Annotated in this window: 76 protein-coding genes and 1 tRNA gene (1 of these 77 cut by a window edge); 46 read left to right on the top strand and 31 right to left on the bottom strand. The window is 29.3% G+C overall.

Annotated features, from left to right (window positions below; translation table 11 throughout):
• Together purD and EU95_RS06845 are read left to right on the top strand one after the other, a co-directional pair.
• A protein-coding gene (purD, locus tag EU95_RS06840) for a phosphoribosylamine--glycine ligase (protein WP_032521637.1) crosses the window boundary here: on the top strand, positions 1 to 4 show its 3' end. Its footprint begins 1,328 nt before the window's first position; only the last 4 of its 1,332 coding nucleotides appear in the window; the start codon falls outside the window, past its left edge; the stop codon is at positions 2 to 4.
• Positions 5 to 8: 4 nt separating this feature from the next.
• Positions 9 to 2,090: a HAMP domain-containing sensor histidine kinase gene (locus tag EU95_RS06845; protein WP_032521636.1), complete on the top strand. Its 2,082-nt coding sequence runs from the start codon at positions 9 to 11 to the stop codon at positions 2,088 to 2,090.
• Here EU95_RS06845 and kaiC read toward each other — a convergent pair.
• Positions 2,087 to 3,616: a circadian clock protein KaiC gene (gene kaiC, locus EU95_RS06850; protein WP_032521635.1), complete on the bottom strand. Its 1,530-nt coding sequence runs from the start codon at positions 3,614 to 3,616 to the stop codon at positions 2,087 to 2,089. The genes EU95_RS06845 and kaiC overlap by 4 nt on opposite strands.
• A 71-nt stretch (positions 3,617 to 3,687) precedes the next feature.
• Positions 3,688 to 4,005, bottom strand: coding sequence for a circadian clock protein KaiB (kaiB, locus tag EU95_RS06855; protein ID WP_011376985.1), 318 nt, complete (start codon positions 4,003 to 4,005; stop codon positions 3,688 to 3,690).
• A 143-nt stretch (positions 4,006 to 4,148) separates the two neighbouring features.
• Here kaiB and rplU point away from each other — a divergent pair, with 143 nt between their 5' ends.
• Both rplU and rpmA read left to right on the top strand, forming a co-directional pair.
• Positions 4,149 to 4,586: a 50S ribosomal protein L21 gene (rplU, locus tag EU95_RS06860; protein ID WP_032521634.1), complete on the top strand. Its 438-nt coding sequence runs from the start codon at positions 4,149 to 4,151 to the stop codon at positions 4,584 to 4,586.
• Between the two features lie 9 nt (positions 4,587 to 4,595).
• On the top strand, positions 4,596 to 4,856 hold the full coding sequence (rpmA, locus tag EU95_RS06865; protein ID WP_032521633.1) for a 50S ribosomal protein L27: 261 nt from the start codon (positions 4,596 to 4,598) through the stop codon (positions 4,854 to 4,856).
• On the opposite strand, the gene EU95_RS06870 is transcribed toward rpmA, so the two are convergent.
• On the bottom strand, positions 4,849 to 5,523 hold the full coding sequence (locus tag EU95_RS06870; RefSeq protein WP_080728106.1) for a class I SAM-dependent methyltransferase: 675 nt from the start codon (positions 5,521 to 5,523) through the stop codon (positions 4,849 to 4,851). The genes rpmA and EU95_RS06870 overlap by 8 nt on opposite strands.
• Positions 5,524 to 5,665: 142 nt before the next feature.
• Between EU95_RS06870 and truB the strand changes: the two genes are divergently transcribed.
• The gene (truB, locus tag EU95_RS06875; protein WP_032521630.1) at positions 5,666 to 6,592 is read left to right on the top strand and encodes a tRNA pseudouridine(55) synthase TruB; all 927 of its coding nucleotides are present in this window, start codon (positions 5,666 to 5,668) and stop codon (positions 6,590 to 6,592) included.
• Positions 6,593 to 6,594: 2 nt separating this feature from the next.
• Here the strand turns inward: truB and EU95_RS06880 are convergent, their stop codons facing one another.
• Positions 6,595 to 7,770 (bottom strand): SpoIID/LytB domain-containing protein, encoded by a 1,176-nt coding sequence (locus EU95_RS06880; RefSeq protein ID WP_032521629.1) that lies wholly within the window; start codon positions 7,768 to 7,770, stop codon positions 6,595 to 6,597.
• A gap of 88 nt (positions 7,771 to 7,858) precedes the next feature.
• Here EU95_RS06880 and rnz point away from each other — a divergent pair, with 88 nt between their 5' ends.
• Together rnz and EU95_RS06890 are read left to right on the top strand one after the other, a co-directional pair.
• A complete protein-coding gene (gene rnz, locus EU95_RS06885) occupies positions 7,859 to 8,797 on the top strand; it encodes a ribonuclease Z (protein WP_032521628.1) in 939 nt (312 codons plus the stop codon).
• A 74-nt stretch (positions 8,798 to 8,871) separates the two neighbouring features.
• The gene (locus EU95_RS06890; protein WP_158462197.1) at positions 8,872 to 9,432 is read left to right on the top strand and encodes a pentapeptide repeat-containing protein; all 561 of its coding nucleotides are present in this window, start codon (positions 8,872 to 8,874) and stop codon (positions 9,430 to 9,432) included.
• 8 nt (positions 9,433 to 9,440) lie between these two features.
• Here the strand turns inward: EU95_RS06890 and EU95_RS06895 are convergent, their stop codons facing one another.
• The 4 genes from EU95_RS06895 to serA form a co-directional block, all read right to left on the bottom strand.
• Entirely contained in the window at positions 9,441 to 9,809 is a 369-nt protein-coding gene (locus EU95_RS06895) for a hypothetical protein (protein ID WP_032521627.1), read from the bottom strand.
• Positions 9,810 to 9,888: 79 nt separating this feature from the next.
• Positions 9,889 to 10,188: a ferredoxin gene (locus tag EU95_RS06900; protein WP_011376994.1), complete on the bottom strand. Its 300-nt coding sequence runs from the start codon at positions 10,186 to 10,188 to the stop codon at positions 9,889 to 9,891.
• 134 nt (positions 10,189 to 10,322) lie between these two features.
• Positions 10,323 to 11,234 carry a 50S ribosomal protein L11 methyltransferase gene (gene prmA / locus EU95_RS06905; RefSeq protein WP_032521626.1) on the bottom strand — a complete coding sequence of 304 codons (912 nt, stop codon included), beginning with the start codon at positions 11,232 to 11,234 and terminating at the stop codon, positions 10,323 to 10,325.
• A gap of 18 nt (positions 11,235 to 11,252) precedes the next feature.
• Positions 11,253 to 12,839, bottom strand: coding sequence for a phosphoglycerate dehydrogenase (gene serA, locus EU95_RS06910; RefSeq protein WP_032521625.1), 1,587 nt, complete (start codon positions 12,837 to 12,839; stop codon positions 11,253 to 11,255).
• Between the two features lie 99 nt (positions 12,840 to 12,938).
• On the opposite strand from serA, the gene EU95_RS06915 reads away from it, so the two are divergent.
• The 6 genes from EU95_RS06915 (at position 12,939) to EU95_RS10060 (ending at position 15,896) form a co-directional block, all read left to right on the top strand.
• Positions 12,939 to 13,505 (top strand): hypothetical protein, encoded by a 567-nt coding sequence (locus EU95_RS06915; RefSeq protein ID WP_032521624.1) that lies wholly within the window; start codon positions 12,939 to 12,941, stop codon positions 13,503 to 13,505.
• Positions 13,506 to 14,297, top strand: coding sequence for a photosystem II S4 domain protein (locus tag EU95_RS06920; RefSeq protein ID WP_032521623.1), 792 nt, complete (start codon positions 13,506 to 13,508; stop codon positions 14,295 to 14,297).
• Between the two features lie 49 nt (positions 14,298 to 14,346).
• A tRNA-Val gene (locus tag EU95_RS06925) sits at positions 14,347 to 14,418 on the top strand.
• A 68-nt stretch (positions 14,419 to 14,486) separates the two neighbouring features.
• Positions 14,487 to 15,104, top strand: coding sequence for a methyltransferase family protein (locus EU95_RS06930; protein ID WP_032521622.1), 618 nt, complete (start codon positions 14,487 to 14,489; stop codon positions 15,102 to 15,104).
• On the top strand, positions 15,097 to 15,648 hold the full coding sequence (locus tag EU95_RS06935; protein WP_032521621.1) for a pyridoxamine 5'-phosphate oxidase family protein: 552 nt from the start codon (positions 15,097 to 15,099) through the stop codon (positions 15,646 to 15,648). The genes EU95_RS06930 and EU95_RS06935 overlap by 8 nt, the downstream gene beginning before the upstream one ends.
• Positions 15,649 to 15,722: 74 nt before the next feature.
• Complete coding sequence (locus EU95_RS10060) at positions 15,723 to 15,896, top strand: hypothetical protein (RefSeq protein WP_206537473.1); 174 nt, start codon at positions 15,723 to 15,725, stop codon at positions 15,894 to 15,896.
• On the opposite strand, the gene EU95_RS06940 is transcribed toward EU95_RS10060, so the two are convergent.
• A complete protein-coding gene (locus EU95_RS06940; protein ID WP_032521620.1) occupies positions 15,888 to 16,439 on the bottom strand; it encodes a DoxX family protein in 552 nt (183 codons plus the stop codon). The two genes, EU95_RS10060 and EU95_RS06940, sit on opposite strands and share 9 nt — an antisense overlap.
• A gap of 133 nt (positions 16,440 to 16,572) precedes the next feature.
• On the bottom strand, positions 16,573 to 17,727 hold the full coding sequence (locus EU95_RS06945; protein ID WP_032521619.1) for an FAD-binding domain-containing protein: 1,155 nt from the start codon (positions 17,725 to 17,727) through the stop codon (positions 16,573 to 16,575).
• A 276-nt stretch (positions 17,728 to 18,003) separates the two neighbouring features.
• On the opposite strand from EU95_RS06945, the gene EU95_RS06950 reads away from it, so the two are divergent.
• Both EU95_RS06950 and EU95_RS06955 read left to right on the top strand, forming a co-directional pair.
• Positions 18,004 to 18,753 (top strand): NAD-dependent DNA ligase, encoded by a 750-nt coding sequence (locus EU95_RS06950; protein ID WP_032521618.1) that lies wholly within the window; start codon positions 18,004 to 18,006, stop codon positions 18,751 to 18,753.
• Between the two features lie 107 nt (positions 18,754 to 18,860).
• A complete protein-coding gene (locus EU95_RS06955; protein WP_032521617.1) occupies positions 18,861 to 19,790 on the top strand; it encodes an oxidoreductase in 930 nt (309 codons plus the stop codon).
• Here the strand turns inward: EU95_RS06955 and EU95_RS06960 are convergent.
• Positions 19,785 to 20,051, bottom strand: a complete 267-nt coding sequence (locus EU95_RS06960) for a hypothetical protein (RefSeq protein ID WP_032521616.1) — start codon at positions 20,049 to 20,051, stop codon at positions 19,785 to 19,787. The genes EU95_RS06955 and EU95_RS06960 overlap by 6 nt on opposite strands.
• 100 nt (positions 20,052 to 20,151) lie before the next feature.
• On the opposite strand from EU95_RS06960, the gene murD reads away from it, so the two are divergent.
• Both murD and EU95_RS06970 read left to right on the top strand, forming a co-directional pair.
• On the top strand, positions 20,152 to 21,567 hold the full coding sequence (murD, locus tag EU95_RS06965) for a UDP-N-acetylmuramoyl-L-alanine--D-glutamate ligase (protein ID WP_032521800.1): 1,416 nt from the start codon (positions 20,152 to 20,154) through the stop codon (positions 21,565 to 21,567).
• Positions 21,568 to 21,667: 100 nt separating this feature from the next.
• Entirely contained in the window at positions 21,668 to 21,982 is a 315-nt protein-coding gene (locus tag EU95_RS06970) for a hypothetical protein (protein WP_032521614.1), read from the top strand.
• 14 nt (positions 21,983 to 21,996) lie between these two features.
• Here EU95_RS06970 and EU95_RS06975 read toward each other — a convergent pair whose 3' ends face one another.
• From EU95_RS06975 to EU95_RS06995, 6 genes are all read right to left on the bottom strand, one after another.
• A complete protein-coding gene (locus EU95_RS06975) occupies positions 21,997 to 22,728 on the bottom strand; it encodes a pirin family protein (protein WP_072014829.1) in 732 nt (243 codons plus the stop codon).
• An 86-nt stretch (positions 22,729 to 22,814) separates the two neighbouring features.
• Positions 22,815 to 22,943 carry a hypothetical protein gene (locus tag EU95_RS10230; protein WP_011863480.1) on the bottom strand — a complete coding sequence of 43 codons (129 nt, stop codon included), beginning with the start codon at positions 22,941 to 22,943 and terminating at the stop codon, positions 22,815 to 22,817.
• Positions 22,944 to 23,025: 82 nt separating this feature from the next.
• Complete coding sequence (locus tag EU95_RS06980) at positions 23,026 to 23,562, bottom strand: DUF1643 domain-containing protein (protein WP_032521613.1); 537 nt, start codon at positions 23,560 to 23,562, stop codon at positions 23,026 to 23,028.
• Positions 23,559 to 24,044, bottom strand: coding sequence for a DUF2214 family protein (locus EU95_RS06985; RefSeq protein ID WP_032521612.1), 486 nt, complete (start codon positions 24,042 to 24,044; stop codon positions 23,559 to 23,561). The genes EU95_RS06980 and EU95_RS06985 overlap by 4 nt, the downstream gene beginning before the upstream one ends.
• A gap of 87 nt (positions 24,045 to 24,131) precedes the next feature.
• Positions 24,132 to 24,881: a GAF domain-containing protein gene (locus tag EU95_RS06990; RefSeq protein WP_032521611.1), complete on the bottom strand. Its 750-nt coding sequence runs from the start codon at positions 24,879 to 24,881 to the stop codon at positions 24,132 to 24,134.
• Positions 24,882 to 25,012: 131 nt separating this feature from the next.
• Entirely contained in the window at positions 25,013 to 26,245 is a 1,233-nt protein-coding gene (locus tag EU95_RS06995; protein ID WP_032521798.1) for an NAD(P)/FAD-dependent oxidoreductase, read from the bottom strand.
• Between the two features lie 165 nt (positions 26,246 to 26,410).
• On the opposite strand from EU95_RS06995, the gene EU95_RS0108755 reads away from it, so the two are divergent.
• From EU95_RS0108755 to EU95_RS10225, 3 genes are all read left to right on the top strand, one after another.
• On the top strand, positions 26,411 to 26,647 hold the full coding sequence (locus tag EU95_RS0108755; RefSeq protein ID WP_032521609.1) for a hypothetical protein: 237 nt from the start codon (positions 26,411 to 26,413) through the stop codon (positions 26,645 to 26,647).
• 146 nt (positions 26,648 to 26,793) lie between these two features.
• A complete protein-coding gene (locus tag EU95_RS07000) occupies positions 26,794 to 27,666 on the top strand; it encodes an EamA family transporter (RefSeq protein ID WP_032521608.1) in 873 nt (290 codons plus the stop codon).
• 77 nt (positions 27,667 to 27,743) lie between these two features.
• Complete coding sequence (locus EU95_RS10225) at positions 27,744 to 27,866, top strand: hypothetical protein (protein ID WP_275040478.1); 123 nt, start codon at positions 27,744 to 27,746, stop codon at positions 27,864 to 27,866.
• On the opposite strand, the gene EU95_RS10220 is transcribed toward EU95_RS10225, so the two are convergent.
• Complete coding sequence (locus EU95_RS10220) at positions 27,863 to 27,997, bottom strand: hypothetical protein (protein ID WP_275040477.1); 135 nt, start codon at positions 27,995 to 27,997, stop codon at positions 27,863 to 27,865. The genes EU95_RS10225 and EU95_RS10220 overlap by 4 nt on opposite strands.
• A gap of 121 nt (positions 27,998 to 28,118) precedes the next feature.
• On the opposite strand from EU95_RS10220, the gene EU95_RS07005 reads away from it, so the two are divergent.
• A complete protein-coding gene (locus EU95_RS07005; RefSeq protein ID WP_032521607.1) occupies positions 28,119 to 28,394 on the top strand; it encodes a cupin domain-containing protein in 276 nt (91 codons plus the stop codon).
• A gap of 92 nt (positions 28,395 to 28,486) precedes the next feature.
• Positions 28,487 to 28,657, top strand: coding sequence for a hypothetical protein (locus EU95_RS09795; protein WP_193742442.1), 171 nt, complete (start codon positions 28,487 to 28,489; stop codon positions 28,655 to 28,657).
• Between the two features lie 66 nt (positions 28,658 to 28,723).
• On the opposite strand, the gene EU95_RS10215 is transcribed toward EU95_RS09795, so the two are convergent.
• Positions 28,724 to 28,855, bottom strand: a complete 132-nt coding sequence (locus EU95_RS10215) for a hypothetical protein (protein WP_257008698.1) — start codon at positions 28,853 to 28,855, stop codon at positions 28,724 to 28,726.
• A 282-nt stretch (positions 28,856 to 29,137) separates the two neighbouring features.
• Between EU95_RS10215 and EU95_RS07010 the strand changes: the two genes are divergently transcribed.
• From EU95_RS07010 to EU95_RS07015, 3 genes are all read left to right on the top strand, one after another.
• Positions 29,138 to 29,317: a hypothetical protein gene (locus EU95_RS07010; RefSeq protein WP_032521605.1), complete on the top strand. Its 180-nt coding sequence runs from the start codon at positions 29,138 to 29,140 to the stop codon at positions 29,315 to 29,317.
• A gap of 614 nt (positions 29,318 to 29,931) precedes the next feature.
• Positions 29,932 to 30,096, top strand: a complete 165-nt coding sequence (locus tag EU95_RS09790) for a hypothetical protein (protein WP_193742441.1) — start codon at positions 29,932 to 29,934, stop codon at positions 30,094 to 30,096.
• 68 nt (positions 30,097 to 30,164) lie between these two features.
• Positions 30,165 to 30,500, top strand: a complete 336-nt coding sequence (locus EU95_RS07015) for a DUF805 domain-containing protein (protein WP_032521604.1) — start codon at positions 30,165 to 30,167, stop codon at positions 30,498 to 30,500.
• Between the two features lie 11 nt (positions 30,501 to 30,511).
• Here the strand turns inward: EU95_RS07015 and EU95_RS07020 are convergent, their stop codons facing one another.
• A complete protein-coding gene (locus EU95_RS07020; protein WP_032521603.1) occupies positions 30,512 to 30,829 on the bottom strand; it encodes a hypothetical protein in 318 nt (105 codons plus the stop codon).
• A gap of 213 nt (positions 30,830 to 31,042) precedes the next feature.
• Between EU95_RS07020 and EU95_RS07025 the strand changes: the two genes are divergently transcribed.
• The 3 genes from EU95_RS07025 (at position 31,043) to EU95_RS07030 (ending at position 32,688) form a co-directional block, all read left to right on the top strand.
• Complete coding sequence (locus tag EU95_RS07025; RefSeq protein ID WP_032521602.1) at positions 31,043 to 31,261, top strand: M protein; 219 nt, start codon at positions 31,043 to 31,045, stop codon at positions 31,259 to 31,261.
• An 83-nt stretch (positions 31,262 to 31,344) separates the two neighbouring features.
• The gene (locus tag EU95_RS09785; protein ID WP_193742440.1) at positions 31,345 to 31,500 is read left to right on the top strand and encodes a hypothetical protein; all 156 of its coding nucleotides are present in this window, start codon (positions 31,345 to 31,347) and stop codon (positions 31,498 to 31,500) included.
• Between the two features lie 81 nt (positions 31,501 to 31,581).
• Entirely contained in the window at positions 31,582 to 32,688 is a 1,107-nt protein-coding gene (locus EU95_RS07030) for a fatty acid desaturase (RefSeq protein WP_032521601.1), read from the top strand.
• Between the two features lie 3 nt (positions 32,689 to 32,691).
• Here the strand turns inward: EU95_RS07030 and EU95_RS09780 are convergent, their stop codons facing one another.
• Complete coding sequence (locus EU95_RS09780; protein ID WP_193742439.1) at positions 32,692 to 32,844, bottom strand: hypothetical protein; 153 nt, start codon at positions 32,842 to 32,844, stop codon at positions 32,692 to 32,694.
• Between the two features lie 439 nt (positions 32,845 to 33,283).
• On the opposite strand from EU95_RS09780, the gene EU95_RS09775 reads away from it, so the two are divergent.
• On the top strand, positions 33,284 to 33,436 hold the full coding sequence (locus EU95_RS09775; protein WP_193742438.1) for a hypothetical protein: 153 nt from the start codon (positions 33,284 to 33,286) through the stop codon (positions 33,434 to 33,436).
• A gap of 216 nt (positions 33,437 to 33,652) precedes the next feature.
• On the opposite strand, the gene EU95_RS09770 is transcribed toward EU95_RS09775, so the two are convergent.
• Entirely contained in the window at positions 33,653 to 33,793 is a 141-nt protein-coding gene (locus tag EU95_RS09770; RefSeq protein WP_193742437.1) for a hypothetical protein, read from the bottom strand.
• 189 nt (positions 33,794 to 33,982) lie between these two features.
• On the opposite strand from EU95_RS09770, the gene EU95_RS10210 reads away from it, so the two are divergent.
• The 3 genes from EU95_RS10210 to EU95_RS09765 all read left to right on the top strand — a co-directional run bounded on the left by EU95_RS10210 (position 33,983) and on the right by EU95_RS09765 (position 35,817).
• Positions 33,983 to 34,114, top strand: a complete 132-nt coding sequence (locus tag EU95_RS10210) for a hypothetical protein (RefSeq protein ID WP_275040476.1) — start codon at positions 33,983 to 33,985, stop codon at positions 34,112 to 34,114.
• Positions 34,115 to 34,368: 254 nt separating this feature from the next.
• The gene (locus EU95_RS07040) at positions 34,369 to 35,550 is read left to right on the top strand and encodes a fatty acid desaturase (protein ID WP_032521599.1); all 1,182 of its coding nucleotides are present in this window, start codon (positions 34,369 to 34,371) and stop codon (positions 35,548 to 35,550) included.
• A gap of 105 nt (positions 35,551 to 35,655) precedes the next feature.
• On the top strand, positions 35,656 to 35,817 hold the full coding sequence (locus EU95_RS09765; protein WP_193742436.1) for a hypothetical protein: 162 nt from the start codon (positions 35,656 to 35,658) through the stop codon (positions 35,815 to 35,817).
• A gap of 48 nt (positions 35,818 to 35,865) precedes the next feature.
• On the opposite strand, the gene EU95_RS07045 is transcribed toward EU95_RS09765, so the two are convergent.
• A complete protein-coding gene (locus EU95_RS07045) occupies positions 35,866 to 36,495 on the bottom strand; it encodes a DUF938 domain-containing protein (RefSeq protein WP_080728102.1) in 630 nt (209 codons plus the stop codon).
• 568 nt (positions 36,496 to 37,063) lie between these two features.
• Here EU95_RS07045 and EU95_RS0108745 point away from each other — a divergent pair.
• A complete protein-coding gene (locus EU95_RS0108745; RefSeq protein WP_011132751.1) occupies positions 37,064 to 37,171 on the top strand; it encodes a high light inducible protein in 108 nt (35 codons plus the stop codon).
• Positions 37,171 to 37,311 carry a high light inducible protein gene (locus tag EU95_RS07050; RefSeq protein ID WP_032521797.1) on the top strand — a complete coding sequence of 47 codons (141 nt, stop codon included), beginning with the start codon at positions 37,171 to 37,173 and terminating at the stop codon, positions 37,309 to 37,311. The genes EU95_RS0108745 and EU95_RS07050 overlap by 1 nt, the downstream gene beginning before the upstream one ends.
• A 632-nt stretch (positions 37,312 to 37,943) precedes the next feature.
• On the opposite strand, the gene EU95_RS0108740 is transcribed toward EU95_RS07050, so the two are convergent.
• Positions 37,944 to 38,150 (bottom strand): high light inducible protein, encoded by a 207-nt coding sequence (locus EU95_RS0108740; RefSeq protein ID WP_032521597.1) that lies wholly within the window; start codon positions 38,148 to 38,150, stop codon positions 37,944 to 37,946.
• A 944-nt stretch (positions 38,151 to 39,094) separates the two neighbouring features.
• On the opposite strand from EU95_RS0108740, the gene EU95_RS07055 reads away from it, so the two are divergent.
• Positions 39,095 to 40,294 (top strand): LptF/LptG family permease, encoded by a 1,200-nt coding sequence (locus tag EU95_RS07055; RefSeq protein ID WP_032521596.1) that lies wholly within the window; start codon positions 39,095 to 39,097, stop codon positions 40,292 to 40,294.
• A gap of 66 nt (positions 40,295 to 40,360) precedes the next feature.
• Here the strand turns inward: EU95_RS07055 and EU95_RS07060 are convergent, their stop codons facing one another.
• The 3 genes from EU95_RS07060 to EU95_RS07065 form a co-directional block, all read right to left on the bottom strand.
• Positions 40,361 to 41,038: a hypothetical protein gene (locus EU95_RS07060; RefSeq protein ID WP_032521595.1), complete on the bottom strand. Its 678-nt coding sequence runs from the start codon at positions 41,036 to 41,038 to the stop codon at positions 40,361 to 40,363.
• 248 nt (positions 41,039 to 41,286) lie between these two features.
• Positions 41,287 to 41,427 carry a hypothetical protein gene (locus EU95_RS09760; RefSeq protein ID WP_193742435.1) on the bottom strand — a complete coding sequence of 47 codons (141 nt, stop codon included), beginning with the start codon at positions 41,425 to 41,427 and terminating at the stop codon, positions 41,287 to 41,289.
• A 595-nt stretch (positions 41,428 to 42,022) separates the two neighbouring features.
• Positions 42,023 to 42,499 (bottom strand): hypothetical protein, encoded by a 477-nt coding sequence (locus tag EU95_RS07065; RefSeq protein ID WP_032521594.1) that lies wholly within the window; start codon positions 42,497 to 42,499, stop codon positions 42,023 to 42,025.
• A 192-nt stretch (positions 42,500 to 42,691) separates the two neighbouring features.
• On the opposite strand from EU95_RS07065, the gene EU95_RS07070 reads away from it, so the two are divergent.
• On the top strand, positions 42,692 to 43,072 hold the full coding sequence (locus EU95_RS07070; RefSeq protein ID WP_032521593.1) for a DoxX family protein: 381 nt from the start codon (positions 42,692 to 42,694) through the stop codon (positions 43,070 to 43,072).
• A gap of 30 nt (positions 43,073 to 43,102) precedes the next feature.
• Here EU95_RS07070 and EU95_RS0108735 read toward each other — a convergent pair whose 3' ends face one another.
• Positions 43,103 to 43,297, bottom strand: coding sequence for a hypothetical protein (locus EU95_RS0108735; protein ID WP_032521592.1), 195 nt, complete (start codon positions 43,295 to 43,297; stop codon positions 43,103 to 43,105).
• Between the two features lie 1,725 nt (positions 43,298 to 45,022).
• Between EU95_RS0108735 and EU95_RS07075 the strand changes: the two genes are divergently transcribed.
• From EU95_RS07075 to EU95_RS07085, 5 genes are all read left to right on the top strand, one after another.
• Positions 45,023 to 45,232: a hypothetical protein gene (locus EU95_RS07075; RefSeq protein ID WP_032521591.1), complete on the top strand. Its 210-nt coding sequence runs from the start codon at positions 45,023 to 45,025 to the stop codon at positions 45,230 to 45,232.
• 580 nt (positions 45,233 to 45,812) lie between these two features.
• Complete coding sequence (locus EU95_RS10205) at positions 45,813 to 45,938, top strand: hypothetical protein (protein ID WP_275040474.1); 126 nt, start codon at positions 45,813 to 45,815, stop codon at positions 45,936 to 45,938.
• Complete coding sequence (locus tag EU95_RS0108730; protein WP_032521590.1) at positions 45,931 to 46,173, top strand: DUF1651 domain-containing protein; 243 nt, start codon at positions 45,931 to 45,933, stop codon at positions 46,171 to 46,173. Before EU95_RS10205 ends, EU95_RS0108730 begins: the two co-directional genes overlap by 8 nt.
• Before the next feature lie 39 nt (positions 46,174 to 46,212).
• Complete coding sequence (locus tag EU95_RS07080; protein WP_032521589.1) at positions 46,213 to 47,766, top strand: ArnT family glycosyltransferase; 1,554 nt, start codon at positions 46,213 to 46,215, stop codon at positions 47,764 to 47,766.
• 40 nt (positions 47,767 to 47,806) lie between these two features.
• Entirely contained in the window at positions 47,807 to 48,898 is a 1,092-nt protein-coding gene (locus EU95_RS07085) for a glycosyltransferase family 2 protein (protein ID WP_032521588.1), read from the top strand.
• 25 nt (positions 48,899 to 48,923) lie between these two features.
• On the opposite strand, the gene EU95_RS07090 is transcribed toward EU95_RS07085, so the two are convergent.
• Positions 48,924 to 49,304 carry a GtrA family protein gene (locus EU95_RS07090; RefSeq protein WP_241466704.1) on the bottom strand — a complete coding sequence of 127 codons (381 nt, stop codon included), beginning with the start codon at positions 49,302 to 49,304 and terminating at the stop codon, positions 48,924 to 48,926.
• A 388-nt stretch (positions 49,305 to 49,692) separates the two neighbouring features.
• Here EU95_RS07090 and EU95_RS09755 point away from each other — a divergent pair, with 388 nt between their 5' ends.
• Positions 49,693 to 49,863, top strand: a complete 171-nt coding sequence (locus EU95_RS09755; RefSeq protein WP_193742434.1) for a hypothetical protein — start codon at positions 49,693 to 49,695, stop codon at positions 49,861 to 49,863.
• A 43-nt stretch (positions 49,864 to 49,906) separates the two neighbouring features.
• On the opposite strand, the gene EU95_RS07095 is transcribed toward EU95_RS09755, so the two are convergent.
• Entirely contained in the window at positions 49,907 to 50,035 is a 129-nt protein-coding gene (locus EU95_RS07095; RefSeq protein ID WP_032521587.1) for a high light inducible protein, read from the bottom strand.
• Between the two features lie 268 nt (positions 50,036 to 50,303).
• Here EU95_RS07095 and EU95_RS09610 point away from each other — a divergent pair, with 268 nt between their 5' ends.
• From EU95_RS09610 to EU95_RS07105, 4 genes are all read left to right on the top strand, one after another.
• Positions 50,304 to 50,561, top strand: a complete 258-nt coding sequence (locus EU95_RS09610) for a hypothetical protein (protein ID WP_158462194.1) — start codon at positions 50,304 to 50,306, stop codon at positions 50,559 to 50,561.
• Positions 50,562 to 50,762: 201 nt separating this feature from the next.
• Positions 50,763 to 50,909 (top strand): hypothetical protein, encoded by a 147-nt coding sequence (locus EU95_RS09750; RefSeq protein WP_193742433.1) that lies wholly within the window; start codon positions 50,763 to 50,765, stop codon positions 50,907 to 50,909.
• 73 nt (positions 50,910 to 50,982) lie between these two features.
• The gene (locus EU95_RS07100) at positions 50,983 to 51,501 is read left to right on the top strand and encodes a hypothetical protein (protein WP_032521586.1); all 519 of its coding nucleotides are present in this window, start codon (positions 50,983 to 50,985) and stop codon (positions 51,499 to 51,501) included.
• 1 nt (position 51,502) lies between these two features.
• Positions 51,503 to 52,369 (top strand): LOG family protein, encoded by an 867-nt coding sequence (locus EU95_RS07105; RefSeq protein WP_032521585.1) that lies wholly within the window; start codon positions 51,503 to 51,505, stop codon positions 52,367 to 52,369.
• A gap of 8 nt (positions 52,370 to 52,377) precedes the next feature.
• Here EU95_RS07105 and EU95_RS09330 read toward each other — a convergent pair.
• The coding region (locus EU95_RS09330) for a WD40 repeat domain-containing protein (protein WP_052046851.1) at positions 52,378 to 53,902 on the bottom strand (1,525 nt) is incomplete at its 5' end.

Genomic DNA, 53,902 nt, shown 5'->3' with positions numbered 1-53,902 from the left:
TTAAGGTCATGGGAGATACCAATAATAGAATTAGAAGAGGATATGAAATCATTGATAATGAAGATATTGGTAGTGAAGATATTGATAATAACTATTGGGCTAATAGACTTCTCTCTTGGTGGAGCGGTTTTAGTTTAAGAACAAAATTGTTAGCGATAGCAACTCTTGTTGTAAGCCTCTTAATGACAGGCATAACGTTTTTTGCACTAAATAGTATCCAAAAAGATGCAGGGATGAATGATACTAGATACGCTAGAGATCTTGGATTATTGCTGTCGGGGAATGTCACAGAATTAGTTGCTAATAACCAAAAAAAAGAAATTTCAAATGTTGCTGAAAAGTTTTGGAGATCAAGTAGAAATCTCCGTTACATATTCTTTACTGATGCAGAAGACATCGTTCAACTAGGAATTCCGATAAGCGCAACACCAACAAGTTCAGATAGTCAGTTCCAGTTAACCAGAAGATTAAAACTTCCATCAGAATTAAAGAAAAGACCGCAATTCCCTTTAGTTCGACAGCATGCGACACCTCAAGGTCAAGTGACAGATGTATTCGTACCAATGTTGTGGAAAGGTAAATATCTTGGAACTTTAGCTTTAGGAGTTACACCTAATAAAAAAGCATTGGCTAGTGCTGCACTAACAAGGGAAGTAACAATAGCAGTTTTTATTTCTATTTGGGTTTTAGTAATCCTTGGAGCTGTATTCAATGCACTCACAATCACTAGACCTGTAAGAGAGTTAGTAAGAGGTGTCAGAGAAATTTCAAAAGGGAACTTCAAATCAAGAATTTCTTTACCTATGACGGGTGATTTGGGAGAACTTTTGAATGGATTTAACCGCATGGCTACTCAGTTAGAAAATTATGACGAGGCTAATATTGAAGAACTTAAGGCGGCTCAAATAAAGCAACAATCCCTAATAGCTACAATGGCTGATGGTGCAATATTATTGGACTCACAAGGCAAGATTGTACTTACTAATCCAACAGCTAAAAGATTATTTCGTTGGGAAGGAAGATTCTTAGAAGGTAAATATTTTTTAAATGAAATCCCGGAAATTTTATCTAACGACCTTCATACAAATATAGAATCCATATTAAACAGGGAAAAAGAGAAAGACGATTTAAGATTTAGTTTAGGAGAACCACCAAGAACTTTAAGAATTGTTTTGCAATCAGTTTTAGATACAAACAAAGTTGAATTAAAAGGAATTGCTGTAACAATTCAAGATTTAACAAGAGAAGTGGAACTTAACGCAGCGCAAAACAGGTTTATTAGTAATGTTTCCCACGAATTAAGAACACCGCTTTTTAACATCAAAAGCTATGTAGAAACTCTACATGATTTAAAAGATCAGCTTTCTGATGAAGAACAAATCGAATTTTTGGGAATTGCAAATTCAGAAACTGATAGGTTAACAAGACTCGTAAATGATGTATTAGATTTGTCAAGACTAGAGTCTGGGAAAATAATTCAACTGGAGCAAATGGATATAAAACCAGCAATTGAACAGGCTCTTAGAAATTACAGGCTTAATGCTACAGAAAAGAATGTTTCATTAGCTCATGATATAGAAGAAACTATTCCTCCAATTCTTGGAAATTTTGATTTACTATTACAAGTTTTTGATAATTTGCTAGGTAATGGATTGAAATTTAGTCCAAAAAACAGCACATTAATCATAAGAGCTTATACTTGGCCGGATTCCTGCCCTGCTTTCCCTCCCAGTAAAAACAATGATGAAGCACCTCAATGTGAGTTAGTTTCACCGTTACCAAGAGTAAGAATTGAGATTGCTGATACAGGTTCAGGAATTTCTCAGGCTGATCAAGAGAAGATATTTGATCGTTTTTATAGAGTAGAAAATGCAGTGCATACTGAGCAAGGAACAGGTCTTGGATTATCTATTGTGCGAGGAATAATTGAAAAGCATGGTGGAGAGATTCGTATGGCTAGTGAATTAGGTGTAGGCACAACCTTCTGGTTTGATTTAGCTTTAGCTCAAACAGATAAAGACGAATTATTGACAAAAGCTATTAATAATGGAAATGCTTTTACAAAATCTGGAATTAGTGAAATTACCTAGTTATTTTCTAATCCCTTAAAAACATTTTGAACATTTTGATCGGGAATAACTCTATGAGGAGCACCACTAAAAATTTGTTCAAAATTAGAGAAAGAATCTTTTATTTCTGGTCCCTTATTTGTGATTATAAATTCTCTTATTCGTTTATCATGCCATGATCCGCGCATTTTAAAAACATTTAAAGCTCTTGCCATTTCGCCTTTTATTTCTACATATTGGAGTAATAAAATAGTATCCGTAATTGTTGAGATGTGAGAGTCGGTTATAGAATGGCTTCCCATAAATTCTTCAGCAGTGTTAGTAAAAAAGCCAGCTATCTCCTCTTGTTTTGTATAACCAGTAACTGCAATAACAAACTGTCTAAATGCATTCAAACTTACACCTCTGGCTAATGCAGAGAGAGAATCAATTGCCATTCTTTTTGGTTTAAATTGATTAATTTGTGTTTTTATAATTTGCAAGTGGTCTTCTAAACCAGTTGATTCAGGATATGCACAAATAATTTTTAACAAGCCATCACTTTCCATCTTTTCAAAATCTATGCCCCAACTAGTTGCATTCCTAAGCAGTTGAGCCCTAGATTCTTCATATGCGAAAAGTATTGCTCTTTCATTGTTATTGTACGCATCTTCGACAAATTTTGATACCAACATTGTCTTACCTGTTCCAGTAGCTCCTGTAGCAAGGATGATGGAATCTTGAAAATATCCTCCGCCACACATATCATCAAGATCTTTAACTCCAGAACTAATTCTAATATTTGAGGATCTCTGCGTTAATCTCATTGCACCAAGAGCAAACACGCTTATACCATCCATTCCCATCGTAAATGGATATTCGCCTTTCATATGAACAGTGCCTCTTAACTTCAAAACTTCTAAAGTTCTTCTTCTCTTTTCTGACTCTAAAACATTTCTTAATAAGACAACATTATCGGATACGAATTCTTCTACTCCATATCTTGCAATTGGTCCGTAATCATCAACCCTTTCTGTAGTCATAACTGTGGTCACACCTATTTCTTTTAATCTTGCTATCAATCTAAATATTTCTCTTCTAACAACATAAATGGCATCATATTGTTGAAATACGGCAGTTATAGAATCAATTGCAACTCTTTTAGCCTTATATTTCCTAATCGCATAACTAATTCTCTCAATAAGACCAGATAAGTCAAAGTTACCAGCAACATCCTGACCATCAGGGTCAGGAGAAGCATCCAAGATAAAAAGTTTATTTTGATCAATTAATTCTTGTAAGTCCCAACCAAAACTTGCAGCATTCCTAATAATATCTAAAGGTGACTCCTCAAATGTGACAAAGATCCCTGGTTCATCAAAGTTACAAATTCCATGGTGTAGATATTGCAAAGAAAAAACAGTTTTACCAGTTCCAGATGTACCACTAACAAGTGTACTTCTAGATACAGGTAATCCGCCCCTACAAACATCATCAAAGCCTTCTATTCCCGTAGGTAATTTTTGTACTTGCATTTTATTTGATTTGCCAAATTTCTTATCTTTCATAGTTTTGTTCTAAAGAAACCAATATAAAAATAAATTCAGTTTATTTTTAATTATAAAAAGTTTTCTATATGTTACTTATCTCCACTATATTCAGTTTCAGTTAATTCATCAAAAAGTAGATCTAAACCAATTAAAACTTTCTCTCTATCAGAGAGGTCACCAATTATTCTTCTAACTGGTGGAGGTAAAATTTTCGCTAAGGTTGGGGTAGCCAAAATTTTATCTTCCTCTGCAAGTTGCGGTTGCTTAAGTACATCTATAACCTTCAAGGCATAAACCCCTTTAAACTCATTTTCTAAAATTTCTCTTAAAGTATTTAGTGCTCTCATTGAATTAGGAGTATTTCCAGCAACATAGAGTTTTAAAATATATGTTTTTCTTGCTGCCATTGTTATGGTTCCTTAATTGTTAAAAAAAATTTAAATATAACCCTTGACTTATTACACTACAAAATAAGAAAATAAACAAACTATATGATTGCTAATTTGGCTTAATCAAATTATAAATTTGAGCCTAATAGCGTCTTCTTTTTATGACAAATTCTAAAAACTCTCCAAACAATTCTAAAAGTAATGAATTGTATGCAATAGCAGAAACTTCAGGTCAGCAATTTTGGTTCGAGGTGGATAGATACTATGATATAGATAGGTTAAATGCAAAAGAGAAAGACAAAATAACACTAGAAAAAGTTTTACTTTTAAAAGACAAAGACTCTATCACCGTTGGAAAACCTTATGTTCAGGATGCAAAAATTGAATTAGAAGTAGTTTCCCATAAAAGAGATAAGAAAATTCTTGTATACAAAATGCGTCCAAAAAAAAAGACAAGAAGAAAAATGGGCCATAGACAAGAACTTACAAGAGTTATGGTAAAATCTATTTCAAAAGGTAAAGTAGCTCCTAAGTCTTCTTCAAAAAAAGAAACTGTTAAAAAGGAAACTAAACCCAAATCCGAAAAATCAACAAATTAAACTTTTCTAATGGCACATAAAAAGGGAACAGGTTCTACAAGAAACGGTCGAGATTCGAATTCCAAAAGACTTGGTGTTAAAGCTTATGGTGGAGAAAAAGTAACTGCTGGATCAATTTTAATTCGCCAAAGAGGTACATCATTTTTGCCAGGAAATAATGTTGGTAAAGGCAAAGATGACACACTTTTTGCATTAAAAGAAGGTACAGTAAGTTTTGATAGCATTAAAAGAAATTTAAGAAATAGAAAAAGAGTTAATATAGTTATCTGATTTTCTTATAAGCTCTAGTAGTAATAAGAATAGGATGAAATACCTCTAAAAATTGTGATTGAAGAGTTTTAAAAAACTTTTCAACAATTTGGCTGTCATCGATATGAAATGGATATTCATTCTTATCTCCTTTGTAGAAATACCAATTGAATAGAGCAATAGAATTACTATCCATAATCTCACTGAAATTATTAATTTGAGAAGCTGGATCTGCAAGATGTTCCAAAACATCAAGACAAACTATCGTATCAAATTTCAAATTTTGAGTTTCTTGAATCGTTTTGCAAAAAGTAAGTTTTTTTTCGACTCCTAATTTCTTAGCCCTGTATTCAACAAAATTTCTATTTGTTTGATTAATATCTACAAAAAAAACATGCTCAACTTTTGAAGACATAGCGTTAGCTAAGGCATGCGTGCCAATACCTCCTCCAAAATCCAAAACTAAATCTCTAGAAAATCTCTGTTGAAGTTTTAAAGTGTCAGCGATGTAATCCCTACTTGTTATATGCCAAGCAGCCAAATCAGCTACATGCATATCTCCTACAATTTCAGTATAAAAATCTGAAACATTATTTAAAGAGTCCCCAGGATGTGAATTAGCTAAATTCATCTTTGCATTTGCAAGAAACCCATCTAAATCACACTCTCTAATAGATAAGTATTCCATTAAATGTGATTTCAAATTAAAAGCATTGTCTAAAAACTCTTTTAAAATAGAATTATTGTTTTTCAATTTCTTATTCTAAATTTCCAATACCAAAATCATAGAATGTTCATAAATCTTTCTCAAAGTATTCTTAATATTAAAAATGGAAACTAAAGATGGATTCTTAGTAATTAATAAAGATAAAGGCTGTACCTCTCATGATTGTGTTAAACAAATAAGGAAGTTACTAAATATAAAAAAGGTCGGGCACACAGGAACACTTGACCCAGAAGTTACAGGGACATTACCAATCGCTGTAGGCAGTGCAACAAGATTTATTCAATATCTTCCTCAGGATAAAACTTACATAGGACAAATTAAATTAGGGATAAGAACTAAGACTGATGATATTCACGGAGAGATAATTAATCAAAAAAGTTGGCCTAAAATCAGCGATAAAAAATTAGACCAATACCTAGGCAGATTTAGAGGAATTATTAAACAAATTCCGCCGAAAGTATCCAGTGTGCACGTCAATGGTGAGAAAGCTTATAAAAAATCATTCAGGAATGAAATTTTTGAAATAGCACCAAGAGAAGTAAAAATAGACGAACTGATTTTAATGAAATGGGACCAAATAAACGGAATAATAGAAATAAAAATCAAATGTTCAGCTGGCACGTATATAAGAGCAATTGCAAGAGATTTAGGAGAAATTCTTAATTCCGAAGGTTGCCTTCTACAACTAAAAAGAATTTCAGCTTGTGGCTTTGATGAACAACACTCAGTAAAGATATCTGATATCGAAAAAGGAAAAAAAGAGGGAGGGGAGTCGAAAAATTTTATTATTCCAACAATTTCTGCTCTTAATCATATTTCATCATTTGTCTTAAGAAATGAAGAACAAATCAATTTTTGGCAAACAGGAAGAGCAATTAAAGTTGATATTAATTACTTTAAGGAAAGCAAATCTTTTGATTATAAAAAGCCTATAAAAGTAATAGATAAAAAACAAACCCTACTTGGGATTGGATTCCTAAATAAAGAACAAACTAATATAAACCCAAAATTAGTCCTTAACGCTAAATAATTTTATAGAAAATCTCTTCTAAAAGGTTTAATCTGTATACCCCTATAGAAATGCTTTAATATTTTTTCAGCTTTTTGACCTTTAGAAGCCATATATTTAGCCCCCCATTGGCTCATTCCGACTCCATGTCCAGACCCCTGTCCAAAAACTATTAAATTTCTTTTCATAGGAAATTTATTATTAGTTTCATCTCCTATAAATTTAAATCTCACAAGATTACTATTTAGGCCTAATCTTTTTCTTAAATCTACTCCTGACATTTGATCAGAACCATAAGCCCCAACAAGTCTCACATTTTTCACCCTCCCAGTATTAGTTATATTTAGGATCTCTATATTTTTTATTCCTCCAATATTTGGGAACAATTTTTTTAATTCTTTACTTGTAAATTTTTTTTGCCATTTAAATTTTGGACTCCTTTTATCAAAATCTTTAACACTTGATAAATATGGATATTTATTCTTCCATACATCTTGACTATTTTCTGTAATGCCACCTGAGCTACTGTGAAACAATGCATTAATTAATTTATTTTTATAGGTCAAAACTAAAGATCTTGTACTTCTAACTGCTCTTGTAGTTTTATAAGTTCTTGACTCCAAACCGTTATAAACTTGATTTCTCTGCGTAGAATCAATGTCAAAAAGTATATTACCCTTTTGCTTTAAAGCATAAGTTCTAGAAGCTATTGCTTGAGCTTTCAATGCTTCTATGGGCCATTTCGTTGGCATCTCTGAACCAACCACACTACTTAAATATTTTTCAATACCTAAAACATTAACTACGAATATCTCAGAATCAATTAAAAAGAGATTTAGTTTGCCAGAAAATCTTTTTTGACCTACCCAAATACCTCTTCTATCAGAAGATCTAACTTGAAATTGTTGATTACTTTTTAAGTCATATTTTTTTTGTTTATTCTTATCAAAATATAGGATTGCTCTATTTTTCTCATTTTCCAAAGTTAAACCTTTAATTTTTTTATTTGAGAAATTTTTACCCTTTATGATTAAAGGAATTGATTTATCTGATCTTATCCTTATATTGTTGTTTTTTGATATCAAAACTCTAATTATTGGTTCTTCAAAAGCAAAAACAGATTCACTCTTAAAAATACAAAAAAATAAAATACTAATCAGACAAAATTTACTATAATTTTTTTTTAATTGAAGTATCACTTTGTTTGAAAAACAAATTCTTAATTTGCCTTAGTTTGACTAAAAGTCTAGATTTAATCCAGATATAAAAACAAAAATATCATAATAAGTGAATATCACCTTCCTAGGAACAAGTTCTGGAGTCCCTTCATTAACTAGAAATGTTTCAGCCTTAGCTCTAAAACTTTCACAATCTTCAGAAGTTTGGCTTTTTGACTGTGGAGAGGGAACGCAGCATCAAATAATCAAAAGCAAAATTAAATCTTCACAAATCAAAAAAATATTTATCACACATATGCATGGGGACCATATTTATGGTTTACCTGGCCTTTTAGCTACTTTAGGTTTATCAGGCAATAGTAAGGGGATAGAAATTTATGGCCCTTCAGGACTAAGAAGTTTTATAAATTCTGCACTTAGTAGTAGTTTTTGCAAATTATCCTTTCCACTGCATTTTATAGAAGTTGAAAATTTTGCATCAGAAAATAAAATTTTATTTGAAAACGACAAAATACAAGTAAATTGCGCCTGCCTTAAACATAAAATTCCTGCTTATGGTTATCGAGTTAGTGAAAAAGATAAGCCAGGTATATTTGATGTAAAAAAAGCAGAGTCTTTAAAAATAGCACCAGGGCCAATCTATTCAGAACTGCAACAAGGGAAAAAAGTCGTTTTAGCTGATGGTAGAACATTTGATGGGAAAGAATTTTGTGGACCTCCTAGAGGGGGTGAAAGTTTTGTTTATTGCACAGATACAGTCTTTAGCGAATCAGCTGTTGCACTATCGAAAAATGCTGATTTACTTGTACATGAATCAACATTTTCTCAAGAAGATGAAAGCATGGCCTACGAAAAATTACATTCCACAACAATAATGGCTGCCAAAACAGCACTATTATCTAATACAAAAAAATTAATTATTACTCATTTAAGTCCAAGGTACACCAATAAAAATCCAATTACGCCAAGCGATTTGCTTAAAGAGGCTCAGAAAGTTTTCCCAAATACTCACCTTGCAAAAGATTTTCTAACGGCAGAAATAAAATAAACTGCAACAGTTCGTGAGAAGAAGGGTCGTAAATGACCAACCCATGGAATAATAGTCTTAGGTTTTCTATATTGATGTTGATCGAAATGGTTTCTATTTTTTCATCACTACATAAGTCTTGTAAAAGACTATTTATTTTTCTTCCGTTAATTATTGGTTTACTTATTAATCCAATCTCTGCAAATGCACTATATCCAAGTGATCCTTCATCAGTTGACGTATTAAAAGATGATCTTCACGGTGCTGACCTTCATAATACTGAATATGTTAAATATGATTTATCTAATCAAGATTTAGGAGAAGCTAATCTTCAAGGCGCATATATGAGTGTAACAACTGCAAAAAACTCTAGTTTTAAAGGAGCCAATATGAAGGACCTTATTGCTTATGCAACACGCTTTGATAATGCTGATTTTACAGATGCGAATCTTACTAATGGTGAGCTAATGAAAAGTGTTTTTGATGGTGCAATTATTGATGGAGCAGACTTTACTGACGCAAACCTTGATTTAAAGACAAGAAAATCACTTTGCGAGAGAGCAACAGGTACTAATTCACAGACAGGAGTAAATACAGCCGATAGCCTAGAATGTTCTGGCCTAAAAGGTTACACACCTCCTAAACCAAAAGCCTAATATTTAATCTAATTAACTTCAGATGGGTAGATATTGCCAGGCTTCCTTGAGCCTGGCTTTTTGCTGTACCACCATTCTTGTATATCAGAGGAAAATTTCTTTGAAAAAAGAGTTATTACAGTCTCAACAGGTTTTGATCCAGGCTCAAAAATCTGCACTGAGTAAGATGGGCATTTTCTTGAAGCCATATCAGCAACGAACCTAGAACCTATTCTTCTCCAACTAGGCTCCTTACTCCTCCAAGCAAGCCTTGAGCAGGGCCAAGGTAACTCCTCCCTATCATAAAGTCTGCAACATGGTCCAATTACCTTATAACTGTACTGACCTCCATAACTTGATTGAACACTGCCAGTCTTGAAAAATTCAAATTTATCCATTTACAAAAAAAAAGCCACCTTCATAGAGGGTGACAGAGAAATAATCAATAATCAACTTAGAAAAGTTAATTTTTTATAATTAGTACAATTCTTCCTCAGCATGAGTTGTAATTGTTACGTCAGATGTTGGGTAAGCAACACAAGTAAGAACAAAACCAGCTTCTAATTGGTCGTCATCCAAGAAACTTTGATCTGATTGATCAACACTACCTGAAGTAACTTTTCCAGCACATGTTGAACATGCTCCAGCTCTACAGGAATAAGGAAGGTCTATACCTTGTTCTTCCGCCGCATCGAGGATGTATTGGTCATCAGGCACTTCAATAGTTGAATTGAGACCTTCACCTTCGCTGATGAGTGTAACTTTGTAAGAAGCCATTTAAATAAAAAATTGTTGGTAATTAATACCTATCAATTACATTTTTAACATCGATTAGGTCGATATGTGAGATTTTGAAGTAAAAAATGACACAATACAATGTATTGAAGAGTATCTATAAGAAAAACTTATACTTAGGTTTTATCGCTGGTTTTTTGAGCAGAAATGCATGCCCAATCTTTTCTAGTTGATACATCTATTAATTTCAAGTCATTCTGGATTAATATTTTTATAATTTCATCTTTTTGTGAATTCAGAATTCCACTGAAAATGACTTCTCCATTATTACTCAAGCACTCATAAATATTTGGAATCATTTCTTTTATTACTTCAGCAAGAATATTGCATAAAACAACATCAAATTCTTTAAGTTGATTTTTTAAAATTACCTCATTAAAAGATCCCAAATATGTATTTAAGTTTTTTAAATTACCGAAATTTAGTTGAAAATTAGAGTTAGTTGAATTTATAGCTAAATAATCATTATCCACTGCACAAACCTCTTTAGCACCGAGCAATCTTGCGGCAACACTCAAAATCCCGCTACCACTCCCAATATCTAAAATCTTTTTATCAGAGAATACAATATTCTCCATTTTTTCGAGACAAAGATAAGTCGAAGGGTGACTTCCTGTACCAAAGGCTGCTCCAGGATCAATTTTTATAATTTGCTTATCTTTAAATTTTTCATTTAGATTTATCCAACAAGGCAATATTAAAAAATGATTTCCTACTAATTCAGGTGCCCAATATTGCTTCCAGCTCGTCAACCAATCCTCCTCTTTAATTATACTCCAGTCAAAAAATTGATTCTTGGGAGCATTAATGTTTAGAAGTTTGCTAATTATTTTTTCAAAGCCATTTCTAGAACTCTCGCCCCAATCATCAATTGGAAGCCATATATTCACTTCTTTTTTATTTTCATTTTTAATTAAATATTCAAATGAAAAACTAAATATTCCCAGCTCATTTAATTTCCAAATAATAATTTCTTCTGAATCACTTTCTATCAGAAAAGTTAGTTTATACCAATCTTTAATTGCCATTAACTAGGACAAGAAACTTCACAAAGTAACTGGATTAGCGTTGGTAATCCCATCTACTTCAATAATGGTATCAAGCAGCTTATTAGGTATTGGATCATCAATACTTAGGACCATAACAGCTTCCCCTCTAACAATTTTGCGACCAACTTGCATTGAGGCAATATTTACATTGTTGCTACCTAATAAAGACCCAAGCTTGCCAATAATGCCTGGCATATCTCTGTGCCTAGTAACCAACATATATCTACTTGGCGATACATTAACTGGGTATTGATCAATACTAATAATTCTTAATTCCCCATCAGCAAAAATGCTTCCTGCAACGCTATGGTCGCCATTATCACCATAAGTGGTTAACTGAAGCGACCCACTAGCAAATTCAGGTCTTGCCTCATCTTTATTCTCTACTACCGAAATACCTCTTGAATCTGCTTCTAGCGAGGCATTCACATAATTAATCCTATCTCCCAAAGCTTTACTTAGGAGACCTTTTAGACTAGCTATTATTAAAGGCTGAGAAGGATGTTGAACAAATTCACCTTGAAGCTTTACTTCTAGTTTATGTATCTGCCCACCAGAAAGCTGGCTTATAAGCAGACCCATTGTTTCCGCCAACTGCAAATGAGGTTTTAGGCTATCCATAATATCAGGACTCAAACCTGGAATATTTACTGCAGTTCTAGCAGATAAACCAAGCAAAACATCTCTTATTTGTTCTGCAACATCAACAGCTACATTTTTTTGTGCTTCCCGAGTAGATGCTCCTAGATGTGGAGTAAGGATAAGATTCTTTTCAACCTTCAAAAGTGGTGAATTAGATTCCAAAGGTTCTTTAGAAAAAACATCTATTGCAGCACCTTCAATCAATGATTTATTTAAAGCTTCTGCTAAAGCCTCTTCATCAATTAAGCCTCCTCGAGCACAATTAATTAATTTTGCACTACTTTTCATACTTTTAAGGACGTCAATATTTACTAAATTCTCTGTCTGTGGTGTGCGAGGCAAATGCAAAGTTACATAATCAGATTGTTTGAATAAATCCTCTAGTTCGAATAGTTTAACTTGTATTTGTTGAGCTCTTTCAGTTGAAACGAAAGGATCATATCCGTAAACTTCCATTCCTAATGCATTAGCAACTTTCGCTACATGAGCACCAATTTTGCCTAAACCTACTACACCTAATTTTTTCTTATAAAGCTCATTACCAACAAATTTCTTTCTTTCCCATTTACCTGACAAAGTACTACTATTCGCAATTGGAATATGTCTAGATAAAGCCAACATCATAGCTATAGTATGTTCAGCAGCAGCTATTGTGTTACCTCCTGGAGAATTCACAACAAGAACTCCTTTTTGAGTAGCAGCTTTAACATCTACATTATCAACCCCAACTCCTGCTCTTCCAATAATTCTTAGTTTACTTGAAGAGTTAATAATTTCTTCAGTCACTTGGGTCCCAGAGCGAATCATTAAAGCATCATAATCTTTAATAATGGAAGCTAACTCAGAGTCTGAGATCCCTATCTTCTGATCAACCTGAGCAACTTGTGAAAGAATATCGATTCCTGTTTGATCAATTGGATCTGTAATGAGAACTTTTGTCATTTAAGATTGGTTCTTTAATCTTTTACTTTAACTTAATCTATAGTGTATGTATCTTATTTTATTAATTTGAATAACACACAAACATTTGAGGATTGAAATTTGACTAAAAGTATTGTGATATTTGAAGACATTGATAAATGTATCCAACTATTTGAAGTTTTCAAAGAAAAATCAGTAATGCTCTCTGAAGCTATTTTGATCCCACCAATAAGTGAGAAAATATCATCAGATGAAAAAGAATCGCTAAATGCGAAAGCAAATATCTTATTCAAATCTCAAAATTTTGAAGATATAAGAATTTTAAATCCTAAACTTGATAGAAAGATTAGACAAAAAGAAATGAGTAGATGGCTAATGCCATTTGGTTTTATAGCTGGAATAGCTTTTTCTAATATGACAAATTTATCTACTTTCAGTTTTCTTGGTTTGAATAACATCGGTGAATCCTTAATTGGAGGTCTTTTAGGAATGGGTTCAGGATATTTAGGTAGTTCCGTTTCGTCTGCAAGTATCAACATCAATAGGAATAAAGAGTTGAGATCAATTATTAATTTAAATAAAGAAGGTAAATGGCTTGTTCTACTTGAAAATCAAATTGGTGCTGAATTACCATGGGCTTTGATAAAACAATCAGAAGCAAAAGATATAATTTTTTTAGAAGGATAAATGATTGACTTAAAAGAAATCTTAACAAATTCAAACTACAAAAAAGAAACTGAGGAATTAATTAATATTGCCAACTTAGCTTACAAACACTGGGAAATTTATTGGACTGGGTTTAATTCAACTTATGTTTGCGAAGAGATTTTAAAAGATTTTGAAAATTTAAATGATTTTAAATTTTTTGTTTATGGAGGATTCTCCGCTTCTCAAAGATCTAGGATAGCTTGCTTTAGAGGAGATAATATTCCTGAAGAGGATGCGCTAAAAAGAAATTTTCCGGCTCAAGGGATAAAAATTAATGGCAATTTTTTATTTGATAATGCTACACAAGACGACTTTAGATCCCTCTTGATTGAGAATGGGGTAAATCAAATAAAAGTTGGAGATATATGGACTATTGGGGATAGGGGGGCACAAGGGATAGTTGATAATTTAGATATTCAGCATCTAGATGAAAAAATTTTTTATTTAAGAGACGTAAAAGTAAAAATTAATTTAGTAAGTATAGATGAATTACAAATACCCTCTGGAAGATCAAAAAAACTTGTTAATACAGTAGAGGCTTCAACAAGATTAGATGCTATAGCTTCAGCTGGTTTTAGGGTATCACGAACCAAAATCATTGAAAGGATAGAAAATGGAATGCTCAGATTAAATGGAAGCAAAGTTAATAAGCCAACTATTAATCTAAAAATTGGCGACAAACTAGAACTTGAAAATAAAGGATTTATCGAAATTCTAAATTTAGAAATAACCAAAAGAGAAAGATGGAAGGTTAAATTACTTAGAAAATGAAACGCAACCTGCTATTTTCTTATAAGGGGGATTCAAAATTCTTCAATTTGGGCGATTAGCTCAGTGGTAGAGCACTACCTCGACACGGTAGTGGCCACTGGTTCGAATCCAGTATCGCCCATTCAAACTTTTGACGACCTAGGTTATATCCACAGAAAATAATTTCATTTTTTAGATTATTAAAAAAAGATGAAACTTAATCAAATAATTAATCTGCATAAGGGGCTTACTGCATTTGTAGTAATAGGTCTTATGATTTTTTTTGATAATTTTGCAATAGCTCCTTATGTTTATTTAGCTCTGCATGGTACTTATGGATTACTTTGGCTTCTAAAAGAAAAGATATTCCCAGATCCTTATTTTAAAGAAAATATCAATTTTTTAACTTCAGTTACTGGTTTTATTTTCCTTGGAAGTTATTGGGTTGCTCCCTACATTCTTATCTCATCTCAGAAATCTGTTCCAAATATCGTAATAGCTGCTTCTGTATCTATAAATATAATTGGTGTGTTTTTACACTTTGCTAGTGATGCCCAAAAATATTTTTCTCTTAAATTAAAAAAAGATCTGATTAAAGAAGGATTTTTCAAAAACATAAGAAATACAAACTATCTAGGAGAAATACTAATTTATCTATCATTTGCCATACTTTCAATGAGTTTCATTCCATTAGTAATTCTTGCAATATTTTTCTCTATAGTTTTTCTACCAAGAATGATAAAAAAAGATAAATCGCTCTCAAAATATGATTCATTCGAAGAATACAAAAAGAAAAGTGGTCTTATATTGCCTAAATTAAATGCTTGATAACAACTTACCCAGTTGGAGGCAAGATTTAAAATCTTCTAGAAAAAAAGAGGGTAAATCACCCTCTAATAGATGGATACAGCTTGCAACAGTCAGCGAAGAAAATGAGCCAAGATTAAGAACAGTTGTTTTTAGAGGATGGCATAAAGATAGTTCAATGATTATTTTTACAGATAGAAGAAGTGAAAAAATTGGGCATTTAAAATCTAACCCTAATGCAGAAATACTATGGTTCTTTTTGAAAACCAAATCACAATATAGATTCAAAGGAAAAATACATGAATTAAGTGATAACAAAAATTATTGGGATTTATTATCAGAAAAATCAAAATCTTCTTGGTTTTGGGGATCTCCTGGAGAGAAAATTAACCCAAAAGTCCAATCTACTTATGAAAGATTATCCAATCTGACCAAGTCAGAAAATTTTGTAGTTCTAAATTTTGAAATCGATTCAGTAGATCTTCTTAAATTAGAACAGCCTGTTCATAAACGATATCTTTGGGAAAAGATTAAAAAATGGGAAAAAGTTGAAATTAATCCTTAAATATTTCTAATTTGTATATTTAGGTTGAAAAACATATAGTGATCAGTCAGTTTTAAAAAAGAAGTATTATTCATATGAATTTCTCAGAAATTCCAGAAAACCCTTTTATTTTTTTATCTTGGGTTACAGCTATAGGGCTATTTATAAGTCTTTCTGAAGCAACAATTAAGATAAAAATTGAGAAGAGAAACAATTATCGAAAAAGGTTAGAGCTAATCAATAATCTTTATCCTAAAAAGTTAGCTTGAAGTATCTGAGAGTATGTTAGCTTGTAAAAATTGAAATAAGCCAACTTTATTAGTTTCTTCTTTAACTTCAACTTGCTTGGAAAGTTTTGCTTTTGTTGAAGGTATAATTACTTCCTCATCATCTGATTTCAAAATTCTGATAATCACTTCATCTAAAGAGAAATCACCAGGACCTGTTAATGCGATTGAAGTTGCTGAAGCGAAATACAAAAGTAAAAGCTCTAGTAAGAAAATATTAAAACCTGAAGTAACAAGAGCATGGTATATAGCAACAGAAATTGTTCCAACAATTGCCAAAGCTCCAAATCTTGTGGCTAAGCCGATAATTAGTAACCAACTACCACCTATTTCTGAGAATGCCGCTATGTATGACAAAAATATCGGGAATGGGAGGTGTAATGGCCTTACAAAAGCATCAGCGAAATTTTCTATATTTGCTAATTTTTCATAACCATGATGAATAAGAACAGTCCCAGTTATAACTCTAAGAATTAATAAAGCAGTATCTTTGCTAAACGACTTGGTAAGAATTGTTGAAAGCACTATAAAAAAATTATCCTTAAGTAAAAATAACTAGTCACAGTATCCATCGTGGATTAAAGAGCAAAAGTCGCGCCTAAATAAGTATTTATACTTACTTACAAAAAGGTTTTTTCTGATTAGCAATTCAACTAATTTAAAAATTATTTTTTGAAAAATTTTCTAATATTCTCTGATTTATTTTTGGAATATTTTCTTTAAATTTAAAAAAACCTCTTTTAGCAAATTTCCAAGCAAATAAATCTTCATCCCTCACAAGATTAAAAATTTTTTTATGGTGTAAATTTTTAAAATCAGTTATGAAATCATAATTTTCTCCCACTCCAGGATAAATAATGTCTATTTCGTTGGTATTTTTAAAAGTATTTTCCAGTGAATAAGGATCAATCTGTTCAACATTATCAAATTGCTCTACAAATTCAGAGACCAAATCTTGTTTAAATTTCAAAACAGATTCAGACAATTTAATTTGTCTTTGTTCATTTCTTAAAAGGATAATAAATACTTTTTTATAGCTTGGAAGTAAATTTTTAAGGGTTGCAAGGTGCAGATCATTTTCGAACATAATCAGATTATCTGATTTAGGATCCATATCATTTTTATAAATACCATCTTCAAATGGTATTTGATTAGATTCTTCAAGAAAAATTTGTTGATTACTTATTTTTTCTACATTAAATCTATTATTTGAAAACTTTCTGAGGTTTGATGATGAAAAAAGATATTGTTTTCCCTTCGTTTGCAATCCTCCGACCCATCTCCAGCTAAGGAGATTAGATGAAGCATCTCCATCAAAAAGATATTTAAAGAAAAACTTTGCTCCCAATTGCCATGGGAGGCCTAAATTAAATATCCAAGTACTCGCAAACCACATTCTTGTATGGTTATGCAAATAGTTGTACTGTTTTAATTCATGGACCCAAGAATTAAAAAAATCTAATTCTGTATTGCCATTAATTGCACTTTCATATAGCTCATAATCAAAATCGAGATTGTTTTCTAAAATAAAATTTCTCCAAACTTTAGGTCTATTTTCCATCCACCCTTTCCAGTAAACTCTCCAAAATATTTCTTCAACAAATTTAGTTGAATTTTTGATTTTGTACTTACTTTTAATATCGTAAATCAGATCATATTCCGATAATATTCTATGAGTAATGAAAGGCGATAATTTTGAAACTGAACTTTCGTCATTTGGTCCAAAATCAAAATTTCTTAATTTTGCATAATCATTAATTTTGTATTTCGCAAAATTTTCCCAGGTATTTTGAGCTTTTAATAAAAATGACATTTTCTAATAACTTTAAAAAATTTTTTTTTGTATTGATAGAATTCCCAAAATTTTCCTGCAAATTAATCCTTAAAATTTAATATTCCACACTTAAGTAAATATGTTTGATTGAAGTATTTAATTTAAACGCTTTATCAGTACATTTTATACTCTTAAATCGCTCCCTGCGTAGGAGGATATTTAGTTGTCAATTACTCTTTAGATCTAATTTTAATTTTTAAATCATTGTTTAAATGATTTTTTCTGAAAGATTTTTAAATACTTATCAAAATTATTATGAATAATTTATTAGTGAGAGATGTTAAGTATCTAGATGAACAATACAGAATAGGTGAAGGCATAATTTCGGATGATGCATTTAAGCAACTTGAAAAGCTCTTTATTCCTGTTGATCCAGAGCCTGACTACTTTAATCAAAAAAGTAATAAACTTTTGCCAAAATTAGCCAAGGAAAACTATAAAGAATTTTTGGAAAGTTTATTAACAAAAACAAGATTAAGTATTCAACCAAAAATTGATGGCTGTGCTATTGCAATTAGATATATAGATGGCAAGTTTAATAAAGCTATTACAAAAAAAGGAATTGATGTCTCAAGCAAAATTAAACAAATTAAAAATGTCCCCGATTGTATTCCTATCAAACGAGATTTTCAAATTAGAGGTGAACTATACGCTACAAACCAAGTTGCCGGCATTTCCCAAAGAATTACAAGAAAATACCTCAATGATAAGAAAGGGATTGGAGAAAGTCTCCGCTTTTGCTGTTTCCAAATACTTAATGGAAGACTTAATCAATACGAAACCCTTAACTATCTTAAAAAATGTGGCTTCAGCACCCCTGACAGTTACTTCACAAATCATACAAGCGAAATCCAAATATATAAAAAAAATTGGTTAGAGAAAAAAATATTTGCGAAGTATCCAACTAATGGGATAGTTATAAAAATAAATAGTAGGAAATTACAGTTACTTAGAGAGAAAAGTTTATCTCAAAATAACGAATGGCAATATGCAATTGAAAAATAATATTCAATAGTACCTTCAAAAAGAGCTCACGATACTGATTTCCAGTATTTACAGTGGAAAAGTAATTAATTTTGGTTAAATTCCAAAGCAATTTGAAGGATTAATAAATGACTGCCACTTTTTCAAGACCTAAAATCTCTAACTGGGAAACATCTAATATTCCAAACCTTACAGGGCAAACAGCGCTAATTACTGGTGCGAATAGTGGTCTTGGATACTACACTGCAAAGGCCTTAGCAGAAAAAAATGCTCATGTTGTTATAGCTTGTAGATCGCTCGAAAAAGCTAATCAAACTATCAAAAAACTTAAAGGTCTTAATCCAGAAGGATTATTTACACCTTTAGAATTAGATTTGTCAGATTTAAAAAATATTGCTGAAGTTCAGTCCAAAATTTTTGATAATTTTGAAAATTTGGATTTACTAATTAATAATGCTGGCATTATGCATCCGCCTAAAACTCTTAGTGCCCAGGGATATGAAATACAATTTGCAGTTAATCATCTAGCTCACATGCTTTTGACCCTAAAGCTACTTCCAATTATTGAAAAAAAAGAAGAATCTAGAATAGTGACGGTTACTTCTGGAGCACAATTTTTTGGCAAAGTTGGTTGGAAAAATCTTAAAGCTGAGAACTATTACAACAAATGGGAATCTTACTCCAATAGCAAATTGGCAAATGTAATGTTTGCTATGGAACTAAATGAAAACTTAAAGCACAAAAATATACTTTCTTTAGCTGCTCACCCCGGAATTGCAAAAACAAATCTCTTTACTGCTCAAAAACCTAACCCTAGTCCATTAGAAATTTTCTCTTTGGAATTATTTAGCCCTATTTTTCAAACTGCTGAGATGGGTGCTTTACCTCAACTTTTTGCAGCTACTTCACCAGATGCAAGAGGAGGTGACCATTATGGTCCTAGATTTAATTTCAGAGGTCATCCAAAACTATCCCCTACTTCTCCTTTCGCTATGAATAAAAAAGAAAGAAAAAATTTATGGGAAAAAAGTCTTGAAATACTTAGTATCTTCTTATAAATTTTTCATTTTTACTAACTTTAGAAAATACTTCAAGATATGTAATTCGCTCTCTGAGAGTTTCATAAATTCTGTTAAGGCATCATAATTTTTTTCATCAATTTTTTTTGACAATTTAATAAAACTATCATGGTTTTCATTAACAAAGCGCTCAGCGATCTGAGACGGAGTTAAACCCTTTTCAATTAATTCACCTGGAGCATTTTTCTCCCACTTTTCATAAAACCAAGAGAACCAATATTTTGCAGTATTTTCTTCCATTAATCAACTTTTCTTTGGCAAATACTATAAATACTGAAGAAAGATCTCATGATTGAATTACCCCTTAAACACAATTAATATAAATGCAATTATAAATTTAATGATAGATAATCATTCTTGTAAAGGAAATATTAATCTTGTAATTGGATTAGGTAAATCTGGATTTTGGGCTGCCAAGTATTTGAGAAGCATCAATAAGAGAGTAATTGTTTGGGAAAGTAAAGATGGGATAGAATTCTTAGAAAGAAAAACAGAATTAGAAGAGCTTAATATAGTAGTTTCTCTAAATAAAGAATTTGTATTTGAAGAAATTCAACCTTTTGTGAAAGAGATCGAATCTGTTGTTGTAAGTCCATCAATACCTTATGACCATATAACTATTATTGAATTAAAAAAAAAGGGAATTAAAGTAATTGGAGAAATTAATGTTGCATGGGAAATTTTAAAAGACACAAATTGGATAGGTATTACTGGCACAAATGGCAAGACTACTGTTACTCATCTAATAAGCCATATACTCTGTGATACTGGATTATATGCTCCTTTTGCTGGAAATATTGGTACACCTTTATGTAAATATGCTCACTCAAAAAAACATGAAAAAATTGATTGGATTGTAGCTGAATTAAGCAGTTATCAAATAGAAATATCTCCAGAAGTAAAGCCTAATATTGGAATATGGACAACCTTCACAGAAGATCATATTGAAAGACATAAAACACTTGAAAACTATTTCAACATAAAAAAAAGCTTGCTAGAAAAATCTGATTTTAGAATTTATAATTATGACGATAAAAATCTTAGAGATCACTACAGTTCGCTATCAAGTGGAGTTTGGATAACAACTAGTTTAGATAAATCAAATTTTATTCAATGCGATTATTGGATAGATGATCAAGCATACATTGTTGAGAGAGGAAAGAAATTATTCAAACTTGAACATTTTTCTTTAAAAGGAATGCATAATCTTCAAAATCTTTTATTGGTAATTGCAGCAGCTAGAAAAGTTGGATTATCTGGGAAGAAGATTAAAGATTCTTTATCTAAATACAAACAATTACCTCATAGGATGGAAACAATTTATAAAAATAATGATTTAGAAATAATTAATGATAGTAAAGCTACAAATTTTGACTCATCTATTGCAGGTATCAATTCAATTGAAGGTCAAATAATAATAATTGCTGGGGGTAGATTAAAAGGGAATAAATATAGTGAGTGGATAAAAGTTTTAAAGGAAAAAGTTAAATGTGTTTTCCTTTTTGGAGAAAGCTCAAAAGTCCTAAAAATGGCGCTCATTAATGAAGGATTTAAAAAAAATATTTTTGAATTTTCAGAATTAAAAGAGCTTTTAAATTTTGTTTTTCATTATTTACAAAATAATAGAGGTGGAACATTATTATTCTCACCTTCATGCTCTAGTTTTGATCAATTTAAAAATTATGAAGAGCGTGGAGATTATTTCAAGAAACTAATAAGTGAAAAATTAAAGGTTAATAAATCCATTTTTTGTTAAAGTATCTTTTCGTAATTTTCAGGTCGGTCATCACAACCGTCTCCCCCTAGCAAATATTCACTTAATTAGTTAGATTTTTATTATAAGTTTACTGTAAGTAATGAGTGAATCTAACAATTTACCTCAAGCAATAAGTCATAAAAAATTAAGTTACTTGATGCTTAAGGCACAAAAGGATTCTCATTTTTCTGATGAATTAGCAGAAATAGAAAGTTCCGAAAAAAGAGAATTTGAAGAGTTAATAAACACTTGGGAAGCTTCAACTAAGAAAGTAGTTAATGAGTTATCAAAAAGAAAAGAAAATTTACTAAAAGATAGATCACCGAATTCTTTAATTGCTCTTGGTGCTATGGAAGTTCACCTTAATATGGCCTTGCAAGCCTTAAATGCTTTTAATAAAGGAGTTGATGGGTAAAAGTAACACATAAATTACAAGGAAGGCATCGAAAATAAGAGAAAATCTAGGTCTTTTTCAGTATCTATAGAGACATCATCATAATAATTAACTTCAAAACCCAAGCCATCTCCTGATTCGAGACATATATTTGATTTGGAGTCTTTACTTTTTAATAAAAGATTACCTTCTATTATTTGTATCCAATTATATTTATCTATTTTTAATGGCAATTTTTTTTCTTTAATTGGCTTATATTTACAACGCCATAAAGAGATACTTTGATTTAGAAAAAGCTTATTATTTTTTACGTCTTTGTAATTAAAAATAAGATTATCCCACAACTTTTCATTTAATGAAATTTGATCATATCGGGGGTTGATATTTTCTTTTTGAGGGTATATCCAAATCTGGAACAACTTACAGGTCTCATTTTCTTCATTCTTCTCGCTATGAGAGATTCCAGTACCAGCAGACATAACTTGTACTTCATCTTTGTGAATTTTTCCAAGATTATTTAAAGAGTCTCTATGAGTTATTGCTCCTTTTGTTACAACAGTAATTATTTCCATATTTGCATGAGAATGTGTATTAAATCCTGCATTAGGAGAAATAATATCTTCGTTTATAACTCTAATTTTCCCAAAATTATCCCATTTTGGATCTCTATGCTCTGCGAAAGAAAATGAATGCATCGAATTTAGCCATTCTCTAGTCGATCTAAATCTTTCGTAAGATTTCCTTATTTTAATTATTTTCAAAGACATAAATACTAAGAAATAAATATGGTGTATTTGTGTAAATTAAATATTTTGAAAATTATAAATTATGAATAAGTGAAATTACTTTTTATTTATTTGTTAATTTTACTTTGTGCTTTATTTGCTTTATTAATTATTTTTTTTGCTTCTTCTCTCGTAGAACATTTTTCTGCCTCAACATTCAAGTTTTTTAGTTTATTTAGTTGCTTTGAAATTTTCATATAAGGTTAACTTAAAAAATAGAAATTAACACATATTTAATGGAATAGCTAAAAATACTGGTTTGCATTTGAGCCTTACTACCTAAAAATAAGATTGGAGGATCGAATTATCAGAACAGTATAGAGGATGTATTGGATTATCTTTGATTGTTTTCTTAATTAAAAGCGGTCCAAGAGGATTATCAAAATTATTTTTCCTAATTGAGTTATATTGCATTATTTTTTTTGATATTTTTTTATTTCTATTAAGAAATTTCCCTTTGTTACCCCAACCTAACCATAAATCACAATTTTTATTTTCTGACCATTGTTTTAAGTTTTTATTAATATGGTTATTGTTTAGATGACCCACAGGATTTTTGTGATTAAAAAGTTTTTCTGGTTTGCTTGCAATAAGAGCAAATAGATTTATTAATTTTACTTTTCCATAATTATTGTTTTTCGAAATTTTGATTATCTTTTTTGTTGTATTATCCAAAAAAACTTCATCCGATAATGAGGGATTTAAACCTATGAAAATAATTTCTTTTGTAGATTTAGAAATCTTATAACTTAAACTCCATCTATATAGTTTGTTAGCACTTATTAAACAATTTCTTTCTAGAAATAAATTTTTCAACCTAAACCTACACCTCTAGCCATAAGAGTTGCAAAAAATGGTATTGTTGCAAAGCCTACTAATTCAGTAGTGATGATAAGTCTGAACCTCTTAACTAGATTCTCAGATATTTCAGGTAATTTATTCTTACTTAATGGAATAGCCCACAAGATATATGTTGTTGTTGGGTACAAAGAAAGTAATCCAACCAAAATGTAAAGAGAAACCTTTATCCAAAACACAGGGTTACCTGTATAGAAATCACCTCCTTGACCAAAATACTTAACACGCAAAATTCCAGTAACTAATATTGCAACTCCTGCCAAACCATAAACCACATCAGCAATTATCATTGAGATAGTCTCATTTCTATTAAGATCTACTTTGAGAGTCAATCTTTCAAACAAAAGAGAACCGAAACACAAGATAATTCCTAAATAATGAACATATGCTACTAATGCACTTTTAGCAATTTCACCTGTTAATAAAGTTCCTAATAACATGTTCAAGTCAAAATTTATACAATCCTAACCCCCAAATGAAGAATTTGTTTAGAAATAAATTAATAACTTAAAAGCAAGGTATTAAATCTAAGACTCTAAATACCTTTTCTGGCCATCTTCAAAAAAATCCTTTTTATTCCATACTTCGATTACATCTGGGAAATGTTTTTCCATACAATTATCACAAACCCCATGACTAAATCTAATATCACTAATTTTCGAAAGATATTTTTCTAAATGCATCCAATCGCCCTCCTTATTTTTCACTTCTCTGCAATATGAACAGACAGATAAAATACCTTCCTGTTTGTGCAAGTTAGACAATGCCTCTAGCAAGTTCAATGACTTTTTTCTAAGCTCTAAAAATGAAACTATTTGCTTGGATAATAATTCCATAATATTGAATTGTTGTGTAGTTAGATTGCCTGGCTTTCTATCTATTACACAAAGAGTACCAAGTTTATTACCATCACTATTTCTAAGGGGAAAACCTGCATAAAAACGAATCTTGGGGTCTCCTGTTACCAATGGATTATTTATAAATCTTTCATCTTGGAAAGCATCATGGATAATTAATGGACTATTTTCTTTTATTGCATGGGTACAAAAAGACCAATCTCTTCTAGTTTCTGATATTTGAAGTCCTATTTTGGATTTAAACCATTGTTTATCTTTGTCTACCAAAGTCATTAAAGAAATAGGCACATTACAGGTTGTAGCAGCAATTTTTGTAATATCGTCATAGCATGATTCTGGCTTGGTTCCCAAAATTCTATATTCTGCTAAAGCTTTTAATCTTCTTTCCTCTTCTTCTTTTTTTGATACAAGATTCTGCATTAATCTTCACCAATAATTAAAACTTTAAAATTAAAGTTTCTTCAAAAAACTTTTTCCGTCTAATACTTAATAAAAAAAAGATAAACTTATTGATTTGTTACTTACTGATTTATTACTTATTAATTTATTATTTAATGATTTAACTTTGAGACTGCCATCCCAGCGATCCATCCACTTGTCCAACAATGTTGAAAATTAAATCCACCTGTAATCCCATCAACATCCAAAACTTCTCCAGAAAAAAATAACCCTGGACAAATTAAGCTCTCCATACTTTTAAAATTAACTTCATTAATTTTTACGCCTCCGGAAGTTACAAATTCCTCTCCAAATGGACCTTTGCCCGAAATTATATATTTATCCCTCATTAGAATATTTATCATTTTCTCCCTTTCATCCGCCAGTAAATCAGCCCACTTTTTCTCTTTACCAATACCTATTTTCTTCAATAAAAAAATCCATAATCTTTTTGTTAATAGTGGAACAGGTCTACTGTTAATTAGATTTACCTTGCCTTTATTTAATCTTAAATAATTAACTTTTTCTTTTAAGTCCTCATAACTTAAGGAAGACCATTTGATAATTAGGTTAAATTTATATTTTTGGCTATAAAGTTCCCTTGCTGCAATGGATGAAAGTTTTAATACTGCTGGCCCACTGAAACCCCAATGAGTTATTAGTAAATCGCCTCTATTTTGAAAATTCTTATTGTTTAATTTAATTTCTATATCTATGTCCTTTATCGATACCCCACTACATTCATCCAAATTTGGTTCTTGTGTTGAAAAAGTAAAAAGCGATGGTACGGGTTTAACAATTTTATGTCCAAGATTCTGAGCTAACTTATATCCGCTTGGATTACCTCCAGTTGAAAGTGCAATATTTTTTGAAATTACCTTTGCTTTTTTAAGACTAAAAATATTGAATATATTATCTGGAGTTTTTGAAATTTCTTTTACAAAAAATTTTGTTAATATCTCTACGTTTTTTGATAAAGCACTTTTTCTCAAACAATCAATAACATCTGAAGAAGAATTAGACGTTGGGAATACTCTTAGATCTTCCTCAATTTTTAATTTTAACCCTTTTTTCTCAAACCAATCATATACATCTCCAGCTGCAAAACGATTAAATGATTCCAAGAGCTGAATTCCACCTCTGGGGTAATTATCAACTAGTTCATTCGGTATCCATGTCGCATTAGTGACGTTACATCTTCCACCTCCACTAATCCTTACTTTCTCCATAAGTTTTGAAGTGCCTTCAAGAATTATTATCCTTTTTACTCCATGTTCAGCAGCAGTAATTGCTGTCATAAAACCAGCTGCACCTCCTCCTACGACTGCCAAATCAAAAGGTTCCAAAAACTTATTATTCAATATGCTTCAATTTGATAATAGCAAGGAGTTACAAAGAAAAATTACTCCAAAAACTATAAAACTACATAATAAATAGCTGCAATTAACTAATTTTTTAAATTTCTAAAAGAAATCAACGCAGTCGTTATTTTTATGCTTTAACTTTATTAAATGAGTTCAATATTTTCTTACGTTAAATATTCTGAGGCCAGTTTTCCTATGACAGGCCAATATACAGCTCTTCTCTTAATAACTTCTGTTATTTGGGTTCTACTTTGGTTTGGATATAGACAAAACAAGATAAATGATGAGATCAAGAAAAAAGAAAAAGAAGAAAGAATTAATGCGAAAGTTGAAAGAAGAAAGAAGTTAGAAAGTTTATACCCTAGTAATAAAAAAACTGTTTAAAATTAATAAATTATTTTTTTAGTAAATATGAAGCCAAATAATTTCAAATCATTAATTCAGTATTTACCAGGCATATTGATTCTTTTTTATGTATTCTTTTTAGTATTCACACAATTTGTAAAATAAATTTCTAAAAATTATTCGTTTTGATTGGAATCCTTTCTGCTTTTGGCGCCGCTACATCTTGGACTTTTGCATGCTTTATTTGGCGCTCGCAAACTCAAAAATATAAATCAATAGATATTAATTTAATAAAAAATATAATAGCCTTTGTAGTTTTTATACCTGCCTTAATCAATCTTTTTCCTGCAACTGAATTAAAATATATATTTATCTTACTAATTAGTGGAATAATAGGTATTGGTTTAGGTGATACTTTCTACCTAAAGTCATTACAAACAATTGGCACAAGAAAAACTTTATCTATAGAAACTCTTTCTCCCTTAATGGCTGCTTTATCAGGAGAAATTTTTATTAATGAAAATTTAACACCTAAATCATGGATTGGAATAATCATAGTATCGATTTCGCTTTTCATAATTCTCAAAAAAGAAAACGATTTTAAACACGCAAATTTGCATTTCTCAGAAAAAAATAGTTTTAAAATTTTTACTTTTCCTTTTTTATCAGTTTTATGTGCTGTAATTGGAGGTCTTTTTTCAAGAATGGTTTTCCTTCAAAGCAATTTATCTCCTCTCCTTACAACTGAGATAAGATTATTAGGTGCAATAATTTTTTTGATTACTCTAAAAGGATTTAAGCTTAATTTTTTCTTAAAAAATATGGAAAAAAAACAACAAAAAAGATTCTTGCTTTCAATACTTCTTGGAACCAATTTAGGAATATTGCTACAACAAATTGTATTTAAATCCCTTCCCATAGGAATAGGATGGGCTTTATTAAGCACATCTCCAGTAATCTCATTACTTTTTGCTAAGAATGAGGAAAGAGAAATTACAAAAAAAATTATATTTTTTACTTGTTTTTTATTTTTAGGCTTGACATTAATAATTCTTTAATCCCTGAGTTAATGTAAAAAATACTCATGTTAAGAAAAATCATATTAAATAAAATTAGCTTATAAACAATATGAAAAATGAAAATTTTAAAGAAAAAGAGACTTGGCGCATGGGAAGTTTATGTTATTTTCCTAAGCTGCATTTATGCAGGCTTTGTAGTTTATAAATCTATATCAAATGTTTTTTTTACATGGAATTAATTAATTCTTTGGAATGATTTAATCAACTTACCTCCATCTTGGTCATCATCATCATTTGACGCGAAAAATAAAAAAAATATCCCTAAAGAAGCTATAGATAATGAAATTGACAATACAGAGAGCTCATCCATGAATTTAAGTTTTTTTTATAGTAAACCAAAAAAAATAAAAGACAGTAAACAAATACACATTCTCGAAAATAAAAATTTCTTTTTTTTGTAAGATATAAAAAATTTATATTCAAAATATTTCGTGAAAGTTCAAATCACTTCTCCTTGTAGTGCAAGCACAATAATTCAGTATGGAATAAAAAGTTGGCCTATTTGGGAATGTGAACCAAGTAAATTTCATTGGAATTACTATGATAAGGAAATTTGCTTAATTATTGAAGGGCAAGCGAAAATAAGTATGCAAAACGGTGACATTTATGTAATTAAAGCTGGAGATCTAGTTGAGTTTCCTGCTGGACTTTTCTGCGAATGGGAAGTAACCAAGAGTATGAAAAAACATTATCGATTGGGTAGCTAAATGTAATAATAAAGATTTTTTCTTTCTTCATTGTTAAGTCAATACAGATAAAATATAGTTAATACATAATTTTCAAAAGGGGAAATAATACTATGCCTTTTACTGATCAAGAATATTTTGAGGTTATCGAAAAAAATGAAATAGTAAAAAAGGCCTATGAAAATATAAAACAAATTTGCATTGATTTACAAAAACAAACAAATTGTCCTGAAGAGGACCTAAAAGATTTTCTTGAGTTTATTTCTAAACAATGGAATAAGTAAGAATTACAAGCCTTTTAAAGTTACTAGATATAAAATCTCAGTTTAGTTTTTCTAACTGTATAAGATCTAATCTAATTCCTTTTTTGGTTTTGTATTGATACTTGAAGTTCCCTTAGCAGCAGAAACGAAGAAAAAGAAGCCTACAATTCCTGATATACCAAATATCGCAGCCAAAGGATCAAAAGTGAAAGAGAACATAAAATTTATAAAATCAAGATAAATAATAGTTTTTGAATCAAAATTGTACAATTATTGTTAAGTATAAAAAATAACAATTGAGCGATTCATTATGTCATTATTGGTTTTTAAGTAGGTTTAAGAAAATTATTATTCAAATTCATATTGAAGAATAAAATATCAATAGATGCAGAAGATCTATTCATACGACAGAAAAACGTTTTTACAGAATATGTATAGAAATATCGAATTACACTACCCAAAGTATCCACAATTGTTGTTTCTTTAGATTAGTATCACTAAATGACAGATTTATACCCAGCTTCTTCCTCTGTAAGCCCTTTTATAGCAATACTATGGTGTCTTTATCCCATTGCTTTACTTGTAATCATAGAGTTAATCCTTGGAGGAGGGTTTGATGACGATAATGACGACCAAGATGGGGGAATGCTTATTCCTGCTTACTCTAAATCTAACGTTTGATATTATATTGAATTTTAAATTTTAAAACCTTTATATAGGGTTAAAATATTTTGGCTGATAATATCGATACCACTTTAATTTCTTTAATAATACTTACCATTCTTATCATTTTTTCTCTCTCCTGGCTTGTCTTAAGAACCCTTAAAGAAGGTAGAAAAGCTTTAACAGAAATAAAAAAAGATAGAATTTAACTATCACAAAAAAATTTATAAATGTAGAATTTTTATTTGATTGACTTAACTATTAGATTTATAAGTTTTCCTAACTAAAAAAGTACATAACTAATATTCAAAAACTTTTTCCTATGAAAAATTGGGAAAATCATAAAAAAACTTTAACAAATACTAGAATTCAATAGATTAATACGTTAAAAATTACCAACCTTAATAATCCTTTTTTTGGAAAGGTCCTCTCTTAGAATTTTCTTCAATAAATAAACATGCATCTAAATTCTTTACTTTATATTTGTTCTATATCTTTATTCATTTATATCATGGCGCTATTTTGGAGAGACTTGCCAAATCAAAAAAAGTAAATAAATAATTAATATCATTTTGTTGCTTATCAAAATAAATTGAGTTATTAATTTAATATTGGATTTAATTTTTATATAAATGCTGAAAGAAACCTCAAATGACAATAACAAAAATATATTCTCAGAATCTACAGGTATTGCAAAAGATAAGATGATTTGCAAAGACGGATTCTGTTCATTACCAAATCAAGATGAGATCCCAAAGCAAGATTCAAATGATATGAATTTATTTGATCCTATTTAGTAAATTAATAACATTTTGATAAATTGAATATTAAATCGATCATATTGAATTCTTTTAATTTTTAATTTATGCTTAATCACTTTTTAAATGCATATAAAGAGTTTTGGGTTAAAGCTACAGACTTCAAAGGATTCACATCACGAACCGACTGGTGGTTCGTTCAATTAGCGAATCTTATAATTTCTTTCCTTACTATCCCAATATTTGTAAAGACTTTTGGTTTCAATGCTTATGGAATAGTTTGCATTTTGCCTCAAATAGCAATTGATATAAGAAGAATTAGAGATTTTGGAAAGGATTGGAAATGGATCTTTATAAATTTAATACCCGTTTTCGGATGGATCTTATGGTTCATCTGGTTAGGATTTGGCAAGACCGGAAATGGTAAAAATAAACTTATATAAAAATTAAATCTTTATTTTTTTCTTTTTTTAAAATCTACAAATCTTACCTTTTTTCTTAAACTTAATTGTTTTTCAAGAATTTTAAAAACATGCATTTCGCATTCGGTTAATTTAAGAAACTGATCGAGTGTATCTTTATCATCTTCATCAAAATTCTCTAGGACTTCTGAAATAGCACTACTATTACTAGAAATAAAGTCATCAGCAACATCTTCTGGATTTTTACCTGAGTCGAAATCCTGAAAAGCCTCAAAAGAATTAAATTCTCGCGTTAACCATTTAAACCATGGCTCATTTTTATTAAACTTTTTATTTATAATTTTTTTCATAAAAAAATATTTACTTATCTAATCATTATTAGTTAAACATTTTTTGACAGCTGTAAAATTACTTATTCTTATAAAATTAATTAAGGGTAAACCTCAATATTTATTAAGGCATAATAACTTAAATGATTAAATATAAAGTTTCTCAGAAAATAAGTATTAATTACTCATTTTTTAGTTTAAGAGATAGCTAGAATTGAATTTTATTAAATAACATTGTCAATCCCATTTTATGACTTTCCCTCTTCTCCAATTTTAATCATTGGAGCTCTTGGAATTGCAGTAGCAGTAGCAGTTTTTTTTGTCACATATCAAAAATATTTCAATTCACCATTAAATAGAGAGCTTTCAGAGAAGAAAAAAGCCTTAATTAAGGAACAAAAAGAATTAAATGAGAGATTAGAAAAAATAGAACAAGATTTAAAAAATTTATAAAAATTATTTTTATAAAAATGACTTAACCATCTCGAATTCAAGACCTTAATTTTTAAAACAAGAATTATGGTCTATAAGTGGTTATGGATAAAGATCATCTTATTGAATTAATTTCTAATAGCCTTCTTTATGAGATTAAAGATTCTGAATCAACTAAGAATCTTAATGATTTCAAGAATTACTTAGAGAGATTAAATCTAGACCAATTGAGAACAATGTCTAAGGAATTTATTCTTTAGTATTAATTAAGAATATTATATTATTAAATTAATAATAAATACTTTTAATATCCATTATATTCATTAAAAAAACAAGAAAATATGCTCAAAGTAAATAGAAATGATTTTTTAATCAAGCCATTTCTAAAAAGAGATAATTTTAGAGCTTTTTATCAAATTATTTGTACCATACTTCCAATAATTTCTATTTGGTTAATTTTGTACCAAATAATAATTCATCCTTTTTCATTATTAACAAAAGGTTTCTTACTGATCCCAATTATTTGTCTTCTTACGCTTTTCTCTTCTAGAACATTTTCATTAATGCACGATTGCGGTCATAATTCTCTTTTTACAAAACGTAAATTAAATCGCTTTTTTGGATTTTTACTTGGTTTAGTAAATGGCATTCCCCAGAAATCATGGTCAATTGATCATGCATTTCATCATAGAAACAATGGTAATTGGCAAATTTACAAAGGTCCCATCGACGTTTTAAGTCTTGATGACTATAATTCACTTTCAAAAAGAGAGCAATTTTTCTATAAAGTCAGTCGAAATTGGATAATGCTTTTCCCTGGTGGCTTTTATTACTTAGTTTTAAAGCCCAGATTAGGACTGATTATTATAATATTTAATTTCACTCTAGATTTAGTGAAAGAAACTTTTTTCAAAATAAAAAATAAAGAAATATCCAAACTTTTAGTAATTAATTCAAGATTTAAGCCGCCATTTTCAGATTATGGAAATAATTTTAGTGAATTATTTGAATTAATAGTAAATAATATTGTAGTAATATTGGGTTGGATTTTTATGTGCAAATGGTTTGGGTTGGTTTTTTTCTTATCATTTTATTCCATAGTTTTAACTCTATCAGCTGCAATTTTAATATGTGTTTTTTTCGTACAGCATAACTATAAAGATTCATATGCTAAAAATACAAAAAACTGGGATATCGTAGATGGAGCAATATTGGGTAGTAGCAATTTAGATATCCCTAATTGGCTAAATTGGTTTTTAGCAGACATATCTTTCCACAGCATTCATCATCTTTCTGAAAGAATTCCAAATTACAACTTAAGAGATTGCCATAATGCAAATATTCATTTGCTTCATCAATCAAAGTTTTTAAAATTAAGCGAACTTTCAAACTGCTTTAAATACATTATTTGGGATAATAAAAATGAAAAATTAATTCCAATAAATTAATACTTAATTTAACCTTCTTCTAAATTTTCTTTTTAGAGGAATACTGCTATATGCATGTGCTCCAATGGATGGAGGCAAGTCATTCTTTAAAGGATGCATAAAGGCATTTGCCATACTCTCTAACATTTTCGAAAGCCAATTAATTACTGATTTCATTTGAAAATTTAAAAGTGTACTTATTTATCATCCAACTAAATTACTAAAAAGTAAATCAGTCTTTATGCTGATTTTTCTTAATTTTACTTTATAAAAAATTTATATTAAATAATCAATATTTTTGTTTTTTATCTTTTTAAAGCAATCTATTTTTACGTTTTTGAAAGTAAATTAGGTCGGATATTAATTTAGTAAATAATACTTATTTTTTTCTAATTCACTTAATAAATTAAATTATTGAACATTATTTCGTGCTATATCTCTATTTCAAATAAATATACCAATATTATGAATGATTCATTTGCATCTACCAACCAGAATACAGACATAGATTCTATTAATTCATATTTTGAATGTATCACTGAATGCAGTATTGTGGATGGTCATCAAGAATGTATAACTCGTTGCTTAGAAGTGCATTTAAAGGGGGAGGATCAAAATGAATAAAAAAAATTCACCTCAAAGGAAAACAACTTTAAAATGGAATTCTAACGGAGAACTTTCTGAAATTGATATGTTAAGGATTTTAGAAAAGTTATCATCAAATGATCTTAAACAATGTGATTTAACCTGCGATTCTGAACATATTTAGAAATTTTTAATGATATAGTTTTTTTAATTTAAAAATTTGAATTAGCTTAATTTTCTTCAGATTAAAGGAAGATTAGATTGCAAAATTACTTTTTATTAACTTAGTAGTACTGCTCGCTCAACAGCAACAAAGGTGCTGGACGTTATTAATACTTTATTTATAAGCTTTCAATCAAGATTTAATGACCATTCCACAGTATTTAGATTTATCAAATAATTATCTTTCAGGATCACTGTCTTTTTTTGAAAGTTGTCGACTAATTTCTTTTTTTGTTATTTCAATGGGATTAGCAATACCTGTATCGCCATGAGTTGGACAATAATAGGTAATTAGCATCCATTTTTTTTCTTCATTCATGAATTAATTTGGTCTTTAAATTATTTGAAAATTTAAGGTAGGTTTCTAAAAAATCGATTTTTTTTAATCTTTTTTTCTTTTTTGCTTAATAATTTATTGAAGTTGTGAAGCAATTCTCCAAAATAGATATAAATACGCATGACGTTAAAAAGAAATACTGCTATTTATTAATAAAATCAACTTTTGATCATGTCATTAGAATCTATATTTATGGTTGTAGCTCCAATTTGTCTTTTTACTGTAGGAGTTATTGTTCTACCAATTTTAGTCAAACCACGCAAAAGAACAGAGATTTCAAAGAGATATATTCGCGGTCTTTGAATTAAATAAGCTTCAAATAAGAAAAAAGACAAAGGGACGGAGAAAACTAAATACATTTATAAATTTTGAGATTTCGATAAAAAAATAGCCTAGAAATATATGAATAAGATTATTAAATTCGCAGATAAACTTCCTCTATTAAAATCCTATTGAAAAAGACAAACTATACATTATTTTTATAATTAGATCCTGTGATGGATAATAGGTATATGTAAATTAATTTTTATTTAACCAAACTCTAACCTAAAAAACATTTGAGTAATATAAAATTTTCAGGCCTCAAAGGCCGTGCGCTTGCAATAGAGAATAAAGACGTTCCAAGCATAAAAGAATTTAAGGATGTTATTCCAGATCAATATTTAAATTGCGATACCAAAACTTCTTTGAGGTATCTCTTACAATCAGCTTTTATTCAATCAATAGTGGTTGCAATAGGATTATCTATTCCATTTACTCCAAAAATGATCCCAATTTGGATAATTTACTCATTACTATCAGGTACAACAGCAATGGGTTTCTGGGTCATTGCCCATGAATGTGGGCATGGCGCATTCTCTAAAAACAAGACTTTAGAAACCATAATTGGATATTTACTTCATTCATTACTACTAGTTCCTTATTTTTCATGGCAGCGTTCTCATGCCGTTCATCATCGATTCACAAATAATGTAACTAATGGTGAAACTCATGTACCTTTAGTCATCAATGGAAATGGAGTTACAGAGAAGGTTGGCGGGGAAAAAGAATTGAATTTTTCAAATTCCTTAGGTAAGAAAAATTACGGAATTCTTCAACTTGTTTTACATCTAATATTTGGCTGGCCTGCTTATTTACTTACAGGAAGTACTGGAGGGCTAAAATATGGAACTTCAAATCATTTTTGGCCAATCAAACCATTTTCAAGAGCATTATGGCCATCAATATGGACAAAAAAAGTTTGGATATCAGATATCGGAGTCGCTGTAACATTACTAAGTATATTTTATTTTATTTTTAAGTATGGACTATTTCCAGTATTTGCTTTGTATTTTGGTCCTTTGTTAGTAGTTAACTGTTGGTTAGTAGTTTATACATGGCTTCATCATACGGATTCAGATGTACCACATCTATCAAATAAGGAATTTTCATTTATGAGAGGAGCATTTCTATCAATTGACAGGCCATACGGTAAAATCCTTAATTTTCTCCACCATAATATAGGTTCTAGTCATGTCGTTCATCATGTCTGTCCAACCATCCCTCATTATCATGCCAAAAAAGCAACTATCTTAATCAAAAAAGCATTTAAAAAGGCATATCTTTTTAATCCTGATCCAATCCACAAAGCCCTTTGGAATATTGCATGCAATTGTGTTGCTGTGAAACTAGAAATCAATAAAGGAATTTACATCTGGCAATCCTCTTACAATAAGAAAGGTTTAAAAACATATGAGTAGAAGCTTTTTTATCACATTAATTTACACAAATCCGAAAAAAATATAAAAGAATATGACATATGCTGAAACTTATCCTAAAAATACTGTTGATTATGAAGTTTTTTTATGAGTGGCGACAACTTGCATGGTAAGCAACCTATTAAATTTTATTCAGAGAAAATAACACTTACAAAAGTGGAACTATTAGAAAAACAATTGAGTTTAGGAGATAAAGTTTCAGATTTAGATGAAAAGCATAAAGAGTGGAGTAGAAAGCTTTCAGGATAATGAGTTATTAAAATAATCTTTTAAAGAGTATTGATATTTGAGGTTGATCTAAAAAACAACTTTTCTATAGATTATTGAAAAATTATTTGCTGGCATCCTAATAATATCTTCTTGAGAAAAACCAGCTTTTTTCGCTTCATTACTAACTTCCTCAATATTTCTAATACCCCAACAATCATTTTGAATTTTTAATGCGTTATCAAATAAATAATTACTTTGACTTATATGCTTATTACCAATTTTAAATGGGCCATATATTATCAAAAATTGTCCTTTCTTAAGTAATTCTCCTGCCCCCTTAAAAAGAGATATCGTACAATTCCACTTGGCTACATGAATCATATTTATGGAAACAATACCTTGTATGGAACTGGTCAACTTTAATGGAATTTTCCAAGGAGTATTCTCTACATCGAGCTCAAGAGGTTGGGGCATTATCTTATTTAATTTTTCATACTCAATCCAAGAAGTTATACTTTTTCTATGCAGTAAATCTGGATCAGTTGTTTGCCAAATTATTTCAGGAAAACGTTTTTGAAAGAATACTCCATGCTCACCACTTCCACTTCCGATTTCCAATATTGAACGATTTTTTTTTATAATTCTAGATAGTACATCTCCAATACAACCTTTATTTCGTTGAGTAGCCGAAAAAAATAGCCTATTATCTAAGATCAAAAGAATTTGGAATCAGATAAATAATTGTTATAAATTCCATTTTTTTATTTAGCTTTTCTTAATTTCGGAGCGTTAAAAAACATTATTTTTAAGCTAAAGAATAATATGGAAACTGTCAAAGCGGGCACTAAATAAAGTATTAAATCAGAACTTAGAAGTGAAGGAATACTTACAAAAATTAGGTGCATGAAATAAGTTGCAAAAGACATTAGTTTATAAATATTTAATTTATTAATAGCAAAAATTTAACTTTAAAAACTATTTTTTTCAAATCTTTATTTTTAAAGAGTCAGCCTGTATCCCTACTAGCTGACTCTTAATTTATTTTAAGTTAAATTGCCTCTAAACGAGGATTTCATTACTCAAAAAAAGCTGTGATTTATAGTTTTTTTTTTTGCAAATATATGATAATCAGCTCCTGTAATCATATTTTTAAATTTTAGTAATTCCTGATACAGATTTGTCACGCAAATGATAAAAAATTTGTTTTTTAGCAATTTTTATGATCATTTAGTTTACATTGATAAATAAATATGTTATATTTGTTTACAAATTATTTAATCTAAAAATGACTCCAGAAGCAGAACGTTTTAACGGTTGGGCAGCAATGTTAGGTTTCGTAGCGGCAGTTGGCGCTTACGTAACAACTGGTCAAATTATTCCTGGATGGTTCTAATGAAAAATAATGAACCTAAAACTATAGAGAAAGAAAAGATTGTTGCTGAAAAGCTAAATGGTAGGTTTGCCATGTTAGGTTTTGTAGCTCTTGTTGGAGCATATCTAACAACAGGTCAAATAATTCCTGGGTTTATCTAAAATTTTAAAAATTCATATGAAGAACTAAATTAAAAATTTAGTTCTTTTTTTTTTGTTTTGTTTTATTTTACTTAATAATTTAATTTCCTTAAAAATTTGAGACTTAAAATATTGAACTAGCTATCTTAAATAAATTAAAAATCAGTATAAAAACTCTACCGAACAAATTAAATTAGATTTAGAGTGATTTTATGTAAATGGAGGAGAATGTCATGGTAAATCTAGGATTGGAAATTGTATTTTGGCTAACTTTAGTTATTTATGTTGGCGCAAGAATAACTAAAACAAAAAAAGGGTTTAAACAACAATATTAAAAGACTTACCCAGCTAAAAAAAATAAAAAAAGTTAATAATCTTTAAATTAAAGTGAATATTAAGAAGTTATTAACTATGGCAAATTCTTTTTGAATACTGAATTTGATCATAAAAAGTGGTATCTTAACCAAAAAAATTATTAAATTTTATGAGGGTAAAGCTTGAGTCTGATACAGCTTTTATTGACAAGAAATTTGCTTATTTATTTCTTGGAATAATATTTAGCCTTAACGCAATAACTTTTATTTGGTTTTTTTTATTTTCGAAATTAAATTAATCAATATTTAAATTATAACTGAGAAAAAAACAAGAATTGGTCAAAAAATTCCTGGAATTATTTGACCTGTTGTTATGTAAGCACCTAATAGTGCAACGAAACCCACCATAGCCCATCTGCCATTTACTTTTTCTGCATTTTGAGGATACCCTTCATATGATACAGATTCATCTATATAAGGTCTGGTTTCAGAAGGGAACATATTTTGTCTTCCACCTGATTCATTTGTGACACCTGAATTTGACATTTAATAAGAAATAATTATTAATAAAAGTAACATAATTATTAACTTTTGTAAACTAATAAATAGATCTTCCCTCTTATAACCACTTGTTAGATAAGTGAGGTGTGCCATTTTTGGCAAGAAATTGATTAATTAATAGATATTAAAGTTTATTTTACTAATTAATGTAAATGTAAATCGCTCGAATGAGCATTTATACTCACACTAAGTAATTTTACTCATTATTATAAGAAAAGCATTTAGGAAGTGCTTAGTTGGTTAAGATCAGAAAATCTGAATTTAACTCGTTCGTCATGAGCTTGCCGGTGGGATACCTGCAAGCTCTTTTAATTTCAAAATCAAGCAAACACAATATTTATATAGATATCTTTTAAATTAAATTCTTTTTGGAATTAATCTAAAAGACTGACAAGAATTAATATTATTGCTAAAAAGAAAGTAGGCTAAATAAAATATATGTCTTTAGACTATATACTTATTCCGTTTTTTATTTTTATTATTCTTTTTCTTTTAAATAGAGAAAATAGAATCTACAAAAGAAATCAGAAAGTTAAGTAACTGTAGTAGATTTAAAAAAAAATTAAAAAAGAAACTCTCAACTTTATTATTTATCTATAAATTTATGGAGAGTGTCAATAGTTTAGGATTATTTATTAATTTAAAAAGTTTTAATAAAAACTGGGTTAAATTTTACTTAAACATACCTTACTCCAATATGATCGTGAATTATTAATTTGCTCCAATTTCTTTTGACAATGAATGCATTTACATTCGTTTAATAAAGTTTTATTTTTCATTAATATATTCTTTCTTTAAGAAAAACAAATTATTTACTTTAATGCAAGCATATATAAATTTTTTTTTAACCTCATACAATTCTTATTTTGTTTCTAAATCATTGATATTTTATAATGCAATAAAAAAAGTACAAATTAAATAAACTTCTTTTGAAACTTTCAAGTCAATCAAAATTAAAAAAAACTATTTACAAAATAATTACTCCTTGGTATTCAATTTCTTTAATTGATAGATGGTTATTAGGGCAAATAATACCACCTATGATATTTGCCATTTCAGCTTTCACCGTGATTTCTCTCTCGGTGGGGGTAATGTTTGATTTGATTAGAAAAATAGTTGAGTATGGATTACCTATATTACAAGCTTTTCAAGCACTAATTTATAGCCTTCCTAGCTTTTTAGTTCTCTCGTTTCCAATGGCTGTCTTATTATCCACACTATTATCTTATGGGAAACTATCAGCTAACTCTGAATTGTTAGCTCTAAAGTCATTAGGGATTACAACGGCTCGGATAATAGCTCCAGCAATTATGATTTCAATATTTATGACAGGATTAACTTTTTATTTCAATGATAATTTAGTGCCTACCAGTAATAAGCTAGCAGAATCAACATTAAGATCCGGAATAGGAAGTTCTTTTAATAATCAAAAAGGTAGAAACAATATTATCTTTTCTAGAAAGGGATCTAGAATTAAAACCAATAATACACCAACTAAAAAAAATACATACTTGACTCACATTTTCTATGCTTCTCGTTTTGAAAACAATATTTTGAAGGAAGTTACAGTTTTAGACTTTTCAAGAGAAAATATAAAGCAGATCCTTACTGCAAATGATGCAATCTTTAATAAAAAGAATTCATCTTGGTTATTCAAAGATGGAAGTCTTGTTTCAACTAACTCTATTGGTCAAACAACAAGTATTAAATTCAAACAATATGAATATCCTTTCGTTGAGGGGCCATTGGATCTAGCAAAAGTCCCAAAGGATGCAAGCGACATGTCTTTAAAAGAAGCATTAGATGCAGAAAGAATATATAAGAAGATAGGAGACCTTAAAGAAATTAGAAAGATTCAAGTTCGAATTCAAGAAAAATTCACCTTGCCTTGTGCATGTTTGGTTTTTGGATTGATTGGCAGCATTTTGGGGTCTCAGTCTAATTTAAGATCCTCAAAAAGTCAGGGTTTCGGATTGAGTATTATTCTGATATTGGTTTATTATGTTATTTCATTTTTATGCAGTTCTTTTGGAGTTAAAGGATTACTTCCTCCAATAATTGCAGCTTGGTCTCCAGTATTAATTTCACTGGTTGGTGGATTTTATTTTTTAAGAAAAACATCTATTTAATTTTTAAAAATAAAACAATTAATATTTAAATTTTTTTTGGAAAAGTATTCAAATATCTCCTGCAGGTTATTTCTTAGATTTTCTTGAAAATTTGAAATTCCGCCAAAAATGCAAAAAGATTCCTGTAGATAAAAGAAATTCAAAAATTTCTTGATCATTTCTTATATGTGGAACTGTTGAAGCCCAAGAAATATCATAATAAGCAAAAAATAAAGATACCAATAAAAAATATAAGCTATACTCCCTACTTGGCAAAGAACTTAAATTAGGCCATTTTCTCCATCCCACCCAACCTAAAAATATACATAAAACATGTAAGAGTGGATCAAGAAGAATATTATGAAAAAAAGGAAGATTATGAAAATTTGTCTCACCCTGGATGCTCAAATCTGTAACTGAATTCAATGTAAAGCCAGTAATTCGCTCACCCCAACTGATTTCTTCAGCAGAGATTAGGAGGCAAAATAAACTTAAAAGCAACAATACCCATGAATTTATTGATCTCTTTTTTTGAGACTTAAGGTAAATATAGAAGCCCATTAAAGAAGAAATAAAAAATTGACCAAACTGTAGCCATTCCAAAGGCCCATCTTCTTTTTTCAATAAATCAAACCAAGTTATTCCAATTAAATTCTTGCCAAAAGGTAATATATAGACAAAACCATAAATAAATATTAGATAGTAAATCGGGAATAAACTAACTTTTGTAGATATTGAACCCCAAGGTGTTTTTATCTCAGACATTTATTTTGAGTTTCAGTTTTTCAAGATAATTTTAGATCTATGAATTAATTAAGTAAAGATTTATAATTTTGTGGTGATTAATGTAAATAACATTTCAGTAATTTAATTTTATCTTTTTTCACTTAAAAAAGAAATTCTAAATAATTATGAATTAAAGATCCATTTTCAATCGAAGTTAAATAGTAAGAATTAGATATCATAAAAAATATTTAACTCGCAGATAATTAATTGACTTCAAAAATTATTTATTAAAACCAGCCTTTTTTCTTACTTTTAACTTCTGGGGAAGTCTTAATTTTAGGTGCTTCGTCAGTTCTACCTTTTATAATCATTAAGGGAACAATTGCCCATAAAGCCAAAAACAATATCCAAAATAAATAGATGTTCATAGTTATGTAAATAAATCATTTTTCATAGTAAGAACGTTTCTTATTAATCTGTGAGTTTCTTTTTAAAGTTCTTCTTTGAATGTATAATCCGAAGCAATTTGTAATTGGATAAATTTAATTTATAGGAAAGAATATTTCTTAAAATACAAATTTTAAAGGCCAGAAATTTTCAAAAAATTTTCACCTTTACATTAACAAGGGCACTCTTCAGGACCACTGCTTTGCTTCAGTAAATGAGGAGTGCTTATTTATAATGACATTATAAAAACATATTCGTGAATATTAGAAATTAAAACTTTTTGTATATTCAGAATTCTTTAGCAAAATTTCAAATGAATGAAAAAATGTGATTTATGCGACAAGTCAGATAAAATCCACTTCAGGGTTAAATCCATAATTCATAAGAACTGGATTTTTTGTTGTAAAGAATGTTGGAATATTATTTCTAAACATAATAATTATTCTTATGGTGGCACAAGAAAGTCAAAATGATAAATTATAAATATTTTTTTCTATAAAAACTAATCAATTAATCAAGAAGCTTAGAATTTTATAAAATTAGATCAAATACTCTATTAAAAGATTCTTAATTTTTCTAGAGGAGATCGTTAATTTCCTTTTTTATAAATTTATATTCTAAATTAATGTCTTTAATAAATTCATCTACTTCTTTTTTAACATCCTTGTATTGATTAATTTTTTGTTTACTTTTCTGATAGATAATCGATTTAAAGACTCCTGGATAAACCACCTCAATCCAATAACCTGCCAAGCAATAAAATTCATCAGGAACGAACGTTATAATAAAAAATTTTTTGGAACTTTTATATTGAGCAATTGCTTTATTAACTAAAGCTCCTTTAGTTTTGTTAGTACCAAAAAAAGTGACATCTTTTGCAAAGTTCTTTAACATATTTGACTCTTTGTTATTTTTTTCTAAGGAATTTCTAGCAAGTATTTTTTCAAAGGAATAACAATAATCTAATAAATTAGTAGTTTCTTTTTTTGAGGGGTAAATAATTATGAAGGAACTAAAAAGTAAAAAAAAAGTTAAAAGTAATTTCTTAAACATTTTTAATTTAAGTTAAATACATTATTGCATAAAATTAAAAACACATTTTCAAAGTATTCTTAAATCCCTTTAGAGGATAGAAATTTATTAAAAAGACTTTTTTAAAAGTAACTTACTTGTAAAAAATATTAATGTTTTCAAGACTATTTAAATATTTTTTAACCAAATAAAATTTTTTCTTATAATAAATCCATGAAAAATACTATTTTTGCAAATAAAAGTTTCAAATCTTTTCTAGATTTTTTTTCAAGAGTAGCAATCTCTACGATATTTATCTCAGCTATACCAGGGAAAATAAAAGGTTTTGAAAGAACTGTTGAATATATTTCTTCAAAAGGGATTCCTGATCCAATTGCATCTGTTCTATTAGTTGGCGCGATTATATGCCTTATACTGGGTTCTGGATTTTTTATCTTTGGAGAAAACCAAAAAATAGGTTCAATATTTTTATTGCTTTTTCTTATACCAACAACAATAATTTTTCATTTTTTCCCTTTCCATCAAAGAGCGGTGTTTATGAATCTTGGATTAATAGGTGGATTAATTATTGCTGCATTAAGGTCACCAAAATAAAAAACTTAATTTAAGAAGCCCAAATATTTTTTATTTATTTTCTCTTAATTCTGGGAAGCAATTTGCAATATGAATTAGTTCATAAACCTCTTTATTATCGTATTTTTTATTAGGGATTCCGCTGCCTACCTCTATTCCTTTCTCTTTCATCTTCTTTAATATCAATTCTTGCCTTTGCATACTTGTCATTGACTTAAGTCTTTTAATTCGTTCTTCTTTACTCACCAGATCTTAAATTAAATTTTATAAAAAGATAATACCTCTAACGATTCATTATATAAGTAAGAAAGCCAGTAAATGTTAGTAACTTAAATCCAATAAAAAAGGGTAAATATTTTTTAACCTTCTTACCGACAGGTAATAATTTATTGAATGAATTAACTATAGTTTGCATTCTAAATATTAATATTCGACCACTATAACTAATTTTTTTTAAAATCACTTCTTTTTTACTTAAATATTTTATTTTTAGGTAAAAATATAAACTTTAGAAAGACTAACGCCTATATCAAAAGCTAATAAAGCAATAAGCAATTTTTTCATTTTTTTGAACTCTCAACTATTTTTTTATAAAGTTCTTCAGAAATAGGTTGCATAACCTTTTAGAAATCTGATTACAAACTAGTTACTTCTAAATTAGTTTCTAGTTACGAAATATACGAATAAATATTTTTTTAAATAGGCAAAAAATATCATCGCAATAAGTTTTTCTTATAAGGTATCAACGAATGCTAATTTAAAAAACTTCTATAAATACCAAACTCTATTTTAAGTAAGTTGAACCTCTATATTTTAACTTTATTGCCTTTTCTTCTTGTTTTCTACAATATACGAATGACTTTCCATTGAAATACATGTTAACCATGATGCAGCTCCTGAAAATGCCCAAGTCCCCGTCCTATGGCTTGAGTCTTACTGCGGTCTATCAGATGGTAGATCGGACGATTTTGTAGTATTTACTACACTTTATTTATAAAGTATTTATACTTAGATGTCAACTATTAATTGGAAATCAACTGCAATTTTAAATTGGATTCTTCTCTCATGAACTCCATAAAAAGAATAAAGGACATATAACTACGCGTAACTCCAATAAAAACTGAAATAAATGCTAATGCCAGACAAATAGGGCAATGAGGGAATGCCATTATTAATTTTCCAATATAAATTCTAATTGAGCTTCTGCACTAAGAATATCAATTCTTCTTTTAAATAATTTAAAAAATTTGATTATTTTTTTCAAAATTAAAACCTCCTTCAGGCATCAATAATGATATTATTCCAAGAATAAATATATCAATGAGCAAAAATACTGAATCTATTGATATAACTAAAGTCTCGTAGCATGCTTATACAATAAATAACACTAAGGTAAGCTCAGATGCTCTTGATTTAATTAACCGATAAAGTCCAATTCAGAATTGAATATAGTAATTGGTTGCTCAGCCTCATTGCAGTGCCTTTTTTATTTTGCTAAAAAAATAGAGCGGGCTAAAGTCCAATACTCCACGAGGATTTAGTCCGCTGCCTAAAGCCTGGGGTTAAATTTTTTTTGTAATTGACATAAATCCATGCTTTGAGACAAATATCTTGATTGCTTAATAAATTTATTTGGTATATTGCTATTACAGAATTTATAAGGTTACGTAGATTAGTTACTAAATCCTCGTGGAGAAAGCTTTAGTTAACTTTTTTTACTGGTTACTAATAAGATCAGCTGAATCTCATTATGGTGCATCATTGTTATCAGTAGAAGTTCCTTCTAATTCAATCAAAAGTTTTTCTTGAATTTAGAAAGTTTTTTATTTGAAGGTTTTATATTTATTAATTTAATAGCTGAATTAAATATTAAGTAAGTTATTTAAGTTAAGTTGGTTAATTTTCTCTATTGCAAATAAAAATGTGGCTGTTAATCTGGCACTTATAGAAGATAGTTAATTTCTTAAACTGATGCAATTTGACCATTCTAATTCCAAAAAATATGATGGCCTTATGTCAATAGAGGATTTAAGGACTTTGCGACTTCGAAAACAAAAAATTGAAAGTGATAAAAAAGCTAGGAAATATATCTTGGAGATAAATCAAAGATATAGAAAAATGAGAGATCAAAAAGGTAATAACTTTTTAAAAAATATGAACCCTTTTAAAAAGGCAGCTTAAATTCTTAATTTTAATTATTTAATTTTTTATATTTTGCATCTTCCAAAGTAAAATAATTATGGTGATTCTTTTGAAGAGTTTCACCAAGAGGGGATATTTTTAGCCCCTTCTTCCTTAAATTTTTTTAATTGATTTTCCATCAAAAAATAGGAAAGAATTTTTTTAATGAATAAAAGATTTATAGATGAAACAACAATGGCTATTCTTATTTAATTGAACAACTAATGAATATTTCACCTCACCTTTTAATTGATGTTGTAATACTTAGTACTGCTCTGACAATAACCCTAGTACTAAGAGCCAAAGGGAATGCTGCCAGAAAAGAAAAACAAATTAAATGATTAATCAAAAAGAAGAACAAGAATTCAAAGAAACCAAATTGTCTAGAATTTGGAACTTTCTAATTTATGGAAGTTTTATAGCTATTGGAATTTTCTTAGTTTATTTATATTCCGCTTATATATTTTTAAATAAATGACCCATATGTATGGCATAGCAATTACCTATGGAATATTAAGTCTTTTCTTGCTTGGTGGATTTGCTTATATTACTTTTAAAATGAAACGCTAATTAAATTTTCATGTCCTCTTCTTTGAAAGATTTCTTGGATAAATTTTTTGATTTATGTAGAGAATATCAAACTGAAATTCCACCTAAAAAGATGGCTGAAGTTTTAAGAGATTATGCAGATAGATTAGATGGGTGAAGAATATTGGCTTATAAACTCCAATAGGTCAAAAGTAAAAAGATTCCATAAAAACAAGCATAACAAAGATAAATTCTTTGAATATATGTTCATTGACTCTGGAAAAATTACTGGAATTTTTGGAGAACAACCTCCAGTTATGACCACAAGAGAAGAACTGAAGATAGATAAAGCAAGAGAGGAATGGAAAAAGTTTTTAGAACAAGGCTGGAGGCGAACAAAAGTAGTTTGGTAAATTACAATTAAATCAATAAATAAAATAAGTTAAGAAATAATGATCAATATAATCTTTAAGTTAAAATTTTTTTTAAAACTATTTATTTTTTTTCCTGTAATTTTTTATTTTGGCAAAAGAAGTTACATAGCTTATGACGAGGGATTTTACGCACTTCAGGCAAGGTGGATACTAGATAAAGGTAATTGGACTGTACCTTTGTGGTTTGACAACTATACATTGGATAGAACTATAGGATTACAGTTTTTAATCGCAAAATCACAAGAAATCTTTGGAAGAAATATATTTTGGGCATATTTACCAACGACTTTAGCTGCGATAGTAATGTTATTCATAACTTATAAATTGCATGAAGAATTAATTGATAAAAAATATGCACTTGTATCTCCTCTCATACTTTCTACTACTTATTTATGGTTTGATTATTCCCACTTAGCTACTCAGGATATTATTTTTTCCAGTTTAGTAACTATTGGGATATTTTCATTAGTAAAAATCAAAAGCAGAGATAACAAACTATATATTTTACTTTTTGGAATTTGGATTGGTTTAGCTTTTATGATGAAAACTTTTCTAGTTGCTGCACCTCTAATATCTTTATTGCCATATTTATTTATCAAAAAAAAATTATTCCTCACAAAATTTTTCTGGTTGGGATTATTAATAGGTTTTATTCCATATTTGATTTGGAGTATATCTATAGACCCATATTTAAATAAAAATATTATTTTCCATTTATTTGAGAAATTCACAAATCTCTCAAATAAAAATAACTTTTCCAATCCTTTCTATTATTATTTTTGGAACATCCCAATAACATTCTTGCCATGGAGTATTTTCTCAATAATTGGAATAATTTTTAATAAATCAGACAATAAAGATCAGAAATTTATCCTTACTTTTTTCCCTTTAACTTTCATACTTACAATAAGCCTTTTTTCTACAAAAACGCCATATTACCCTCTGCAAATATCCTCAATATTGACCCTAAATAGTTTCTTAGGTATCAAATATTTATTTAACTCAAGAATTTACAAGTCGACTTTTATTTTTATAACCTCAAGAATAATTCCACTATTTTTAATTTCCTTCGCTTGTTTATACTATTTTTTATTTAATAACGTTACTAGTCTTAACTTTAAGGAAAATTCATATCTATTTTTAGGATTTATTTTGTTTGGATTATGTTGGTCATTTCTAAATAATAAAACTAATTTCAAAAATGTTTTAATAATTCTGATAATTGGTCCTTATCTACTTACTTCATTTCTACTGGGATCAGGATTATTCACTGATAGATCAAGAGAGTTAAGAGAAACAATGGAATACGTTTCTTCCCTTGATATTGTCAAAAATCAAAATATCAAAATTGATAAAAGTGGAATAACCAATACAGAGTCACATTCAAAAATAATAAAAATTTCTATATTAACTCCTAATCTTGGAGAGGGGTTTAATAATATTGGTGAGTTAATGCCAGGTGAATTAGCGTGGTCTAGCAATTATTTGGATAAGGAAATAAACGATAAGTCGTACGATATTTTATATGAAAATGATACTTTAAAACCTTGGAAATTAATTTTAAAAAAGTGATTAGCTATAATAAAATTTCTTATAGAAATTATATAGTTTAATGCAGTCTTTTAATACTTGGAATTTAACAAATAATCAACTACACCAATTATTCAAAGATGAAGGCCAATTTATTTCTATTAAAGTTAGAGGGAATACTTGGGAACCAATATCAAGATGGTTAAGGTTAGATTCCAGAATTTTTAAGGAGACCACAAATAGTCCAAGAATTACATTATGTGATATTGAATCTTTAGCAGAAATTTATAACTACAGATCCATTAGATGGAAAGCAAAAAAATTAACCCCTATCCCAACACACCAAATCCCACAAAAATTAAAAAACATTTTTCGTAAATTACCAATCATCAAACATCTAGCATATGAGTTAGAGATAGTTTTTTATAAATACATTGAAAAGAATTCTGAGCAATTAATTTCAATAATTATTCCTGCAAGAAATGAAGAAGGTAATAAGCAACTTTTTATTAAAGCATTAAATAAATTCAAAAAATTGTCTAACAAAATTGAGATTATTTTTGTCGAAGGTAATAGTAAAGACAATACTTTTTCTATGCTAGAAGAGTTAAAAGAAAGGTTCTCTGATTCTTTTAAAATTTTTCTCTTAAGGCAAAGTGGTAAAGGTAAAAAGAATGCCGTTGTAGAGGGCTGCAATATTTCCTCAGGGGAAACATTAGCAATAGTAGATGCTGATTTTACTGTAGATATTGATGACAGTATTGCCGCAATAATGGAGTCAAATAAAAATGAAAATATACTAATTAATTGCTCTCGTACTACTTTTCCAATGGAGAAAAATGCAATGAGATGGGCAAATTATATTGGTAACAGATGTTTTGCAATATTTATATCAATCCTAATTAATAAACAGGTATCTGATTCACTATGTGGAACAAAAGTATTTTCAAGGAAGTTTTTTAATCTTATGAAAAAAAATGGAAGTTGGGAATCCAAATCTGATCCATTTGGTGATTTTACAATTATTTTTGAAGCTGCAAATAATAACATTAAAATACTCAATTATCCAGTTAGGTACTATGCGAGACAATCAGGTGCTCCGAATATATCAAGATGGATTGATGGCTTAAAACTTCTTAAAGTCTGTTTAATTTATTTAGTTTCAGATATTTAAAAATAATTTATTTGTGAAATATAATTTATTTCTTAAATGAAAGGTATTTAGATCCTAAGTAATTATTTATTGATCCAATCAATGCGCCAAATAACCAAGCGATTTTATAGTTATCAATTAATTGATTTATAAATAAAATTACTAATGACATTTCTATTCCTCCCAAAAAGTAGATCAAGCAAAATAAAGAAAAAGATTTTACTAAAGGTTGCCCATTACTATTTTTAAAAACCCATAATTTTCCAAAAATAAAAGAAATTAGTATTCCTATGCAATAACCTGATATAGAGGCAAATAATATATTATTGAAAAGCAAATATAAAGATCTATAAGAAATAAAATTAATAATTGACGCAATTAATCCAGATAAAATGAATCTAAGTATTTGTTGATTATTTATTCTCAAAAATTTATAAAATGCCAAGCTTTTAAGTTTTAATTTATTTAAATACAAAATACTAATTTTGCATATGTTTACTTAATAAATCAAATAAATAAATTTATTAAATAAGAGTCAACTTGAAACCCTACTTTTTGTATCTAATGAAAATAGATTTTTAGGCTAAGATCGTTTATTGAATAAACCTTCTTAAAATATTTCACTATATTCATAACCAGTATTTTTGCTCTTGAGTATTTTAATTATCAAATGTAGGTTAGTCTGACAGATTGAGGTTTAACTTCATGAGTACATACAAAACGAAATACTTTAAAAAAACAAAAAAGATTAATAACACTTTATGGTTGGACAAATTAATTAATCAACTAGAAAAAAAAACAAAGGGAGTTTAACTATGAATACTTTTAGAAATAAGCAATTCAAAAATGAATTAGATCCCAAGTATGCTTTTTATGATTGTCTTCGTAGTTGCGAAATAAAGAGTTCTTCAGAAAATTCTCTAGAAGAATGCGTAGAAAAATGTGATTTGGATTCTACAAAAAAGAATCCAAATAAAGAAAAATAAAAAAGGGACTTATCAAGCCCCAAAAAACAAAAAGAGTTCTTTTTCAAAAAATACCTGGCAAAATTTGACCAGTAAAATAGTAAGCCCCAAAAAGAGCAAACATTCCGAGCATTGCAGCTTTGCCGTTAAGCTTTTCAGCTTTTTCGGTCATAAATTTTTTAGCGAATTCCATAATTAAGTAAATAAGATTTTATATCTACAAATTATTTAGGAAATTTTGAAATGATGTAGTTTTTCCTACCAAATTCAATTATTTTTTAAATTCTTGGAAGAAAAGTTTTTTCTAATTAAAAATAGCTATATTTAGTGTTAATTCGGATCTGAATGATTCAATTTTTTCACCCAAAATTTACTCAAAATTAACCCAAACTTTTTTTAAAATTAAATCAAAACTATTAAAAATATTTTTCTGGTATTTATTTTTACTTTGAGAGTCTTTTTTGATCCTTAATCCGTACAATTTTGTTCCTCTAACCGCACACATAAAACTTGAGATTTACTATTTAAATGAATTAGAACATAAGTGTAGTCAAGAGGTAAGTCTTATGGCACTAAACGACACATTTACTATCCAAGAAATGGACTTGGATACAAAAGATCTCTCATACGATATTAAGTCAAAAGAACTTGAAACTTACTGGAATAATGAATGCGAATTGCATCCCAGTAATAACCATTGCAAAATTTTCTGCGATTAATACTTTATCTTTTTAAGTATTCTTACGCTTGATTTTTATATATCATCCGTACTAAAGCATAGTCAGATAGAAAGGAGGACAATCAGATGACAAATTTAACTATAGAGATTCTATTCTGGGTGATTTTAGTTTCTTATATAGGATTAAGATTTTCTCAAACATGGGATGGCTTTAAAAAACAGTTTTAATTAGGAGGGAAAAATGAAACTTCAAACACAATTTACAGTTCCCAAAAAAGATCTACGAGATCTTGATTATGTGAATAAATTAGAAGTTTTAGAAGGAACTTTTAAGAGAGAATGTCAAGATTACCCAACTAAAGAAGATTGTTTAGTTTGTTGTAACTGACTATTCATTAATCGTTTTTCGTAGCTTATAAATTCTAAAAATATTTATAAATTCTTTAATGAGAGGTTGAACTATGAAATTAAAATTCATGCCAACAACAATTTTCAGAGAGACTCCAAAAGTAACATTTTTTGATGCAGGTATAGATTCATCTAATGGTTGTGATGTAGTTATGCATTCAGGGGAGGCTATATCTCCTCCAGATAATTTTAAAGATGAACAATATTACGTTCACAATCATCAAGTTGATTACAATTTAGTTATTAATGGAGAAAGAACATTTGTTTTAATAAATCCTTCATGGGATGAACCCCATCATGTGATTTATTTAAATAGATCAATGGGAGCACTAGAAATTCCTATTGGTACTTATCACAGATCAATCTCTGGGAAAGAAGGTAGTATTGTTTTAAATCAACCAAAAAGAGATAAATTTTTTGATCCAGCTAAAGAATTCATCCCACAAAAATTAGACAAAATAAGTTTAATTAAGGCAAGAAAAAGTCCACCTGTTTATTGGATTTATGAAAATAATCAAGTTAAAAGATTCCGTTTTAATCCACTAGGAAGAAAAGTAAAGACCCTTGTTTGATATGAACAAAACAAAAAAGAGGCTTTCACCTGAAATTAATAATTCAAAAAATCTTAATTTGATTATTAATTCTGATACATACAAGTTGGCTCATGAAGATATTAATATGCTCAGCAGAAATGAAATGCGCGGAGTCAGAATGCTGCTTGAAATTACAAAACCAGATTTAATACTAGAAGAAAATAATATTCTTTCAACCATAATAATTTTTGGTGGCGCAAGTATTACCGAGGAATCAAAAACAAAAGAGAAAATTGAAGATATAAAAAAGTTAATTAAAAAAAATCCTTCATCAGTATTGCATAAACGAAAGTTAAATAGATTAGAAAATTTACTATCAATGAGTCACTATTATCAATCCGCAAGAGAGTTTTCTAAACTTGCTTCAATTAATAATCAAAGTAAATCCTGTAATTCTCATGTGATAGTAACTGGTGGAGGTCCAGGAATTATGGAGGCTGCTAATAGAGGAGCTTTTGAAGCAAATTGTAAGTCTATAGGGTTGAATATCAGTCTCCCTAATGAACAAATCCCCAATGCTTTTATAACTCCAGGGCTCTGCTTTAAATTTAATTATTTTGCATTAAGAAAGATCCATTTTGTGATGAGATCATTAGCAGCTGTTTTTTTCCCTGGAGGTTTTGGAACTTTAGATGAATTATTTGAACTACTTACACTCCGTCAAACAGGGATGAAAAATAAAATACCAATCATCCTTTTTGGAAAAGAATATTGGGAAAAGTTAATTAACTTTGAATATTTAGCGGATATGGGATTAATTTCTGATCAACACTTAAATCTTTTTGAATATGCAGACAGTGCCTCAGAAGCATGGGAAATAATTAAATCATCAAATTTATCTAATTAAAAAAGAATTTAAAGATTTATTGGATCAGCCTCACTCTCGCTTAAAATAACAAGTTCTTCATTAAGAGGATCAATTGCACTATTATTCTGTCCATTCATCAAATCAAATTCATCGATATCGCGTTTTAATGAAATTTCCAGATCTTGGGTTTTCTCAAATATTTTACGAGTAATTTGATCTCCTTGAATTCCATCATCTTCAATTTGAAGCTCAGGAGAATAGTTTGTAATTATATCTACTTCCTCAGAGATAATTGAATCTTCAGGATTACTTTCTTGCAGAATATCCTCCGAATCATATAACCCAGTAATTGGATCATAGTCACTCAAATTAGTATTTAACTCTTCAGTTAAAAAGTCATTATCAGGCTGATGAATTTCAAAGTCATCATCTGTTAGATCAGTATATTTGATTAACATATCTTGAACGTGCATCATTGCTTGAGATTCATTGATATAGGTTCCTCCAACTTCCCTAATAACATCTTTAACATCCTCTTCCGTAGCTGTTCTTAGATCTAAATCAACATTAGAGAGAAGATCTCTGGTTTCTTCAGTTATTGTGATGCCATCGCTAGCATCATGATTTTCATCTAATGACTGAAGGAATACAGCCATATTTTCAACATATTCATCGTTTAGATTTGTTCGTTCAACATCCGCGATATCTTGTAAGAATATGTTGCCAGAAGCTAAATCTTCTGAAGAAACAGATCCCAAAGAAACATTACCAATACTGAAACTAACTTCATCTCCAAATAAATAGTTAAAGTAACCCTCTTTGGTTGTTAAACCAGTTATTCCAGATGAAGATGTATACTCGACCCCCTCAACAATTCCATCAACTAATGTTGTAAATGAGAGACCTGTTGTGCCAGTACTTTCGTAAACACGAACATGACCGGCACTTGTACCCGTTCCATCATTTAAATGAGCACCAACTGCAACAGTAGATCCATCAGCAGAGAGACTTACTGAGATACCTGATTGGTCACCCGCTGCTTCTCCATTAATGTCAGAAGCAATCTGCGTCCAACTACCACTTACATTATGAAAAACACGAACATGGCCACTAGCATTACCATTCTCATCATTTTGGGAGGCACCGATGGCAACAGTAGATCCATCTGCAGAAAGACTTACAGAGATACCTGATTGGTCACCACTAGCCTCTCCCTCAATATCATCTCCAACTTTTGTCCAGGTTCCATTCTCATTTTTATAAATACGAACATGGCCACTATTAGAACCATTGTCGTCATTGTAGGCAGCACCAATAGCAACGATAGAACCATCTGATGACAAGCTAACTGAAAACCCTGAGAAGTCATTCGAGGCTTCTCCATCTATGTCTCCACCAATTTTTGTCCAGGTTCCATTGTTATTTTCATAAATACGCACATGGCCACTATTAGAACCATTGTCGTCGTTGAAAACAGCACCAACAGCTACTGTAGTTCCGTCAGGAGAGATGCTGACTGAGTAACCTAAAGAGTCTTCAGCTGCTTCTCCATCTATATCGCTACCTATCTGT

Source organism: Prochlorococcus marinus str. MIT 9201, from assembly GCF_000759955.1.
Lineage (GTDB): Bacteria > Cyanobacteriota > Cyanobacteriia > PCC-6307 > Cyanobiaceae > Prochlorococcus_A > Prochlorococcus_A marinus_G.
The sequence above is the reverse complement of the archived record's forward strand: the minus strand, read 5'-3'. Positions and strand labels throughout refer to the sequence as shown.

What these genes read in the sequence shown, in the direction of transcription:
- EU95_RS06845 (WP_032521636.1), top strand. Translation starts at nt 9, where the DNA reads ATGGGAGATACCAATAATAGAATTAGAAGAGGATATGAAATCATTGAT.
- kaiC (WP_032521635.1), bottom strand. Translation starts at nt 3,616, where the DNA reads ATGAAAGATAAGAAATTTGGCAAATCAAATAAAATGCAAGTACAAAAA.
- kaiB (WP_011376985.1), bottom strand. Translation starts at nt 4,005, where the DNA reads ATGGCAGCAAGAAAAACATATATTTTAAAACTCTATGTTGCTGGAAAT.
- rplU (WP_032521634.1), top strand. Translation starts at nt 4,149, where the DNA reads ATGACAAATTCTAAAAACTCTCCAAACAATTCTAAAAGTAATGAATTG.
- rpmA (WP_032521633.1), top strand. Translation starts at nt 4,596, where the DNA reads ATGGCACATAAAAAGGGAACAGGTTCTACAAGAAACGGTCGAGATTCG.
- EU95_RS06870 (WP_080728106.1), bottom strand. Translation starts at nt 5,523, where the DNA reads ATGGAATACTTATCTATTAGAGAGTGTGATTTAGATGGGTTTCTTGCA.
- truB (WP_032521630.1), top strand. Translation starts at nt 5,666, where the DNA reads ATGGAAACTAAAGATGGATTCTTAGTAATTAATAAAGATAAAGGCTGT.
- EU95_RS06890 (WP_158462197.1), top strand. Translation starts at nt 8,872, where the DNA reads ATGTTGATCGAAATGGTTTCTATTTTTTCATCACTACATAAGTCTTGT.
- EU95_RS06895 (WP_032521627.1), bottom strand. Translation starts at nt 9,809, where the DNA reads ATGGATAAATTTGAATTTTTCAAGACTGGCAGTGTTCAATCAAGTTAT.
- EU95_RS06900 (WP_011376994.1), bottom strand. Translation starts at nt 10,188, where the DNA reads ATGGCTTCTTACAAAGTTACACTCATCAGCGAAGGTGAAGGTCTCAAT.
- prmA (WP_032521626.1), bottom strand. Translation starts at nt 11,234, where the DNA reads ATGGCAATTAAAGATTGGTATAAACTAACTTTTCTGATAGAAAGTGAT.
- serA (WP_032521625.1), bottom strand. Translation starts at nt 12,839, where the DNA reads ATGACAAAAGTTCTCATTACAGATCCAATTGATCAAACAGGAATCGAT.
- EU95_RS06920 (WP_032521623.1), top strand. Translation starts at nt 13,506, where the DNA reads ATGATTGACTTAAAAGAAATCTTAACAAATTCAAACTACAAAAAAGAA.
- EU95_RS06930 (WP_032521622.1), top strand. Translation starts at nt 14,487, where the DNA reads ATGAAACTTAATCAAATAATTAATCTGCATAAGGGGCTTACTGCATTT.
- EU95_RS06935 (WP_032521621.1), top strand. Translation starts at nt 15,097, where the DNA reads ATGCTTGATAACAACTTACCCAGTTGGAGGCAAGATTTAAAATCTTCT.
- EU95_RS10060 (WP_206537473.1), top strand. Translation starts at nt 15,723, where the DNA reads ATGAATTTCTCAGAAATTCCAGAAAACCCTTTTATTTTTTTATCTTGG.
- EU95_RS06945 (WP_032521619.1), bottom strand. Translation starts at nt 17,727, where the DNA reads ATGTCATTTTTATTAAAAGCTCAAAATACCTGGGAAAATTTTGCGAAA.
- EU95_RS06950 (WP_032521618.1), top strand. Translation starts at nt 18,004, where the DNA reads ATGAATAATTTATTAGTGAGAGATGTTAAGTATCTAGATGAACAATAC.
- EU95_RS06955 (WP_032521617.1), top strand. Translation starts at nt 18,861, where the DNA reads ATGACTGCCACTTTTTCAAGACCTAAAATCTCTAACTGGGAAACATCT.
- EU95_RS06960 (WP_032521616.1), bottom strand. Translation starts at nt 20,051, where the DNA reads ATGGAAGAAAATACTGCAAAATATTGGTTCTCTTGGTTTTATGAAAAG.
- murD (WP_032521800.1), top strand. Translation starts at nt 20,152, where the DNA reads ATGATAGATAATCATTCTTGTAAAGGAAATATTAATCTTGTAATTGGA.
- EU95_RS06970 (WP_032521614.1), top strand. Translation starts at nt 21,668, where the DNA reads ATGAGTGAATCTAACAATTTACCTCAAGCAATAAGTCATAAAAAATTA.
- EU95_RS06975 (WP_072014829.1), bottom strand. Translation starts at nt 22,728, where the DNA reads ATGTCTTTGAAAATAATTAAAATAAGGAAATCTTACGAAAGATTTAGA.
- EU95_RS10230 (WP_011863480.1), bottom strand. Translation starts at nt 22,943, where the DNA reads ATGAAAATTTCAAAGCAACTAAATAAACTAAAAAACTTGAATGTTGAG.
- EU95_RS06985 (WP_032521612.1), bottom strand. Translation starts at nt 24,044, where the DNA reads ATGTTATTAGGAACTTTATTAACAGGTGAAATTGCTAAAAGTGCATTA.
- EU95_RS06990 (WP_032521611.1), bottom strand. Translation starts at nt 24,881, where the DNA reads ATGCAGAATCTTGTATCAAAAAAAGAAGAAGAGGAAAGAAGATTAAAA.
- EU95_RS0108755 (WP_032521609.1), top strand. Translation starts at nt 26,411, where the DNA reads ATGAGTTCAATATTTTCTTACGTTAAATATTCTGAGGCCAGTTTTCCT.
- EU95_RS10225 (WP_275040478.1), top strand. Translation starts at nt 27,744, where the DNA reads ATGAAAATTTTAAAGAAAAAGAGACTTGGCGCATGGGAAGTTTATGTT.
- EU95_RS10220 (WP_275040477.1), bottom strand. Translation starts at nt 27,997, where the DNA reads ATGGATGAGCTCTCTGTATTGTCAATTTCATTATCTATAGCTTCTTTA.
- EU95_RS09795 (WP_193742442.1), top strand. Translation starts at nt 28,487, where the DNA reads ATGCCTTTTACTGATCAAGAATATTTTGAGGTTATCGAAAAAAATGAA.
- EU95_RS10215 (WP_257008698.1), bottom strand. Translation starts at nt 28,855, where the DNA reads ATGTTCTCTTTCACTTTTGATCCTTTGGCTGCGATATTTGGTATATCA.
- EU95_RS07010 (WP_032521605.1), top strand. Translation starts at nt 29,138, where the DNA reads ATGACAGATTTATACCCAGCTTCTTCCTCTGTAAGCCCTTTTATAGCA.
- EU95_RS09790 (WP_193742441.1), top strand. Translation starts at nt 29,932, where the DNA reads ATGCTGAAAGAAACCTCAAATGACAATAACAAAAATATATTCTCAGAA.
- EU95_RS07015 (WP_032521604.1), top strand. Translation starts at nt 30,165, where the DNA reads ATGCTTAATCACTTTTTAAATGCATATAAAGAGTTTTGGGTTAAAGCT.
- EU95_RS07020 (WP_032521603.1), bottom strand. Translation starts at nt 30,829, where the DNA reads ATGAAAAAAATTATAAATAAAAAGTTTAATAAAAATGAGCCATGGTTT.
- EU95_RS09785 (WP_193742440.1), top strand. Translation starts at nt 31,345, where the DNA reads ATGGATAAAGATCATCTTATTGAATTAATTTCTAATAGCCTTCTTTAT.
- EU95_RS07030 (WP_032521601.1), top strand. Translation starts at nt 31,582, where the DNA reads ATGCTCAAAGTAAATAGAAATGATTTTTTAATCAAGCCATTTCTAAAA.
- EU95_RS09780 (WP_193742439.1), bottom strand. Translation starts at nt 32,844, where the DNA reads ATGAAATCAGTAATTAATTGGCTTTCGAAAATGTTAGAGAGTATGGCA.
- EU95_RS09775 (WP_193742438.1), top strand. Translation starts at nt 33,284, where the DNA reads ATGAATAAAAAAAATTCACCTCAAAGGAAAACAACTTTAAAATGGAAT.
- EU95_RS09770 (WP_193742437.1), bottom strand. Translation starts at nt 33,793, where the DNA reads ATGAATGAAGAAAAAAAATGGATGCTAATTACCTATTATTGTCCAACT.
- EU95_RS10210 (WP_275040476.1), top strand. Translation starts at nt 33,983, where the DNA reads ATGTCATTAGAATCTATATTTATGGTTGTAGCTCCAATTTGTCTTTTT.
- EU95_RS09765 (WP_193742436.1), top strand. Translation starts at nt 35,656, where the DNA reads ATGAGTGGCGACAACTTGCATGGTAAGCAACCTATTAAATTTTATTCA.
- EU95_RS0108745 (WP_011132751.1), top strand. Translation starts at nt 37,064, where the DNA reads ATGACTCCAGAAGCAGAACGTTTTAACGGTTGGGCAGCAATGTTAGGT.
- EU95_RS07050 (WP_032521797.1), top strand. Translation starts at nt 37,171, where the DNA reads ATGAAAAATAATGAACCTAAAACTATAGAGAAAGAAAAGATTGTTGCT.
- EU95_RS0108740 (WP_032521597.1), bottom strand. Translation starts at nt 38,150, where the DNA reads ATGTCAAATTCAGGTGTCACAAATGAATCAGGTGGAAGACAAAATATG.
- EU95_RS07060 (WP_032521595.1), bottom strand. Translation starts at nt 41,038, where the DNA reads ATGTCTGAGATAAAAACACCTTGGGGTTCAATATCTACAAAAGTTAGT.
- EU95_RS09760 (WP_193742435.1), bottom strand. Translation starts at nt 41,427, where the DNA reads ATGAACATCTATTTATTTTGGATATTGTTTTTGGCTTTATGGGCAATT.
- EU95_RS07065 (WP_032521594.1), bottom strand. Translation starts at nt 42,499, where the DNA reads ATGTTTAAGAAATTACTTTTAACTTTTTTTTTACTTTTTAGTTCCTTC.
- EU95_RS07070 (WP_032521593.1), top strand. Translation starts at nt 42,692, where the DNA reads ATGAAAAATACTATTTTTGCAAATAAAAGTTTCAAATCTTTTCTAGAT.
- EU95_RS07075 (WP_032521591.1), top strand. Translation starts at nt 45,023, where the DNA reads ATGCAATTTGACCATTCTAATTCCAAAAAATATGATGGCCTTATGTCA.
- EU95_RS10205 (WP_275040474.1), top strand. Translation starts at nt 45,813, where the DNA reads ATGTCCTCTTCTTTGAAAGATTTCTTGGATAAATTTTTTGATTTATGT.
- EU95_RS0108730 (WP_032521590.1), top strand. Translation starts at nt 45,931, where the DNA reads ATGGGTGAAGAATATTGGCTTATAAACTCCAATAGGTCAAAAGTAAAA.
- EU95_RS07080 (WP_032521589.1), top strand. Translation starts at nt 46,213, where the DNA reads ATGATCAATATAATCTTTAAGTTAAAATTTTTTTTAAAACTATTTATT.
- EU95_RS07085 (WP_032521588.1), top strand. Translation starts at nt 47,807, where the DNA reads ATGCAGTCTTTTAATACTTGGAATTTAACAAATAATCAACTACACCAA.
- EU95_RS09755 (WP_193742434.1), top strand. Translation starts at nt 49,693, where the DNA reads ATGAATACTTTTAGAAATAAGCAATTCAAAAATGAATTAGATCCCAAG.
- EU95_RS07095 (WP_032521587.1), bottom strand. Translation starts at nt 50,035, where the DNA reads ATGGAATTCGCTAAAAAATTTATGACCGAAAAAGCTGAAAAGCTTAAC.
- EU95_RS09750 (WP_193742433.1), top strand. Translation starts at nt 50,763, where the DNA reads ATGAAACTTCAAACACAATTTACAGTTCCCAAAAAAGATCTACGAGAT.
- EU95_RS07100 (WP_032521586.1), top strand. Translation starts at nt 50,983, where the DNA reads ATGAAATTAAAATTCATGCCAACAACAATTTTCAGAGAGACTCCAAAA.
- EU95_RS07105 (WP_032521585.1), top strand. Translation starts at nt 51,503, where the DNA reads ATGAACAAAACAAAAAAGAGGCTTTCACCTGAAATTAATAATTCAAAA.